This is a genomic window from Maribacter sp. UBA3344 (genome assembly GCF_002362375.1).
Classification (GTDB): domain Bacteria; phylum Bacteroidota; class Bacteroidia; order Flavobacteriales; family Flavobacteriaceae; genus Maribacter; species Maribacter dokdonensis.
This window is the reverse complement of sequence record NZ_DERI01000009.1, coordinates 115,343-169,241: the sequence shown is the minus strand read 5'-3', so window position 1 is coordinate 169,241 and position 53,899 is coordinate 115,343. Positions and strand designations below refer to the sequence as shown.

The following is a 53,899-nucleotide window of genomic DNA, read 5'->3' as shown; positions in this document are numbered from 1 at the left end:
TATCTGGTGAAGGTGTTCAACAAGGGTTATTAAAACTTTTAGAAGGCACAACGGTTAATGTTCCGCCTAAGGGAGGAAGAAAACATCCTGATCAAAAGTTCATTGAAGTCAATACCGAGAATATTCTATTCATTGCCGGTGGAGCTTTTGATGGTATAGAACGCGCCATTACCAAAAGGTTAAACATGCAAGCCGTTGGATACAGCGCATCAAAATCCGACAGTACTTTAGACGATGACAATTTATTACAATATATCATCCCAAAAGATTTAAAGGATTTTGGACTTATTCCTGAAATAATTGGTAGACTACCGGTTCTTACACATATGAATCCGTTAGACAAGAAAACGTTAAGAGCAATTCTAACCGAGCCAAAAAATGCAATCATTAAACAGTATGAAAAACTGTTTGCTATGGATGATATTACTTTTAGTATTACCGACCAAGCATTGGATTATATTGTAGAAAAAGCTATTGAATATAAGCTTGGAGCTAGAGGCTTGCGTTCTTTATGCGAGGCTATTTTCACCGATGCGATGTTTGAAATGCCTAGTTCAGGTGAAACCAACTTTAAGGTAACAAAACCATATGCCGAAGAAATGTTATCTCATGATACCATTAAAAAATTAAAGGCCGTTTCATAAGTACCAAAATATATAAAACAAAAAAGCGAAGATTTTCATCTTCGCTTTTTTCATGCATTATATTCTTTTATAAGATAATTATACCACCTTTTTTTTAACCTGTGGTGCAATCTGTGTTACCTCTTGCAATAAGTCCATACAGACTTTTTTAATGATTTTCTCATCGGTATAAAGTGTATGCCCATATCCTGGCAATACTTCCATTTCAACACCAAGTTTATCACCCCATTCTTCGCTAGGTCTAAACTCGTCATTGGCACCGTATACCAACTGAAAAGGAATATTTGGCCTATCGTTCATTTTTCTAATTCTAGTTGGAGAAACACCATATAAAGATTTAACAGGCAAACCTTTTTTTGCAGCTTCCCAAACTATGGTAGCACCTGTACTAAAAGCTAAATAGTAGCAAGGCTCCGTTTCTTTCTTTAACAAATGAGACACAGCAGTGTCCGTACCACCTTCAATAAAGGCATTATGTACATTTTCTTCTGTTTGGATCAAAATATCCAAATTTGCCAATTGTTGGCTATCATAAAAAGTAATATCAAAATACTGTTGTAGATACCCTAAATAAGACGTAATCCACAATCCTTTTTTAGCGCCCCACATATCTGAAACGATCACTAATTTTTCTGCCATAATAATAGTATTTATAGTATTGGTTAAGTTTTGCTTCAGCAAGTTGTATTAATTATCCTACCAATCCCTATTTAATTGTCTACAGGTTAATATTATCGATGTAGTTCCTAATTTTAAGATTTATAAAAAAATGAAACATCAATGTTTAACTGAAAACAAAGTTTACATTAACATCAGCTAATTTAGAGCAAGTGTTGCCAAAAAATAAAATTTTGTTGTGATTGGACTAATATTTAGTGTGTATAGAGCAAATTACTTGTTCATGAGCAAAAGCTCATCTAAATAATCCCTTTTATTAGACAATCTGGGTATCTTATGCTGCCCGCCAAGTTTGTCATTCTTCTTCAACCAATCATAAAAAAGATTTTTTCTGGCTTCATGAATTATGGGAGCATTCAAAGTAATATTATGAAGTCTCTTTGCTTCATAATCAGAATTAAGAGATTTTAATGCATTATCAAAAATCTCAACAAACGCTTTAAAATTTTCAGGTAGTTTTCTAAATTCCATGATCCACTCATGTGCACCTTTTTCTTTATTGACCATAAAAACCGGTCCGGCGGTGTAGTCCATTATTTCTGCGCCGGTTTTTGCACATGCTATTTTTAAAGCTTCTTCGGCATTTTCAATTATAAGCTCTTCGCCAAATACATTAATATGATGTTTTGTTCTACCGGTAACTTTAATACGATACGGGCTTTTTGAAGTAAAACGTACCGTATCCCCTATTTTATATCGCCACAGACCAGAATTGGTCGTTATAACAATGGCATAGTTTTTACCAAGTTCAATATCCCATAACGGTATAGCTTCTTCATTTAATTCCCCATATATGTTCATAGGTATAAACTCATAAAAAATACCGTAATCTAACATCAGCAGTAAATCGTCTGCACCATTTCTATCCTGAATGGCAAAAAAACCTTCAGAGGCATTATAAATTTCGTAATATCTAAAATTGCTTTTAGGAAGTATTTTTTTGTACTGCTCTTTGTATGGGTTAAAATTTACACCACCGTGAAAATAAACTTCAAGGTTTTCCCACACCTGAAATAAATTATCCTTACCTGTTTCCTCTAGCACTTTATTCATAAGCACTAACATCCATGATGGCACACCGGCCAAACTAGTTACGTTTTCATGAACACTTTCATGAATAATGGCCAAAAGCTTACTTTCCCAATCGCTCATTAACGACACCTTGTTACTAGGCGTACTGCTATACTCGGCCCATAAGGGCATGTTATCTATTAGTATGGCAGATAAATCCCCAAACAAAGAACCATTATCCTCGTATAACTCTTTACTACCACCTAAACGAAGGCTTTTACCAGTGAACAATTGTGAATTTTCATTGTTATTTAAATAAAGGCATAAAAGATCTTTACTAGATTTATAGTGACAATCTTCCAAAGCCTCTGCGCTCACCGGTATAAACTTACTTTTAGCATTGGTTGTTCCACTACTCTTGGCAAACAATTTAACTTTGGTTGGCCAAAACAAATTCTGTTCCCCTCTCCGGGTACGTTCAATTATAGGCTGAACTTCCTCGTAAGAAACAATAGGCAATCTTTCTTTAAACTGATTATAAGATTCAATAGATTCAAAATCATAGGTTCTACCCACCTCGGTATCTTCTGCAAATTCTAACAATTGCAACAAAACCTCTTCTTGGACTTCTTCGGGATATTTTAAAAAAAGTTCAATCTGGTGAAATCGCTTTTTAAGCAACCAAGAGGCAATAGAATTAAATAGGGTAATTGGCATTTATAGGTATCTTTGTCTTGCTAAAAGTAGCGTATCTAATTATCATTTTCAAATTGACAAATCAATAAGCTAAATTAACATGCAATACGAAGGAGTACTAAGAAAAATGCAGACCGAAATAGGAAGTCCAATTCAATATTATATGCTTTTTGAGTCCGATTTCCTAAACGTGAACCAAGTACTTGACAAATCCCTGAAAATAGAATTTATAAAACACCAATGCCTTAACTGCGGTAACGACAGACCTATATATAGACAAGGCTTTTGTAGAACATGTTTTTTTGAAATACCATCTGCAGGCGACTGGATCATGCGACCAGAGCTGAGCAAAGCCCATTTAGATCAAGAAGATAGAGATCTAGCTTATGAGAAAAAGGTACAACTACAGCCTCACATTGTTTATTTAGCCAATTCTAGTAATGTTAAGGTTGGTGTCACCAGAAAAGCACAAGTACCTACCAGATGGATCGACCAAGGTGCGCACGAAGCTATTGAAATCGTAGAGGTACCTAATCGTTATTTGGCAGGAATTACCGAAGTTGCCCTAAAAGACCATGTTGGAGACAAAACAAACTGGCGAACCATGCTTACCAATAATGTCGTGGACGAAAATCTACAAGAATGGCGAGAAAAACTAAAACAATACATACCAGAGGAAGCATTGCCGTATTACCTAGAAACCAACAAAGAGACTGAATTAGAATTTCCTGTGTTGCAATACCCAACAAAAGTTAAAAGCCTTAACCTTACTAAAACCCCTACCTTTGAAGGCAAATTAAAAGGTATAAAAGGTCAGTATTTAATTTTTGAAGATAATACTGTATTCAACGTTAGGGGTAGCGAGGGCTACTATGTTGGCTTAACCATTAGTTAGTACTATCTTTTTTCTTATTTCCGAATAGGCCTCCTAAAATATCCTTAGCTTTTTCCTTCACCGCTTCTTTCTCAATTTTAGCAGGGGTAGAATCTTTCTTAACGGTTGTTGCTGTATCTTTTTTTGTAGCTAAAATTCCGCCTAGAATATCTTTTGCGCTTGTTTTGGTCGAAGACGTTTCACCGCTTACAGAATCTTGTGCAGCCTTATTTCCGGAAATTAGACCACCAATAAGATCTTTAGCCTTATCAGTACCTTTATTTATTAACTTTTGCTTTTCAATCTCTATTAATTTACTCGTAAGCGCCTTTACACCTGATGTTAGATCGGTTGTAACAGTTGGGCTGTTATACGCCCCGCCAATACTAGCAACAACGGGAATAGTTAGATCGGTTAAAGTAGCATCATCAATTTTAGCTATAAGTTTGGTAACATCAGACCCAAGATACTTTGCCGGCACCTGTAAAGATGCTTTATAATTCAATTTTTGATCAAAAGAATGGTTACCATCTACATTAATAGTAATATCCTTATAATTCAATGTAAACGGCTTCACCGCAACTACACCATCTTTAAAAGACAATGATGTTTTAATATCTTTTAAATTCAACTGATTTACATCTATAAAATTCAATTTAGAAACAAGAGTGTTTAATACCGGCGCAGATTCAGTATTTACTTTTTCTGTCATGATATCGGCAAATAAATCGCCACTCAGGGACAGTAGGTTCGGCAAAAGATCATCTGTCAAATTACCTGATAAAGAAATATCCGAGGTTAATTTTCCATTCAACATTTGAGCTATGGGAGCTATTGCTTTAAAAAGATCTACAGAAGCAAAAGTTTCTTGAATACCCAATTGATTTAGATCTAGCTTCATGTTAAAAGTAGGAGTTTCCGTTTTAGTAGACACTTGTCCGTTAAATCCAATTTTCCCACCAAACATTCCGGCAGACATATTACTTAGTGTTGCCGTTTCATCTTTAATTTTTAAAACACCGGTTACATCGCTTAAGACGATATTATCATATATCACTTTTTTAGCATCTGCATTGATTGTAGCGTCCAAGAATGAAGGGATTTTAATTTTTTCTTCTTCAACCGTATTTCCTCCAGTTGATTCATTTTCACCTTTAGAAGATGTTGTCTCTGTCTCGGCAACCATAAAATCGCTTAAAGCAAAAGTATTAGACTTCAAGTTGAAATTACCTTCTACATTTTCATCATTGAACATGAAACCTAAAAGGTTGTTTATAGTTCCTGTTGCATCAAAATCCGTTGTACCTGTAGTACCATTCAGATTGTTTAAGGTAACTGTTTTAGGGTTAAAGGTTAAACGTGCCGCCTTAAACTTTACCGGATTTGCAAGTTCGTCTGAGTTATATTCAAAATCTGTTAAGCTCAAATCTCCTGTAGTACTCGTTTTCTCATATTGCTCGTTTTCTACCGAAGCCATATCAAAAGCAGTTGTAATATCAGCCTTCAACATTCCTTTTAGATTATATTCAGCTGGTACCGGATATGCTTTTGAGATATTGGCCAAGTTCATATTTCCATCCATATGTGCCTTAACCTTTGTATTACCCATAAGCTCGGTAATATTAGAAGTAAGGTTAAACTTATCTTCATCTATCATGAACGATGCTTTGTTGATATTAACGTAAGTGTCTTCAACAATTCCTGTTTTATTATCTATCTGAACATCAAAAAACACATTTTTAACCGCTTTAGGTAAATCTGGATATTTAAAAGATGCATTATCAGATTTAAGTTCTATGTGAAATTTAGGAATATGGGTTTCATCCACCACTCCGTTAAAATTACCATTTACAGCAAAATCACCTGTTGTGGTTACATTTTCAATATTCTTAGAATAAATTTCTGGTATTACACCTAAGAAATTTTTAAAATCGGATGACGGAGTTTTAAAAGTTAAATCAACTTCTTGGCTGGTATCGTTCAACTTAACAAAACCATCAAACACCAATGGTAATTGATTGATCAAGGCCTCATTCTTTAAAAATGAATACTTGTTCTCATTTAAATCTATACCAATAAGTGCATCTAACTTGATCTTATTCTTGTTTAAGTAATTAACACTATCCATTTCCAAAGAAATAAGAGCGTTGGTATGCGTATCCAATTCAGAAGTTGCCAATGACAGGTCTCCTGTACCATTATGTTGAAAATCATCCAATTTAAAAGCTATACCTGTAGAATTATCGGTATAATAAATTCTTGAATTGGTGATTTCATAAGACTGTAGATCAAAAGAAAAACCATCTGTAGAAGTAGGTTCTTCAGCGGTTGTTGTAGTTTCAGAAGCAATGGCAATATCATAGTTTGCATTCTCCTCTTTATCGACTACAATATTGACCAGAGCCCCCTCTAAATTGATATCATTAATAGCAATAGCATCGCCAGTACTTTTAAACAACTGCATTATCCCCATGGTCAAATCCAAATTGTTTGCCTTGAACAAGGTGTCACCTTCAAATGGTGCCTTATTAATTAACACCACATCTTTGAAATTCACTTCTGCATTTGGAAAGCTTTTGACCAAACTTAAGTTTGCCTCAGAAAAATCCAAAGTTGCATTTACATTATTATTCACATTATTTTTAATAATGTCTCCAATTTTAGCCTCTAAGAAAAAAGGTGCCGCTATCAATACAATTAAAATTAGCAATAGAAATACACCTAGAATCTTCAATATTTTCTTACCCATAGTATAATTTTATACTGTTTAGTTTACTGTTCTTATTCTAATACGTCTAAATCCAATTCTTCATTTGGCTTTAGATTAAAACGTTTTCTCATTATATATACGAAGAAATAGAGAAAAGGGGTGTCTATAAATGCTATAAAAATCTTAAAAATAAATCCGCTCACTACAAGTCCGAAAAAAAGATTCCAAGGCAATACTTTAAACACACATAATAATGCCACAACGGTAAACGTATCTAGAAATTGTGACAGGAAAGTTGAAAAATTATTACGCAGCCATAAATACTTTCCTTTTGTCAATTTTTTCCAAAAATGATAAATGGCAACATCTACATATTGCGCCAACAAATACGCGATCATAGAAGCCAAGACCGCTATTGGCGATAAAGCAAAAACCTGTGTAAATGTAGTATCATCTATAGGCGACGATGGTATAGCGGGGGCAACCTCAGCTACCAATATTATACCCATGGAAAAGAATGAAGCAAAGATACCTGCCGTAACAATTTGGTTAGCCATTTTTCTACCGTAAATTTCAGATATGAGGTCTGTAATCAAAAATGTAATCGGGTAAGGCAAAATACCAACGGATATTTCAAAAAGTGACACACCAAAAACAGTGAAATCCCCGAAGGGATTCCAATAAAAAAATTTTTGAAAAATCAGGTTGGAGACTACTAGGGAAGTAATAAACAAAGCCCCTAAATACAGATAAATACGGTGTGCTAATTTTCTATCCTTTAAGGTCATATACTTATTTAATATCTAAAGCAAACGGCATTCTTGCCTGAACCCCACTTTGCTTTTTAAAAGATTGCAATTCCTTAAGTACTTGATAAGCCTCTTCCCCTATTTCATCTTTTAAAAGGTTCTCTTTTATTTTTACGCTTGCACCTTCCAAATCTTCCATAAAACGTTCAAAGCCACTTTTATATTTAGGAAATTTTTTAACTCCGTAAGTATCTATTTCTGCCATTTCTGCCGCTGCAGATATAGCATCGTCCAAATTACCCAATTCATCTACTAATCCAATTTCCAGAGCCTCGGTACCGCTCCACACCCTGCCTTGTGCCACACTATCCACCTGTGCCATTGTCATACCTCTACCTTGCGACACTCTTTGCAAAAATGTTTCATAGGTTTCCTCAATACTTTCTTGAACTTGATTTTTAAAACTTTCTTGCATTGGTTCAAAAAGGGAATATTCTACAGCATTTTTGTTGGTGCCAACCTGTTCAGCGTTTATACCAACATTGTCTGCCAACTCAGTTAAATTGGGCACTGTACCAAATACACCAATAGACCCTGTTATTGTAGTAGGTTCGGCGAAAATTTTATTAGCTCCCGCAGCAATATAATATCCTCCAGATGCTGCAACATTACCCATGGAAACTATTACCGGTTTCACTTTTTTAGCCAATTCCACCTCTCGCCAAATAATATCGGAAGTCAAAGCGCTACCCCCAGGTGAATTCACCCGCAACACTATAGCCTTTACCTTGTCATCTTCACGCGCTTTAATCAAAGCCTCATTAATTATACCTTGGCCAATGATATTTGGGCCACCTTCACCATAAAATATTTCTCCCTGCGCAAAAACTACGGCTATTTTATCATCACCAGATTTCAAAGTCTTTTTATTGGAATACTTTACATAATCATCTAAAGAACTATAGTTAATCTTATCATCCTTCTTTAGTTCCAGCGCATTCGCCAATTTATTTTCATATTGATCATAAAATACTACATCATCTACCAACCCGGATAACTTTGCAAAGTTAGGCGTTCTACCACCTAAAGTATCTGCTATAACGTTCAGGTCAGATTCAGAAATAGAACGTGTTTCTGAAATATCGGTCACCATTGAATTCCAAAGTGACTGCAACAAAGCGGTCAATTGACTCCTATTTGCCTCACTCATATTATTCTCCAAATAGGGCTCAACGGCACTTTTGTATTTTCCATGGCGTATAACTTCCATCTTAACGCCAGATTTTTCTTGAAGTTCTTTGTAATAAAGCACCTCAGTGGAAAGTCCTTTGAAATCTAAAACTCCTACCGGGTTTATAAAAACAGAATCTGCGACACTGGCCAAATAATAATCTCTTTGCATAAAGAAATCTGCGTATGCGTATATAAACTTACCCTCCGCTTTGAAATCCTCTAAAGAACGTCTAATTGCCTGAGTCTGTGCCAAACCGGCGATAATAAAGTTATTATTGATACTGATTCCTTTTATGCGGTCGTCATTTTTAGCCACCTCAATAGCATGGATAATTTCATCTAAACCTTGTGATTCTTCAAAAATACCCGCAAACGGATCAAGCTCATTGCTACCGGTATAATCAGATATTGGTCTTTGTAACTGTAACTCAAGAATAGAATTGTCTTTTACCGCAACAGCATCTTCACTACTGCTTACAAGACTTACAAATATTAAAAACATTACGAACAAAATACCAAAAGCAAATAGAGAACCTAAAATAGATGCTAGAAAATTTCTTAAAAACTTCATTTAAATCTTTCTTTTAAATAGTTAACAAAGATAACTAATGTGAATATGTTTTAGTTATTTTGTTCTAACATTATGGGAGTATACAAAACAGCACTTTTATCAATAGGAAGTAATTTGGGTAACCGCCAATTATTATTACAAAAGGCCATTTTTGAAATTGGCAAGGTTGCGGGTGAGGTAAGACAAGTATCTGCCACCTATGAAACCCCTTCTTGGGGTTTTGAAGGCGAAGATTTTTTCAATGCTTGTTTAGAACTACAGACCTTACTTACACCAGAAGAACTACTTGTTAAGTTATTAGCCATTGAAACAGCTTTTGGAAGGGAAAGAAAAAACAGCGACGCGTACGAGAGTAGAACTTTGGATATTGATATTATATATTATGAAAAAGAGGTTATAAATACCGAAACGCTTACGATACCGCACCCAAAAATGCAAGAGAGAAAATTTATTTTAAAACCTCTTGCCGATATTTCACCCCAGTTTTACCATCCTATCTTTAATAAAGACACCCGCAATTTATTACAAGAATGTAAAGACAAAAGCACCATTACCAAACAAGTTCCCAGGCTTTTTAAAAATAGACATACGTTTTTTGCCAGTTTACAATATGTAGCTATAGAAGGTAATATTGGTGCTGGAAAAACAACCTTGGCCACAAAAATTGCTGAGGATTTCAATGCAAAATTAATTCTAGAACGATTTGCCGAAAACCCTTTTTTACCTAATTTTTATATTGACCAATCCAGATATGCCTTTCCATTAGAAATGTCATTTTTAGCAGACCGCTATCAGCAATTCACAGAAGATACCAATCAATTAGATCTTTTTAAAAGTTTTATGGTAAGTGATTATGACATTTATAAATCCCTAATATTTGCCAAGGTCACCCTACAACAAAACGAGTTTGACCTATATAGAAAAGTGTTCAACTTCATGTACAAAGAAGTTAAAAAACCTAAAATTTACGTTTATCTGTATCAAACTACAGAACGACTATTACAGCAAATTAAGCAAAGAGGAAGAGATTACGAACAGAATATTGAACTTACCTATTTAGAAAAAATCAACCGGGGCTATTTTGACTTTTTACGCACCTACCCTAAAGAAAACCAACTAATTATAGACGTTAGCGCCTTAGATTTCGTAAGTAGCAGCAATGATTATGAAACGGTTTTAACCAAGATTGAAGACTTCGCCCTGACCAATTTATATCAATAATAAATTACCGGATTTCTTGCGTAAATGAAAAGAAAATCTTTTATTGTGGAGGCATACGTGCAACTAACTAACTCAAACTATACTAAAAAACCTGGTCGTAGACCAGGTTTTTTTATGCGTTAATTTTACTCCAGCAATCCCAAACTACGATACCCACACTAACCGAAATATTTAAGGAATGCTTAGTCCCAAATTGAGGTATTTCCAATACTTCGTTACTTGCCGTAACCACATTTTGAGCAACACCTTTAACCTCGTTTCCAAAAACTAGGACCTGCTTCTTTTCTTTTGCAGGAGCATAATCATTCAATTGAGTTGCATTCTCCGCTTGTTCTACAGAAATTACATGACATCCTTCATTTTTAAGCCTTGCAACCAATTCTATTGTATCTGGAACGTATTCCCAATCTACACTATCGGTTGCGCCTAAGGCGGTTTTATGAATATCCTTATGGGGAGGAGTAGCCGTTATACCGCATAAATATATTTTTTCAACAAGAAAAGCATCGGCCGTTCTAAAAACCGAACCAATATTATTTAAACTTCTTATATTATCAAGTACAATTATAATAGGTGATTTTCCTGCGCTTTTATATGCTTCAACATCTATTCTACCCAGTTCATCATTTCGTAATTTCCTCATAGTCCCAATTCAATTTCATTAGCACAATATGATCGTAAACTTATCCTCAAATATCAACAATAATTAAAATTTCAGGGATAAAACCATATTTTCGTGAAGGTGCAAAATTAATGAGATAAAGATAAAGTGGCGGAAAAAAGCAAAACAAAAAAGGTAACCCCTTTAATGAAGCAATATAACACCATCAAGACCAAATATCCTGATGCCCTATTGCTTTTTAGAGTAGGTGATTTTTATGAAACTTTTGGTGAAGATGCAGTGAAGGCTTCACGTATTCTTGGTATTATACTGACCAATAGAAATAATGGTGGAGAACGAACAGAATTGGCCGGATTTCCCCACCATTCATTGAACACATATTTACCCAAATTGGTTAAAGCGGGGCAACGCGTTGCTATCTGCGACCAATTAGAAGACCCTAAACAGACCAAAACCATTGTAAAGAGAGGAGTTACGGAATTGGTTACACCTGGGGTAGCCATGAACGATGACATCTTAAACTCAAAGACCAATAATTTTCTTTGTGCTATTCATTTTGGAAGGAAAAAAATAGGGATTTCATTCGTTGATATTTCTACAGGTGAATTTTTAACTTCTGAAGGCAGCGAAGAACAAATTGATAAATTATTACAAAATTTTTCACCTAATGAGGTATTGATATCAAAAGCCCATAAGAAAGAGTTTTTAGATGTTTTCGGTAAAAACCACCATCTCTTTTATTTAGAAGATTGGGTTTTCCAAGAAGATTATGCCTTGGAAAATCTTACCTCACACTTTAACACCAACACCTTAAAAGGTTTTGGCGTTGACCATCTAACCTGTGGGATTATAGCATCTGGGGTCGTTTTACACTATTTAGGAGAAACACAGCACAGACAATTACAGCATATATCAAAATTACAACGTATTGCTGAAGATGATTATATATGGATGGATAGGTTTACCATTAAGAACCTTGAACTCTATCATTCCACCAATGTAAACGCGGTGACGCTTTTAGATGTTATTGATAAAACGATATCACCCATGGGTGGGCGAATGATAAAAAGATGGCTTGCACTACCTCTTAAGAACCTGCAAAAAATTACCCGGCGACAGGAAATTGTTTCTTACTTACACCAAAATGAGGTGACATTAGAAAAATTTCAGCACCATATTAAGCAGATGGGCGATATAGAGCGATTGATCTCTAAGGTAGCTACAGGAAAAGTAAACCCTAAAGAAGTGGTTCAATTAAAGAATTCGCTCGAAGCTTTAATACCTATCAAACAATTGGCTACTTCATCTGAAAACGAATCTTTGGCACTTACAGGGGATCAAATACAATCCTGCGACTTGTTAAGGGCTAAAATCAAACAAATGCTTAGCGAAGAGGCACCTGTAAACATTTTAAAAGGTAGCACTATAGCCCAAGGATTTTCAGAAGAGCTAGACGAACTAAGAGGTTTAGCCACATCTGGAAAGAACTATTTAAATAATATGTTGGAAAGGGAAACAGCTGCAACCGGCATTACATCCCTAAAAATAGCGTCCAACAATGTTTTTGGATATTACATAGAAGTAAGAAATACCCATAAGGACAAGGTTCCCGAAAATTGGACGCGTAAGCAAACTTTGGTCAATGCAGAACGCTACATTACCGAAGAACTAAAAGAATATGAAGCAAAAATTTTAGGTGCTGAAGACCGTATTCTAACCTTGGAACAGCAGCTTTTCTCTCAATTGGTTGTGTGGATGCAAGAATACATTACCCCCGTACAGAACAATGCACACCTGGTTGCACAGTTAGACTGTCTTTGCGGATTTGCCCAATTGGCAAAAGAGAATGCCTATAACTGCCCTACATTGAACGACTCTACTGATTTAATGATTACCGAAGGAAGACACCCTGTCATTGAAAAACAATTACCATTAGGAGAACAGTACATTGCAAACGATTTACAGTTAGACAGATCCAATCAACAGTTCATAATGATCACCGGTCCCAATATGAGTGGTAAATCTGCATTACTAAGGCAAACGGCATTAATAGTGCTATTGGCACAAATGGGAAGTTTTGTTCCTGCGGAAACGGCTAAAATTGGCGTCGTTGATAAAATATTTACCCGTGTAGGAGCCAGCGACAACATTTCAATGGGCGAATCTACTTTTATGGTCGAAATGAACGAAACCGCCTCTATTCTTAACAACCTCTCTGAGCGTAGCTTGGTACTGTTAGATGAAATAGGTCGTGGTACCAGTACCTATGATGGTATTTCTATTGCCTGGGCCATATCCGAATATTTACATGAGCACCCAGCAAGGGCAAAAACCATGTTCGCCACCCATTATCACGAGCTAAATGAAATGACCAATACCTTTGGCCGTATTAAAAATTTCAATGTAGCCATCAAAGAACTAAAAGACAACGTTCTCTTCTTAAGAAAATTAATCCCCGGAGGTAGTGAACATAGTTTCGGTATTCATGTGGCTAAAATGGCCGGTATGCCACAACAAGTAATTCAAAAAGCCAACAAGATTCTAAAAAAATTAGAAAACAAACATGTAAGTGGTGAGGTTACGGATAAGCTTATAAGCGATTCTGACGAAATGCAACTTAGTTTTTTCAATTTGGACGATCCGTTATTGGAAGAAATAAAGGATGAAATAACCCATTTGGACATAGATACGCTCACACCCGTAGAAGCATTAATGAAATTAAATGAGATTAAACGTCTGTTAACCAAGGACAAAAAGGCGACATCATAAAATATTTAATTCTTTTACACTTTTTTACTTTGGAATTTACAGAATTGTATTAAATTTGCACCCGCATCTTTTAAGAGATGCACGTTCATAAACTTGCGAAAATAGCTCAGCTGGTAGAGCGCCACCTTGCCAAGGTGGAGGTCGCGGGTTCGAATCCCGTTTTTCGCTCTGCGAAATGTTGTTCAGCAACATTTTTAAAAAAACCAAGTATGCTCGAGTGGTGGAATTGGTAGACACGCCGGACTTAAAATCCTGTGCTCTTTGGGGCGTGCGGGTTCAAGTCCCGCCTCGAGTACTAAAACCCTTATTATTTAATCTTAAATGATTGATAATGAGGGTTTTTTATTTTTATAGTTGTTTCTATTCCCGACATATTCCCGACTTCTAAGTTTTTAGAACTATATTCAAAGTAAAGAGATGATTAATCTTATATTGAAACATGTCTATTTTTAATGTAGTTACTCAGTTGTATAACTGTTAATTCTCAGCAGTAAACGTTAATTTTTTGCCATTATTTGCAATTTTTTGTAATTGAAAGAGTTCAGTTAAGACTAAATTATAGTAAATTGATAAAGATCACTTTATCGAATAAAGAATAGTAATACATTAATATCAACTAATAATTTGTATAATATCAAAATTGATACGTATTATTGTAAAAAATATGGGGAGATGGAAGAACTAACTAAATTAATGAAATCGCATTTCGAAACCCTTAATCAAAAGGAGTTTGATAACGATTGGAAAGAAATCAAAAGTAAGTCATGTTCTAGTGAATTTGATTTAGATGAATTAATAAAACATCAATATTCCTTTAAATATTCTGCTGAATTAATTATTCCAGAAAAAAAGAAATTAAATTTTCTAAATTCAATTAATAATCCGAGTTTTAACTCGGATTTTTTATTTTACAACTATGACAACAGACGCAGCTTTTTCATTTGAATCATATAAGTTCGATAAGGTTTTAATAGATTTTCAAAATATTGGTTTAAACAATTTGGATGTTAAGTTTGAGCCGACGGGTATTTTTCATAAGGAAGAGTCTAATTTTGAACTTCAAATTAAGTTTATTGCAACAACGCAAGAAAGTCTATTGTTTGTCGAAATTATAGCAATTGCAAATTTTGCATTTGAGAATGTTAATGTGTTGGAAGAGATACCATCTTTCTTCTATAGAAATGCTATTGCAATTTTCTTTCCTTATTTAAGAGCATATGTTAGTTTGGTTACAAATCAGGCGGGGCATTCTGCTTTTATTTTGCCAACTTTAAATCTATCAAAATTAGAAGAACCATTAAGAGCAAATACAATTATTAAATAATTTCAAGTTTGCTGAAAATTAAGATTTACCATACCGTACAAGATGCTAATGGTCCTGATTATATTGAGGACAATATTCCTTTTAAAAGCAAATCAGAAAACTGTTGGGCGGGTGAAGGATATTATTTTTGGGAGAAATATATTGAACACGCTCATACTTGGGGAAAAGTTCATTATAATAATAAATATGTTATTTGTGGCGGGACGTTAGAAGCAAAGTTAGAAACTTGCTTCGACTTATTAGGGAATACTGATCATCTGCAGTATCTAGAAAATATGAGAGAAGAGTTTCTGAAAGCATCTAAAAATGATAGTGTGACTTTAGAAAATGTTGTTGCATATGCGAGACTAAAAGGATTTTTTCCTTTTGGTATTATTAGAATGGCAGAACAAAATAAACATAAGCAACAATCCAACGATGTTAACTTAATGAAGTTAAAAGCTTCAAATACTAATCCTTCGCATTTAGCCTTAAAACCTAAAATAGTTATTTTTATAAAGGATATTTCAAAGTTTAATGTCTCCAATTTAAAAATAGAATATCCAGATCATTATGTTCAGGGTTATGTTGCTTAATACACTGATATTTTATTATTGATTTAAAAATGATTTTTAAAATCCTTTAAATCACAATATTTATTTAGTGTTTCACCACCCACAAAACTACCTATTTCTAAAATCTTATTTATGTTATTATCATAAATAACCTCAACCCAGAAATAAGAGATTGAATAGAGGGCATAGATAATTGTACCATCTTTAACCGAATCTACAAACTGACCTTTGGTGAAAACTGTATCATATTTCTCATGGTTTGATAATATGTTGAAGTCGTATATTCCCATTCCAATATATCTTATTTTTTTGATTGCTTTTGTATTGCTTTGAGTAACCTTTCTTTCAGTTTTTTAGGTTTCACTCCTGGTGCTTTCATTTGATTATCGTAACGTTTAAGTATAGAGATTTCATCATCGAATCTTTTCTGCTTTGAGTACATTATTGCCAGTTTTTCATAATACCCGGGAGCAACTCCACAACCATCGTGTTTGGATTCTTCTTCTGTTAATTGACAGCAATGCAATAGCATTTTTTCCGCTTCGTCCAATTCACCACTGTTAATCAATGATTTAATATCTTCTAAGTATTCGCTATAATGCATGGGTTGAATGATTAATTTAATCAAATATTTAAAGGCATTGCTTCATATGATTCAATTAACAGGTTGCATTTGTAAAGTTGATTCTTAAGACTATCAATTTCCTTTTTTAATTTCCGGTTCTCCATTTTCAAATCATCTGGTTCAGATTTACAACTCAGTGTCAATATTGCAATTCCGATTATAAAGCCATACATATTTTTTCTAAACATGGTCAAATTTGATTTGATTCTAAATTAATTGAATAATCGTTAAAGTCAATCGGTTTTGGTTTTAACTTCCTATTTTTGGATTATATCCATAACAACTTGGAAAATATCCATATTGAAAAGAGCAGAACCATATCCATTAACTAAGGAAGATATCGAAAAACTTGTAAAAGATTCTTGTATGACCTGTATAGGTTATATCAAGGTCATTAATTATGGCGGTTCTTATGCATTGGTAAACAAAGGAATCTATGTTGTTTATAAACAAGGGCATCCGGAAGTAGTAAAGAAAAATCGGAAAATACTGTGTTCTATAATTTTAAAGTTGATTAATAGATATTTAAATTTTGAACACAACGGTTATTCATACTCATTTAACAATGGAACTTGGAACAGGGTTAAAGAGAAAACGGTATAAAATAGTTTTAAAATAATTGCAGTATGATACTAGAAGACATTGAAGATTTTGGGGCGTATATTAAAACTACTCGCATGAAGTTTGGTATTAGTCAGACTTACATTAGTAAAGAATCAGGGATTACTAGGAGCATAATCAGTAATATCGAGAATTGTAAGGTAAAAGATACTCGGTTAAGTACCGCAATAAAGATTATCGGTGCACTCAATAGGGGATTAATGCCAATAGACCTCAACGAATTAAATAAAGACGTGTAGGCGTGTGTTTGGGTCAATCATTAACACATTATCACAATTACCGAAATGATACCCTTAAAACGGCTTATATCATTTAATGCATTAGTGGCTTAAAATATAACTTTCACCTTTGGCTAGCCTTTATATTTGTTAGAAACTGCATCCTAATCGAATCAGTCAATAAATCAAATGAATAATTTTAAATTGTTATGTTTGGTTTACGTTATCCTGTATTGCAGTAAGTACAATTGTTTATTAATGATATAACTAAAGATCAAATGAAAAAGTCTAATCTAACTCTAATATTAATCTTTGTTTGTACTTACTGCTTTAGTCAAAATTATTCAGGTGCTTTAGGTACCTCCGGTTACTTAACCTGTGATGAACTTGAAGAAACAATTGTCAAAAAAACAAAATTTAAAAAAGGTTGGGATGACTATGAGTTGAAATCAAGTTTTCTTGAAAAAGTTAAATTTTATGAAAGTAAATTCTTTTACACATTTGCTTTAGTCAAATTCAAGGATAACGAGAGTACATATGTTTTCTGCGGAATATCAGATGTTCACTCCGCTATGTTTGAAGTATTTCTAGGAAAAGATGGACATAGCACCGGAAAACTATTCCATGAATATATTAGCCCCTATAAATGTGATTGTAAATAGTTATTAGTAAAATTTGATATATAATTAGGTACCTGTTTTGATATACACATATAACAGGCTTATGGTAGAAAAGGAAAACGAAACCCAGCCCCCCAGTACCCTGTAACAGGTGTTTTGGTTTTTTAGATTTCTGACTTTTTTTATATAGAATCATTACTCTAATTTTTAACTACTATTCTTGTTCTCATTCAGTTTTGAACTATTAAATTCTTATAAAATGAATTACATTAACAAAAGTTGATTTGGGTTATCAGGTGGTCTACTGTTCTTACGGTTCCTAATCTGTTTTGACATCATTGAATAGATATCCTTCTCATACTTGTTTTCTTTACCTGTAAGTAATGTTCTCTTAAGTTTCTCAAATGCTTTAGGGTTGTAATTTTCTAGGTACTTTAAACCTGTATTTGAGAGCATCGTTGAGTCTGGTTTTTGCATGCTGATATCGTAGTTGGTAAAAGGGCATAACTTAGGTTTAGAATGTGTAATATTTGATACTATACTTGAATGCTTAAATATTACACATTTTCTAGTTTTGGAATACCGATTAAATTTTACACAGTTCTCATTGAATTGAGATAACAATTCAAGTAATAAATTATCTGAATTAGATTCTATAATTGACTTGAGATTTTTCTTTGGTCTGTCACGTCTGGTTGATTTTAGTTTTAACCAATATCTTGGATTATTATAATCTTTGCATTTGGCTATCTGCCTTGAATTTAAACATGTTTCATCTATCGTATTATCATAGTATAAAACCTTACTCATAAGTTCTTTCAGGTACTTTAGCGCTTTCCCAATACTATTTGGCGTTATATCTTTTAAAGAATGAATTTGTACTTTCTTTTTTAGAAAATCCATTGTAGTAATTTTCACTTCAAACCTTAGTGTTTCAATAGCCATATCGTATTGATGCCCCTTATTATATATTTTAATTATGTATTGTTGGTGTACCGATTGTGTATAGTAATCATTGTACCTATATTCAAATGGTTTTCCTTCAAATAATAGTAAGCCTGTTAAGAATATTTGCGGATTAAAATAAGTTGTTAGGTTAGTTCCTATTTCTATATTTTTAATAATCATATTTTCGGAAGGCACTCCAAATAAGTTTACTAAATTTTTACGGACAAAGTCTAATTCATGATAGTAAAATTGATTTCCGTTAAATCCTTTATACTCCTTTTCTTCACTAAAATTAGGCGCGACTATACCGGTTAAAGAATTGTATAGTTTGTGAATACTACCGGAAAACAAGACCGTACCACTATCATAAACGGTAATTTTACAATGGTGATAGTGTGCTGTTGTAAAAGTCGACAACTCGCCTGTTGATTCGGAAAACTCTCTTTTAAAATCCAATAATGGATGGGTTAGAATCCTCTGTATATCAGGCTCTATAATTAATAACTTTAGGTAGTCTATCACTTGGAAATTAGTATCTTTGATTTGTGGTTACGTTGCTGTAGCACAACATTTTGAACAATTAGAAAGAGGGTAGCGATTTATATTGCACCCTCTTCTTTTATGCTCTATTGTTTAATAAAATTTATGGTAAACCGTTTTGGATTCTTAGGATGAAAATCCTTGAAATAAAAGACTCTCAGTAATTCTTTGTCCTGTCTGTACTCGAATATCAAATAGTTCTTTTGGTTTTCTGTATCCCCGTAAAACCATCTGATTTGACCCACACTAAACATTGCAGTTGTAGGTTGTGCATAATTCCCGTTTTCATCAAGTTCCGAAACCCAATATTTAGTTTTAGTCCTTGCCCTTGCCAAGTCTTGTGCTACTTTGATGTCTTTACCTAGTGGCGTTTCTTGTTCTACTGCAGAATAGATTGTAGTCCCTCCATTATTGGCTAATAAATAGAAATCAAATACCTTGTATTTTATTGCTATATCCATAGTCCTAGTTTTTAAGTTCAACTAGAGTCTTATCTATGTCTGAGCGTAAAAAATACACTCTGGAACCGATACCTTTAGGCTTTAAATAGCCTTTTTTCGTCCAATTATAAATCGTAGAAATATCCACCTTGAACATCTCCGCAACCTCGTTACGGGTTAGGTAGGAACAGGGTTCCTTCGGCTGGAATTTTAATTTGATTTCAGACAAATCATCTTTTAAAGATTGGATGAGGTTTTTGTCTTCTTGTGGTAATTCTAATTTAATTGTTTGCATGAACCTTGTTTTATGATTACAAGGCAATGATATTGTAAGAGTGCTATGTGTGTAAAAGATGTGTAATTCTAATTCTACACAATTTTCATTTATTTAAACCTTTAATGTATTCGTCTAACATCTCTTTTCTAAGCAATGATGTTCTTTTACTGTACGTCCCATTTAATAACTCTCTTGCTGTTTGAAGATTACAACCAAGTAAAAGCGCAAGTAATTTATTTTTTTCAGATTGTAATACATTCAATGGGTTTATGAGTTCATCAACATTAAATATTTTCTTCGCGATATAATATCGTTCTTCAATATTAGGTGCTTTTCCATTTATTAAAATCGAGGACACTTTAGATTTATTACTTTTAGGTACTTTCTCTTTTTCTTCCATAATAACACTTTCGAGCAAGGCTTCTGCTACTCTCAAATTATAAGTTTCAGTTGTAAAGTGTTTTTGTCGTCTGTCCTCGGGACTAAGTTTGTTATCTTCTATTAATATATTTAAAAGTTCTGGGTGTAACTCAATTTCTGTTAATTCCTCTATCATTTTATCATTTTCCTCATCAGTCATTAAAGGCTTATATGATAGAATAACCCTATTTAATTTACTTTGAATAAAATCGCGTAGGTCGGTTATTAGTATTTCCAACCTAAAGAGATTGTTTCCATTTGATCGCTTCTCGAATTCATCAAGTAATTGAGAATTATTAAAGAAACCGGAATCTATATCGTTGAAAAATTTTCGTGTTACACTTATATCAGACATTTGAATTTATAATTACGTTGCTGTTTCAAAAATACAAAACCCCTCATATTAATAAGGGGTTCTATAATCAATTAGGGTTCTTATAGGCAACTACTGCCTTTAGGTGTTGCCATTCCCTATCCGCTTCTTCATCGGTCATATTTTTATGTTTGTCATGAAAGTATTTTACAACCATATCACGACACAGTTTTCTTTTTAACTCCTTCCTTATATCTTTCATTTTAACATCTGTTGCCATTTTCCAAAACTCTTCAATACCGATATTCCATTTTTTCATTACGTGCCTTCTGTACTCTGGGTTATTTCGTGCGGCATTTATAATATCATGGTACAACTGGTCTAGTTCGGATTTAGACCATTCAGAATAATCAAATTGGTTTTCCTTTTCCATTGTAAGAATTTAGATAGGGCTATTTTTTAAAAAGTATACCCAATTCCATTAGGTTTAATTTTAAAAAATTCTCTTGTAATGTAATTTGCCTATTTTCAATTCTTTCTTGTATTTCTGCAGCAAGTTCATTGTCTAATTCTTCCAAACTTTTTTGATTTCTTTTCATGTGATTGGTTTAATTATTGGTTCCTTCCTTAACGATTTCTAATTGAGGTTCTTGTTTGTTCTTTAAAGCCTGTAATTCATAATAATCCGCTATCTGCTGAGCATAATCAAGAGAGTCCTTACCCAAATATTGGGCAAATACCTTTTCTGTTTTATGTGAGGTTATTTTCATTATCAAGGGTGTTGGTAAATTCCCATAGGTAAGGGAGGCGAAAGTTCTTCTCATTATGTGGGATGAACAAACCTCCCATTTTTTATATACGCCCTCTACCCTTCTTTTCTTATCTGAATCATACCTGCGCCCTTTGGTCAATTCATTTATTTCTGCTTTTTTACAAATCACCTTGATATATTCATTGAATTTCTGAATTGAAATAGGTCTCGGAAACCCATCTTTTAATAATTCCTCCGTTTTTGAAAGCAAAGGTATAGTAACATCTGAGCCAGTCTTTTTCTGTTTCAACTCAATAACCTTCAAACCATTTCTAATAATAATGTTATCGTTCGTTAATTTTAATAGGTCTCCTCCTCTTTGACCTATATTACAACCTATCAGCAACCATCTTCTAGCATTGTTTAACGCATCGCCAATTAAATCAGTCTTTTCAATTTGTTCCAGTTCCTTTTCCGTAAAGAAAATAACATAGTCATTTGTAGGCTTACCCCCTTTAATTTTACCTAGTTGCAAACTTACTTCAACACCATCATAGGAAGCATCCTTGCAGACTGTTTTTAAATCATCAATTTTTTTTCTTGAATAACTTTCGGCATATCCTTTTTTATTAATCATCCAATCTAAAAAAGATATACTGAATTTGTAATTAACATCCTTAACCCGAAGAATATTTGCCCCTTGGTAGGAACGTATCATTTTGAGAAGATTTTCATAAGAGTTAATTCTACTTTTTGAAAGTCCAAAATCCTTACGGCTATTTAGTCTAATATTGGCAGTATCAATGACGTACTGTACACATTCTGTTAAAATATCGCTCCTGGTCTGTTCCGGTTTAATATCCCCCTTTATAATTCCAATTTGATTTTCCAACCAACTTGAATTTATCTCGTCCTTTGGAGTATTGTTGAAATTTTGAATTAACTGATGAGATAGATTTAATAAATCAGAATTCAAGTTTTTTAACTCTGCATCCCTTTGGTAAGGTAGTTTCTTTTTTAAGTTCCAGTCTTTAGGATTGATTAAATAACCGGTGCCTTTTGTGTAGTCATGCTTTCTGCCGTGTATAAAACGTAGATAAATAGATGCTGGATTGCCATTACCCTTTACAAGATATTTAATAGTTGCCATAATATTTGAACATTTGAACAATCAAATATAATCAATATCCCGACACCTTCCCGACAATATTACAATATCATTAGATTAAATTAAATAACATTAAATACCTCAATAACTTTATGAACACTTATAAATATGGACATATATCAAATACACCCCTAATCTACTGCATTATAAAACTACAATATATTTAAAGGGTTCAAGTCCCGCCTCGAGTACCACAAACCCCTGAAATCAATTGATTTCAGGGGTTTTTTATTTAATCTACTTAACAGATTGAAGTCAAAAGTTATTTACTAACTTTAGTATTGAAATAGTTTACATGCTAAAAAAAATTCTCAAAATACTCGGATTACTTTTCATACTGTTTGTATTCGTCATTTTTACATGTAATATCATAATTTCAAACACCGCTGACGGAAAAACCTTTACCGACATCTCATCAACACCCAAGAACAGAGTAGGTTTAGTTTTAGGAACCTCAAACAAACTAACCAATGGCTCTCCCAATCCGTATTACACTTATCGTATAAATGCCACCAAAGCATTGTACAATGCCGGTAAAATAGAATTTATACTTGTTAGTGGTGATAATGGCAGTATTTACTATAATGAGCCAGATACCTTTAAAAAAGATTTAATAAAGGCTGGTATTCCTGAGCGGGCAATTTTCTTGGACTATGCAGGTTTTAGGACTTTAGACTCTATGTTTAGAGCAAAGTTTATTTTTGGGTTGAACAATGTTACCGTAATCTCGCAAAAATTCCATAACGAGAGAGCTATTTATATAGCCAAACAAAAAGGGCTCAACGCTATTGGATTTAACGCTCAAGACGTTTCTACCAGTCAAGGCATAAAAGTGCAGCTAAGGGAATATTTGGCACGGGTAAAGGTATTTATCGATATGCTTTTAAATACCCAACCAAAATTCTATGGCACCACTATAGAAATAAAATAGCTTACTTTTAATCTTACCAACCAATCTTATAAGTAATGCCAAGTTTTAAAACAGTACTGAAAAATTTAGGTCCAGGAATCTTATTTGCCAGTATGGCCATTGGCACCTCTCATTTGGTACTATCTACTAAAGCCGGTGCCCAATATGGTTGGCTTATGATAATACCTATTATACTGGCCAACGTATTAAAGTATCCATTTTTTGAATTTGGAGTAAGGTACACTAACGTCACCAATAAAACATTGATAGAAGGATACCTAAACCGTGGTAAAGGTTATTTATGGTTCTATGCCATCATAACATTTGTTACCACTTTTACCATCTTAGCGGCATTGTACACCGTTACTGCAGGGCTATTCATAAACTTGTTTAATATTGGACATAGTGCTATTACTATTGTAGCTTTATCGCTTTTCTTGATCATTAGTGCCCTTTTGATTTTTGGAAAATATAAATTCTTGGAGATTAGTTTAAAGTTTGTAATAAGCATATTGTTCATTGCGCTATTGGTTACAACCGTACTAGTGATTGTCAAAGGACCGGTTGACCATGCATTGGACTTTGAACCACTACCTATTTTCAATGAAGTAGGAATACTTTTTTTAATAGGGTTAATTGGGTGGATGCCCACGACCGTTGAAGCTTCTAGCTGGATTAGCTTGTGGAGCATAGAGAAATGGAAAAATCAAGAAAAGCCAAGTTTAAAAGAATCTTTACAAGAATTTAATATAGGCTATATAATAACGGCAATTCTTGCGGTATTTTTTATGGTCATAGGATGGTATACATTATATGGAACCAACACCCAGCTCAGTAATAATGCCATAAGCTTTGCGGATCAAGTTGTTCGCCTGTTTACTGAGCATATTGGCACCTGGGCCTATCTATTTATAGCAATTTCAGCATTTGCCACTATGTTTAGCACATGCATGACGGCACATGATGCGTTGGCAAGGGTAAGTTTGGATATAATTTCCTTATTAAAACCAAAAGAGAAATGGTATAGTACAAAAAACGCTTACACCACAGGAATACTCATCTTGACCTTCATCAACTTTGTTGTCATTGCCGCGTTTAGCGCAAACATGGGAAATTTAGTTGCTTTGGCCACTTTTGTATCTTTCGTTGTAGCGCCATTAGTAGGTTACATGAATTTAAAAAATGTTACCAGTTGTGATCTTGACCCAAAATTTTGGCCCAATAAGCAGCTAAAATTTTTAACCTATGTAGGAATCTTGTTTCTCTCCCTCTTTGCGCTTTACTATTTCTATATTATCATTTTATAGTAGGCAAGGTTGTTTTCCCTATTCTACTACAAAAAGTGTTCGTTCATTTTGTTTATGAAGAAAATCTAAACAATAAGCGCCATTGGTACAATTGTTTACAATATTCCCTTCTCCATACCCAGTAGCCTCAAGTATATTATGTGAACCCAAACCATTGTTCAACAAATACTGCTTAATGGTATTGGCCCTGTCTTGTGACAATCTTTTATTATACGAACTACTACCCCTACTGTCCGTGTACGAAAGAATTCTTAATCTTATTTGCGGAAAGCGATCTACCGCGTCTATAACTTTTTTCAATTGCCCTTCTACTTGAGCATTCAAAGTTGACTTTCCTTTATCAAAATAAAACTTATCCAATTTAATAACTGTTTTCTCTTCCCGTTCAGTTACCAAATCTTCCATTTTGGCAAGACCCATATTGTAAGAGGAATTTTGAATTTCCTCCATCCCTTCTTCAGAGTAGGTAGTGGAGAAAATAGAATAACCGTCACTCATTGCCTGTATGGTGACCTGAGACATCCATGGCACTTCAATCCTAAAACTTCCGTCCGAATTAGACACAACTTCCTTTAAAATATCTCCATTTTGATTCAACAGTCTTACCTGTGCTCCTTCTAAACCTGCTTTATTTCTTAGATTAACCACCTTGCCACCAAGTGCAAATGTTTTTAATCCTGGTGATTTATCGAGCATAAAGCCATAAAGATCATCACCACCTTTTCCTCCTTTTCTATTTGAAGCGAAAAAACCGGACAATCCATTACCCTCCTTAGCCTTCTGGATTATAAAGCCGAAATCATCGGATACCGAATTGATACCTTCACCTAAATTTACAGGAATGGTATATGTTTCATTAGCTAGGATATTAGATTTATAAACATCCATACCACCTAGACCATAAAAAACGTCGGAAGAAAAATATAAGCTTCCTTCATAGATATATGGAGCTATTTCATTTCCGGGCGAATTTATTCTAGGTCCCAAATTAATTGGAGCAGACATTATTTGACCATTATTGGTGTACACATAATATAGGTCTGTACCACCATAACTATCATCAAAATTTGCCGCAAAATATAATCGTTCAGTAGTATCATCAAAAAATGGATAATAAAAAGAAGTACTTAAATCCTTTAAGATAAATCTAAATCTACCATTTTCTGAAAGTGTACCAATGGCCAAAGCATTCTTCCCATTTTCATCATATCTTAATTCACCATCTTCGGTGTTGGAAAGAATGTAAAAGAACGTGGACAATTTTGTTGAGTAATAAGGTGTTGATTTATGAAACTCGGTAGCCGGTATTTCTTTAAAAGTTTCTACATCTACAAGCGTATTTGTTGAACTTATTCTAGCAAAATAAATATCCAAATACGATTCACCCGTAGGCCCATATACATTTTTTGAATTTCTAGATCTACTACTACTGAATAATATTCCATTTTTATAAAACGCTGGGGAGAAATCTCCCTGAGGACTATTAACCCCTAAATCGCGAATTGTTTTATCTTCATTGCCTGCCGGAATTTCCAATAAGCTATAATTGAACTCTGCGTTTTCTAAAAGTTCTGGAGATAATTTATCCGCTTTTGACCTAAGAAAAGTTTTCACTCTATCTCGTTCTGAATTTTTAGAAAGGCTTTGCAACATTTTATTGAACCTGTTCACAGACATAATAGTGTCATTCTTATTGACCTCTAAATATAGCTCTGAAGCATTATCATAATTACCCGTGCTAAAGTATGAGTCCGCTAAATTCAGTAATTGATGGTTAGTCAATGGTTTCTTTTCCATTTCCTTCTTATACTCTGCAATTGCCTGTTGGTAGCGATATCCATAAAAAAGATTATCTGCCTTGGACTTCTTGTCTTGGGCAAAACCCAAAAGCGGTATAATAATCAGAATTGTTATGAGAAATTTAAATTTCATTATAGTTCTATTTAAAAGAAACGTGGTGAATCTACTTGTTTAGGTTTTCCTTTCGCATTCTTGTCACCACTTCCCTTTGATTTCGCTGCTCCTTGTCTACCTAAATAGAATTTTAGTATTATTTCATGAGAACCATTATTGAACTCACCTAACAAGTTTGTATTGTAATCATAAGAATACCCTGCAAACAATTGGTTTGATATTTGAAAGCCTGCTAAACCACTGAATGCATTGTCTAGACGATAGGATGCACCAGCTGTAAATACATCTGAAATTAAAAAATTACCCGATAAGTTTACATTCACGGGTGAACCTGCAATAGTATTGACCAAAAATGCCGGTTTAAACTTTAAATTATCCGAAAGTTCAAATACATAACCACCAATAAAATTAAATTGAAGTTTGTCTTCAACTATAGATGATACTTCATCATTATACACACCTTCGGTCAAAAAATTAGGAACAGAGGCACCTAAGTACCAATCTTCAGCATACAAGAAAGCACCTGCACCAACGGTTGGATAAAATTTGCTTAACATTTCATCATTAAGGTTCTCACCCGGATTTTCAAAAGTTCCTTTAGAAAAATCAACATTTAAAAAGGAACCTCCTGCATCTATACCAAAAGAAAGTTTAGTCTCATCTGTAACCATAATTTGATATGAATAAGAAACATCTGCATAGGTTTGCGTAGTTGGTCCTAATTGATCACTAACAATGTTTAAACCCAATCCAACTTTTTCATTTTGAAAAGGAAGGTTAGCTCCAAAACGAAATGTACGGGGTGCCCCGGGAATATCTATCCATTGAGCTCTATACAAACCAGAAAACTCAGGGTTTTCTACCGTACCCACATAAGCAGGGTTAAAGCTACCAATATTGTACATGTATTGGGTATACTGCGGTTCTTTCTGTGAAAATACATTAAAGCCTATCAGAGAAAATAGCACTAAGGCAATAGTATAACTAGTTTTATTAAAGTTATAATCCATAATTTATTTTATCTAATAAGCTGTATCCAACCCTTATCCAATGTTTCGGGTCCGTTATTGATACTATAATTCATAATATAAAAATAAGTTCCTTTTGGCACTTCTTTTCCTTTATAGGTACCGTCCCATACATCACCGTCATTTACTTTTTCCGTTTCAAATACCAAGTTCCCGTATCGATCATAAATCTTGATCTTATAATGTAAGGCAACATCAACACCGGTTTCAGGATCTGTACGGTTTATACGCAGTACCTCATTCTGATTATTTCCATTGGGAGAAAATTGGTTGAACAAGAAGCCTGGGTCTGCCGGACTTTTTTCAATCACTTCAACCTCAACGGTAGCCTCATTGTTTAACGTATTACTATCTCTTGGGGTAGACCTTACGATATTTGCCGTATTTGTATACGTACCTTTAGCCGGAACCACAGCCCTGATCCTTAAAGTTGCTGTTTCTTCTCTTTCCAAAGCCGGAATATTCCAATTACCGGTATTCTCATCATAAACACCATTGAAATCAGATTCTGCCGAAACAAACATAAACCCGTTTTCAATTAATATTTGATCATTCACAATAATATCTGTAACTACATCAGATACAGAAATATTGATTACCCTGATTACAAATTCAACTTCATCTCCCACTAATACCTTATCCGGTCTAGCCTCTTTTGAAATTCTTAGGTCTACACCTTCTGGAGCCTCAGTACTTAAATCTACCGTAGCTTCATCATTATCAGGATTATTATCCGTTGGTATAGATTCTAATAATACAGCGGTATTTGTGTACGGACCTTGTTCTGCCACAAGAACCGTAATATTCAATTCAACAGAAATACCTGCTTCAAGTTCTGGAATGTTCCAATTACCCGATATTTCATCATAATCGGCAGAATCAGCGGACACAAATTCGAACCCAAGCTCCAATAAATCACCAATTACTATTGACCTCGCCGTTCTATCTGATAAGTTAGTGACCAAAATGGTAAATACGATAGTATCGCCGACCAATGCATCAATATTATCCACTGATTTTAACACTTCTAAATCTATAGGCGCATCGCAATTTGGTGTAGCTACCGGATCACAAGGATCATCTGGATCAGAACCATTTGTTTGTTCATCTAAATCTGAAATACCATCACCATCGCTATCACAACTACCATTAAATCTATTAGGTATACATGGATTATTATTTGCAGGATCTTGTTGATCATTAACCCCGTCATTATCGGCATCTTCCGTATTGGAATCCAATGCATCAATAATACCATCGCCATCCTCATCTAAAGGGTTATTGATATCATCACCTACTTCCTCACCATCTTCAAGACCATCGCCGTCAGTATCAGGATCATTGGAGTCAGTCCCTAAAACCACTTCCTGACCACCTAATAAACCATCATTATCGTCATCAGTTTCACAATCGCTTACATTGATCGTAACTTCTACGGTAGGGTTTTCACAAGGAGCCGTAGAATCTGTTGTAGTATAACTAAACACATAAGCACCAGAAGTAGCCCCTTCAAACTCAACAACATTAGTAGAGCTAATAGTCATATTATCAGGACCCGATACAAAAATCCACACACCAGGATCCGCACCATTTAACCTAGAATCTAGATCTATTGCCGTAAGTCCGTTTGCTACCACATTACATATAGAACCATTTGTTGCTGTCCCGACTGAAGCCTGAGACCCGATTCTTGCTACTACAGGTTGTCTTTCAGTAGTACATTCATTCTCGGTAGCCTCAACATAATACGTAGCAGTAGCATTCAATGAAGGTGTCGTAAACGTTTCACCGGTGGCGATCGGAGTAACAGCATCTAAAGAATCATACCAATTTACAGAGGCGCCATCACTAGGTTCTACACTCAATAATAATGTGCCCGGACCACAACGTTCATTATCGTTAATAACCGTCAATTGTGGCAATACATTACGAACAATTTGTACTTCTATAGTACCACTTGCACAATTATTATCTTCATCATAGAAAAAACCATAATAAGACGCTGGCAAATCAACATCTTGAGCCTCTGCAACGGTTAGATGCGAATTCGTATTTAACGGATTGGAAACCCTACTCCAGGTTAAAACCGTTCCCGCAGGTGCAGTACTAGAAGTATAATCAAATAGATTAGCCGAAAAGGGATCATCAGCATTTTCAACGCAATAAATATTTGAAACAGACTCGTCTAAAATTGGCGCTGCCACACAATTATCATCATCCTGTATAGTACCAGTAGCCGTACCGCCATTAGCACGCTGAACATTATTGGTAGGTATACCTAATTGAACCGTAAATGTCTCTGTATTTTCTAAAACTGCATCGTTAATTATGGGAACCGTAATTATCTGTATTTCACCAGCATCACCATCAAAAGTAAGTGACCCATTGTTACCAATATAATCTACACCTCCGCCTTCTGCTGTTTCGTCAAAAAAGGAATATGAAACCGTTGTACCACCAATAACCTCTAAATCCAATTCCACTTCAAAAACCATTTCACCGGCAGCATCGTCTTCATTTAATGATTCGTTAGAAATTGTTAATGTCGCTTGGTCATTATCCTCAATTTCAACTGTAGCCGATTGCGTAGCAACCGAACCTAAAGAATAACCAGTACCATTTTGTAATGTAATTATAACTGTTTCCGTACCTTCTTGAATTTGATCATCAATAGGCGTAATTAACACTTCGGCTTCTTGCTCCCCATTTGGAATACTTACAGCGTTTGTACTACTTGCAGAGAAATCAGTTCCGACATCTGATGTTCCGTCAATTAAGAATTCAACTATAATAGGACTACCAGTATTATTCTCCTCATTTAATCTTATGTTAAATTCACCTGTAGAAACAGAACTAGCATTTTCCGCAGCAGTTCCGTCTGAAGCTGTAATTTGAGCGAAATACTCAATATCATCACTAACTATTGTAACAGTATCACTATTTGGAGAACCAACCTCATAACCAGTGCCTGCAACAAGATTCAAAATAACCGTTTCATTGCTTTCAACATCAGTGTCATTAATTGGAACAATTAAGATTTCAACTTCATTTTCCCCATCCTCAATTATTGCCGAACCACTCAATGTTTCAAAATCAACCCCCGAAGTTGCAGAACCACTTAGAGTATAATCTATTTCAATATTTGAACCAGAATTATTTACACTATTAAGACTTATCGTAAATTTTCCATTAACCAATGGATTTTCTCTTGCTGTAGCGTCAGTAGAAGCGACGGACGCAATATACGCGTCATCATCAATATTTATTACAGCAACATTAGCAACATCACCCCCGGACAATACATTATAATTAGCATCGGCAGACGTAACATTACCCGTAATAATTGTATACGAAATATCACCATCAACAATAGCATCATCTACACCAGTTACGGTAACAAGGGTACCAGTATCCCAATCTGCAGCAGGAATAGTCACCGAACCAGGTACAGTTCCCTCATCTTCATTATTACTTGACAATACAATTGACACATCTGCGGTAGGTTGAGAATCTAAAGTAATATTAAAAGTTGCCGTTGAACCATCTTCTCCCGTATCACCACTAATTGCACTTACACTTACACCTGGAAAATCATCATTGACAATTGTACCTTTTGACGCCCCCCCCAAATTAACATTCTCATTATTAACACCTGTTATTTCTGCCTCGAATGTCTCATCATCTTCCACAACATTATCATTTCCGGTTGGTACTGAAAAAGTTTGCAATGTAGAACGTGCCGGAAAAGTAATTACCTGAGCGTTACTATTATAATCTTGTGGATGATCTATACCTGCCCCCCCTCCTATTGCATCTCCTCCAGAAAACTCGACTTCTACTTCATAGTCATACTGCACGGGCTCATCTGAAGTAATCGTAAAGACTAAACCATTGCCTTCATCGTCAATAGCATCACTTAAACTTAAGGTTGCAAAATCATTATCTACAATTTCCAAAGTTGCAGTATTTGCAAATGGATTGATTGTTGTAGTTCCAGAAGATGAAATCAAATCAAGTTTTATAATTTCATCACCTTCTACCAAATTATCATCAAAAACGGTAACATTAATAATAAAGCTTAACTCATTGGCAGGAATCACAATAGACCCATTTATTGAAGACCTGTCCCCATTTGCAGCGGAAGTGCCCGCAGTGGCAGTAGACACTGACTGATCTACCAAAACTTCAATTTCAGTATCAACATTTCGCGAAGATGAAAGACTAACTCTAAAAGAACCTGGATTCCCTCCCAACTCACCAGCATCAGAATCTAAAACATTTAAACTTACGAATTGCGCAGAAACACTTTGGGAGAAAACCCCAAAAACCAACATTGTAAAAACAAAGAAAAATTGCTTAAATCGTTTAGTATTCTGAAAATTCAAAAGACTATAGTATATACTTATTTTCATAGCATTCTTTATCAAACCCTAAATCTATGATTGGGAAAGTTCTACATTCACAACCAAAAATTAGGGTCTCAATATTACAAAAAAATCAAGGTAAACCTCTCAGAAACAGTTGAAAAAAAGATTTATGGGTTAAATGGTAATAATAAGGAAACAAAGGCTAGTCTGTTAGTTGCGGTGATTGCGTTGTAACCGATGGCTCAATTTTTCTTACCAACCCTTGTAATACTTTACCAGGACCTATTTCAGTAAAAATAGTAGCACCATCATTCACCATGTGCTGCACACTTTGTGTCCATTTTACCGGGGCCGTCAATTGCAACATTAAATTCTTTTTAATTTCATCTGCACTGTTCACCGCAGTTGTAGGAACATTTTGATAGATAGGACAACTTGGCATTGAAAAAGTTGTATCATTTATGGCCGCAGCCAATTCTTCTCTAGCAGGTTCCATTAATGGAGAGTGAAAAGCACCACCTACGGGTAACATTAATGCACGTCTTGCTCCAGCTTCTTTTAACTTTTCACAAGCTTGTTCTACAGCAAGCACCTCACCTGAAATAACCAATTGACCAGGGCAATTGTAATTTGCAGCCACAACAATTCCGTCTATTTCTGCACAAACTTTTTCTACAACAGCATCTTCTAACCCTAATACCGCAGCCATAGTCGATGGCTTAAGTTCACATGCCTTTTGCATTGCCAAAGCACGTTGCGATACCAATTTAAGTCCGTCTTCAAAACTAAGGGTATTGTTTGCCACAAGTGCAGAAAATTCCCCTAAAGAATGACCTGCAACCATATCTGGCTTAAACGCATCTCCCATTACCTTACTTAAAATCACGGAGTGCAAAAAAATAGCAGGCTGGGTTACTTTGGTCTCTTTTAAACCTTCAGCAGTACCATTGAACATAACCTCAGTAATTTCAAAGCCTAAAATATCATTGGCTTTAAGAAACAATTCTTTTGCAATAGGGTATTTCTCGTATAAATCTAACCCCATTCCAACAAATTGAGCACCTTGCCCAGGAAAAACATATGCGTTCATAACTTTTAGTTTTGGTGGATCAAAAGTACGTATTTTAGCTAGATTGCCATACCCTCAATTCTTTTTGAGTCAACGATTATTCTTTAAACCAGCCTGAATACATTGTATATGCCTCTGCAATTCTATTAATTTCACCTGAACTGAGCTCAGGGCTAATGTCCTTTATCTTCTTTGCGGGCATGCCGGCAAAAATACTTCCAGACGGCACATGGGTTCCTTTTGTAAGAACTGCTCCTGCTGCAATTATACTATTACTTTCTACAATGCAATCATCCATAATTATACTTCCCATACCCACCAATACGTTATCATGAATGGTACAACCATGAACAATTGCATTATGCCCAATAGAAACATTATTACCAATAGTTGTTGGAGACTTCAAATAAGTACAATGAACCACAGCACCATCTTGAACATTTACTTTATTGCCCATTTTTATAAAATGAACATCTCCCCTTAAAACTGCATTGAACCAAACACTACATTGCTTGCCCATACTTACCTCACCAACTATTGTTGCATTTTCAGCTATAAAACAATCTTCCCCTATAATTGGTTCTTTACCCCTAACCGCTTTTATCATTTGTACATTAATTAAAATATGATAGAAAATCTTTCTTTTTTGAAGCGGACACCATAACTTCTTTTCCGTTAGACATCACCACGCTGCCCCCTTTACCTTTTTTATACTTCACCACCTCGTTCACATTCACCAAAAAAGATTTATGAATACGCGCAAAAGGATAATTTTTTAATGCATCCTCAAAATACTTTAAGGTTTTACTCACTAATATTTTCTTGTTCAACAGGTAAATTTCAGTATAATTATCATCTGCCTTACAATACAAAATATCGGCAATATTCAGGACTTGAAAACCATCTTGTTGAGGCAAAGTCAATTTCCCCTCTACCCCATTAGATTTTGTACTTAGCACTTCTCCTTCCAAACTTGCCTCTTTTTCACGAACAGTTTCTACATAAGCTACTGCATTTACCAGTTCATCTATATTAATTGGCTTGGTTAGGTAGTATGCAGCATGATTGTTTAAAGCATCTTTTGCATAATGGTCATACGCGGTAACAAAAACGGTTTCAAAAGTTCTATCGGGCAGTTGATCCAGTAAGTCAAAAGCATTACCGAACGGCATTTCCACATCTAAAAAAACGAGATCCAAACTATTGCTCCCAATTAGAGTCAAAGCATCCTTAATTGATGAAGCCTCTCCCAACAATTGAACACTAGGACAATATTTAGAGATATAATTACGTAATATCTCCCTACTACTGGCCTCATCTTCCACTATAATTGCATTTAAGCTCATTTCTCCCTTTTTAAAATAAATAAAACTTTAGTTCCGGTTCCGTTCTCCTGTAAATCTGAAATTTTAATATCCACCTTATCGGTATACATATCATTCAATATTGCCACGCGTTTTTGAATAATACCCATTCCTTTAGATTTTTGTTTCTTTTGATTTTGGGTTTTTATTTCTGCAGATTTCTTTCTTCCAATACCATTATCTGTGATTGAAATAATTATAGAGTCTTCACTATTCTCCTTAACGGTAACTAAAAGTACTCCTTTTTCTTCCCTATATCTTAATCCGTGCCAAATGGCATTTTCAATGTAGGGTTGCAATAACATTGGAGGTATTTGAAACTTGGATACCTGTACAGTCTCATCTACGGTAATTTGATAGTCAAATTTGTCTTCAAATCTAGAATGCTCTAGCTTTATATATAATTCCAATTGCTGCAATTCTTTTTCTAAGGGAATAAAATCTTCTTCAGAGTTTTCTAGTACAGAGCGCATTAATTTGGAAAAGTCACTAAGATATCTATTAGCACTGCGCTCATCGCTTTTAGAAATAAAATTATTAACGGAATTTAATGCGTTGAAAATAAAATGCGGATTCATTTGAGATCGCAATGATTTCAAGGCTAATAAGTTATTTGCCAATTTCTGTTGTTGATTACTTCGATAAAAGAAGAAGGCTGCCAAAAGGGTCAATAATAACCCAAATATTAAAGAGTAGATAACCAGCTGTTGTCTCTTATTACTTTCCTTTACCAGCTCTTGCTCCGTTAAAGCTAAATCATATTTACTTTGAGAAAGTTCTCGCTCCTGTTCCAAGCCCGTAAGTCGGTTTTGAGCATTTGCTATCTCTCTATTAAAGCGACTAGCCCTAGAGATTTCTTGTTCTTTTCGTACATATAATGAATCTACCAATGCCACGTAGGTCTGGTAAGTTTCCAAGGCCTTTGTAAAATCCCCTTTCACTTTATACACTTCAGACAGTTTTCTTGTAGCATCTTTTTGCACCACCAAATCATCGTCTGAGTCAGCCTCAACAATACTCTTTTCTAAAAAGGGAATAGCCTCATTGTACTTATCTTGAGAGATGTAGGCATTTGCAATCTTATAATTTATTCGTTGTGATGTTATCGTATCTCCAAGTTCAAGCTTTTTAAGTCCAACATTAGGCGCGTTCAATCTTTTTAATTCCTGTAAACTGCTTTTACGCATATTGATTTCTTCATTGAACCTACTTTTAGTATTGTAAAAATCCGCTACCTTTTCTTTTTCTTGCAGTGCCCTTTTTGGTGCTGATTGTACCGCAAGTTCCAATGAATTTCCATAATAAGCCTCTGCCTCCATAGCTTGGTTATCCATAGAATATGAATCGGCTAATTTGGAATTCAAGTCGATCATTTTTGAGGTATTCTGATTTTTTTCGGCAATCAACAGACCTCTGTTATACAACTCTATTGCTTCTTTGGTTTTGCCCTCACCCTTTTTAGCATCACCTAATAGTTCATAAAGTACTGCACTTTGATAAGGCGGCATTGTTTTTACCTTCGACAACGGATCCAATAAACCTATAGTCTCATTAAATCTTGACATTAAATTGTACGCCCTACCCAACAATAAAGATGTGGCAATGGTCTTATTGTTCTCTAACGCATCTTCATAGTTATCAATAGCTAAATCCAATTGCTTGTGATATTGATAGACCTCCCCAAGCTTGGAAAGCGATCGTGCCAATTCTTTCCTTCTCCCTCTTTTACCCAATAAAGCTATAGATTGGGCCACAAAGTCAATACTCTTTTCAATATCCTTGGCTTTGTAGTGTTCTGCAGAATCTAACAGTTGTTGATGTCTTATAGAAATATCAGGCGGTGAATTTGACCTGTCACTAACCGAAGACTCAAAGCCTTCTACCAAGATCAGTACATCATCATTTTTTTCTACATTATACCATAATGTCTCAATATCCTGATGCTCAATTATGAGTTGATCACCAATTCTTGTTTTAATTTCAAATTCTCCCAAGGCATTAGTAACCACGAACACCCCCATATCATTTGAAATAGAAACACCGGAAATTGGTTGTCCTGTGCTCCTAACCTCAACCCTACCTTTTAAATTGAATTTTAGTGCATTGTTTTGAGATTGTGAATAGATAACGTTCCACCCCAAAAACAAACAAACCATTATGTAAATACAATAATCTTTCATACTCAATTACTATGGTAAACTTAGCTGATAATTATGGTACTAAAAAATGAAGTAATTGCAAAACATACACTTAATCTAGCATTATTCATAAGTTAACAAACCCATTAAACCACTTTACTAAGCCATAAGGCACCTTCGCTCATTTCAATTATTCTAAGAAAAACTTAGCGGTTAGTTTCGTCTTGAATTAAAAATGAAAACTATGAAAATCTTAAAACAACTTGGATCTATAGGTATTGGACTATTGACCATATCTAGCGTATATGCTTGTAATACTAACGAAAGAAGAAAACCAATTGAACTAATTGCACATGCTACTAACCCAGTAGAACCAAAAAAAGACAATACTGTTCAAATAGCGTTGTTATTGGATACAAGTAACAGCATGGACGGTTTAATTAACCAAGCCAAGTCTCAACTTTGGGATATTGTAAACGAGTTCAGTTTGGCTAAATGCGGAAATGACACTAGACCCAACCTACAAATTGCAATATATCAATATGGGAATGACAATCTTTCAGCAAGTGAAGGATACATTCAACAAGTTCTTGGATTTAGTAGTGATCTTGATGAAATTTCTGAAAAACTCTTCTCATTAACCACCAACGGTGGTGAAGAATATTGCGGTAAAGTTTTACAAACATCGCTACAACAATTACCATGGAACCAAAATCCAGATTTACTACGAATGATTTTCATTGCCGGTAACGAGCCTTTTGACCAAGGAAAGTATAATTATAGAAATGCGACCACCAATGCTAATGAAAAAGGGGTTACGGTCAACACTATTTTTTGTGGAAATTACGAATTGGGCATAAACACAGATTGGAAAAAAGGGGCATCATTAACAGGCGGAGAGTATATGGCTATTGATCACAATAAAAAAGTGGTTCAAATAAATACTCCTTATGATGACATCATAATCAAGCTCAATTCAAAATTAAACACCACATATATTTCGTACGGTACTTTAGGAAGAGAAAAGTACCAGGCACAGAAAGTTCAAGATGGAAATGCTTTAGAGATGGAAGAAGCCATTGCCGTTAAAAGAGCTGTTAGCAAAAGTTCAAGACTTTACAATAATAAAAAATGGGACTTAGTTGATGCTTATGCCGATGAGGAATTTGAAATTAGTACTGTTGAAAAAGATCAATTACCCAATGAGTTGAAGAACAAGAATGAAAAAGAAATCAAAGATTATATTGAATCTAAAAAAGCAGAAAGAATACAGATACAAAAAGAGATTCAAGAATATAACTCTAAACGTTTAGCATATATAGCCGAACATCAAAACGCTGATAAATCAGGTGAATTAGAAAATGCCATGATCAAGGCGATCAAAAAGCAAGCCGAATCAAAAAATTATAGCTGGGAGTAAATCAATTTTAATAAAAAGGTCCGTTACAAACTAGCTGACCTTTTTATTTTAATTAGCGGCGGGACAGTAGCAATCATACTTACGTTCTGTTTGTCCAAAATCATACCCAATTGTTATCTGATGAAAACCTCCATTATCAAAACGAATATCCCCCATTTGATACGAATAATTATAAGATACCATAAAATTATTAATATTAGCCCCAACAATTGGTGTAATCAATTGTAACCTTTGCTCTCCAAATGTGCCGTTATCTTGGAATTGAGCACCATCGAAGCTTCTTCTATAAGATAGTCCTCCCCAAATACGTCCAAAATCAACATCTTTATAAACTTTAGCATTAAAGTCTATACTTTTCTCTTCCGTAAATTCTGTTAGTTGAAAAAGTACGGAAGGCTCAAATTGCCACTCACTTCTGCCAAAAACATATCCCGCAGATAACAAAAATCTTCTAATATTATCGATTACCAATTCATCTGGATTATCCTGTCTATCTCTATAATACAAATTTCTTTTACTACCCGTCAAAGCATTCAACACTGCAAAATGAGTATAAAATTCTTGAAAATTATAAGATATACCAATATCAACATTTGAATAAGAAGAACTTAATTTGATTCCTGAAACGGCAGGATCGGGAATTACCGATCTAAATTCGGTTTCATCCAAGCTACTCTGTAATATAGTACCGCTAATACCAAAAGATAGTTGATTTAACTGTCTTACATCATTACCACCCATTCTTAAATGATGAGCGTATGTAATTTTAAGTCCGGTTTGAGAATGATATCCATTAGCATCGTTAAAAACTATTGCACCTATACCACTTGGAGAATCACCTAACCTAAAGTGGGCATTAATGGTTTGCAAACTAGGTGCATCATCGACATCAAACCATTGCTTCCTTGCAGTAGCCCTAATCTTTCCACCTTCACCAATACCGGCCATAGAAGGAAAAACCAAATAATAGTTATCTGACAAATAATCGAAATATACAGGAATACCTTCTTGTGCATTAGATTTGAGACCAATCATAAATACGGTAAACAATAAGAAAATGTGGTATTTCATTTTAAGAAATTAAAGCCAAGAATCGTTATGACATTATAAAGTGTATAACGGGTTAACCTGAACATTATTATGTGCCGCTAAACTAAGATTTCCTTTGTATTTTTGCATAAAATCTTTGATAAAATGAAAGAGTATTCGATAACCGTTGTTAAGACCAACAACCCACATATATTAAAATTCGAAACTAACCACTTGTTAGTACAGCGAAAAAATTACGAATTTAAAAATATTGACGAAGCCAAGAATAGCCCGTTGGCCCAACAACTATTCTATCTTCCGTTTATTAAAACAGTTTATATTTCTGGAGATTTTATTGGATTGGAACGTTACGATATTGTTCAATGGGAAGATGTAAAAGATGAAGTAGCACAACAACTAGTTGAGTACTTAAATGCTGGCGAGCCAATAGTCATAGAGGAAGATATGGACAAACCCATACCGGTTACCGTATATGCGGAAGTAACGCCCAACCCATCTACAATGAAATTTGTAGCAAGTAAAAAAATAGTAGGGTCAGCATTCGAATTTAAGAATATAGACGAAGCAAGAGATTCTAAACTAGCTACCGAACTATTTCAATTTCCGTTTGTGAAACAGGTATTTATAGATGAAAATTACGTTTCTGTTTCTAAATATGAAGTTGCGGAATGGGATGATATAACCGTAGAACTACGAGAAGTAATAAGAAATTTTATTACCGAAGGAAAACAAATTGTAGCGGATAATGCCAAAGCTATAGGAGCTGAAGCCCAAGTATCCGAAACTATTACTGCCGAAAGTACAGTTGAGCTTGATGAAACTTCACAAGAGATTGTTGATATTTTAGAAGAATATGTAAAACCGGCTGTAGCTAGTGATGGAGGAAATATTATGTTTCAATCTTATGACACGGACAGCAAAACTGTAAACGTAATTCTACAAGGCGCCTGTAGCGGTTGCCCGTCTTCTACATTTACCCTAAAAAACGGTATAGAAACAATGTTGAAAAATATGATGGGAGACAAGGTAAATGAGGTAGTTGCGCTAAACGGCTAATTATCGATTTAAATGAATTAAAGTGTGCCTTCAATTTTTGTAACTTGTAGGAAATCTAAAAATCATTAATTATGGCAGTTTTAAAAGTAATCGAAATTTTAGCAAATTCTGACAACGGATGGGAAGATGCAGCAAAAAAAGCAGTTGCGGAAGCATCTAAATCAGTAAAAAATATAAAATCGGTTTATATCAATGAGCAAAGCGCTACCGTTGAAGATGGAAAAATCAAAAATTACAGAGTAAATGTTAAAATCACTTTTGAAGTGAAGTAACCATTTTACTACAATATTAAAAGCGCCTTTTGGCGCTTTTTTTTGCCTTAAATCAAATATTTACACAATGCCCCATTCACAAAAGCATACTAACAACCTTATTAAAGAAAGTAGTCCTTATTTACTTCAACACGCCCACAATCCTGTTCATTGGGAAGCCTGGAACGAAGACACATTACAAAAGGCAAAAGACGAGAATAAATTAATATTGATAAGTATTGGTTACGCAGCATGTCATTGGTGCCATGTTATGGAGCATGAATGCTTTGAAGATGAAGAGGTTGCCGAAACCATGAATGCCCATTTTATCAATATCAAGGTAGACAGGGAAGAAAGACCAGATATTGACCACATTTACATGGATGCACTTCAAATGATGACCGGTAGCGGCGGCTGGCCTTTAAATATTTTGGCCCTACCAGATGGCAGGCCTTTTTGGGGAGCTACTTTTGTTAAAAAAACCGATTGGATTCAAGTACTGAACCAACTTCAAAAACTGTACATAGAAGACCCTAATAAAATTACAGGGTATGCTGAAAATATGGCTCAAGGTCTAAAAGAAATCAATTCAATTACAAAGACCAGTAATGATGAACTCATTAAATCAAACGAAATTGAAAAAATAATACAGGACTGGTCTAACTATTTTGATACGTTTTTAGGCGGATACAAACGCGCCCCAAAGTTTATGATGCCTACAAACATGAATTGTTTACTACATTATGCACACTCCCATAATGATGACACTATTTATGAGTACGTAAACACCACCTTGACCAGAATGGCTTGGGGTGGCATATTTGACCATGTTGGCGGTGGCTTTTCAAGATACGCGGTAGACACCAAGTGGCACGTACCACATTTTGAAAAGATGCTATATGACAATGGTCTATTAATTAGTCTTTATTCTAATGCATATGCCGCTACCAACAAGCAACTTTATAAAAGTACCGTTGAGAAAACCATTTCATTTTTAGAAGAAGAGCTACTAGACAAAAGCAATGGATTTTACTCTTCTTTAGATGCCGATAGTTTAACCAAAAATGGCAAGTTGGTAGAAGGAGCCTATTATGTTTGGCAAAAAGAAGAATTAATAAGAATACTAAAGGATGATTTTGAAATTTTCGAGGAGTATTTCAATATAAACTCCTACGGCCTTTGGGAAGAAGACAACTATGTGCTAATTAGAGACGGTAAAGCTTTGAACATAGCAATGAAGCACTCTATTACCAAAAAGGAGTTAAAGCAAATTATAACCCAATGCCTTATTTTATTAAAAAAGGAAAGAAAAAAACGTAACAAACCCAGATTAGACGATAAGATTTTAACTGCTTGGAACGGACTTGTCTTAAAAGGTCTTACCCATGCTTACAGGTACTTGGAAAATCCTCACTATTTAGATCTCGCATTAAGAAATGCACAATTCATTATTGAAAAAATGTCTGCTGAGGACGGTGGACTGTATCGTAATTTTAAGAACGGAGAAAGCACCATTAAAGGATTTTTAGAAGATTATGCATCGGTCATTGAAGCTTTTATTGGTCTTTATGAAGTTTCGTATGATGACAAATGGCTTAACCACAGTTTAAGGCTTACAAAATACGTAATAGACCATTTTACCGACAGTGAAACCGGACTCTTTTACTTCACATCTTCCAAAGAAGATGGGCTTATTAGAAGAACTTTGGAAATTGCAGATAACGTAATACCATCTTCCAACTCTATTATGGCACATAATCTACATAAACTCTCCAAGTATTTTCCAGAGGATAATTTAGATATTCGCTTAAACAAGATAATGACTTCAATGAAGTCTACGATAACAGAAAACCCTCAAAATAATTCTAATTGGCTTCATTTGGCTCAACTAATGGGTCAGAAATTCTTTGAAATGGTCGCTATCGGTGAAAATTTTGAACCCATTTGCAAAACACTCATGAAGAACTATCTTCCAAACGTTATATTTGCGGCTTCAAACGCAAAAAATAGCAACTTACCTTTATTGATGAATAGGTATGTAATGAACAAAACGCTTATTTATGTTTGTAATCACGGAAGCTGTCAAATGCCTGTTGAAGAACCAAAAAAGGCTTTAGATTTATTGACTACAAACATCTCATAGTTTATTGACCACACCTTATTTCTAAAATCATCGATATCTGAAAGTTCATTACAAATAATTTAAAATTCAAAGATGGATAAAATCACAAACCTACAAGAACATGCAGATAAGGCCATAGAATGGATATGGGCCGCTTTACCAAGTTTACTTTGGGCAATTTTCCTTTTAATTGCGGGCACATACCTTATACGTTTCATTAATAAAATGATCCGAAAATTCTTCGCCAGAAAAGATTATGATCTTGCCCTAGAATCATTTTTACAAAGCTTTATCAGTATTGCTTTAAAAATTATTCTGTTCGTATTGGTCATTACCCAGTTGGGAGTACAGACAACATCTTTGGTAGCAATACTTGCATCGGCAGGTTTAGCTATTGGTTTAGCATTACAAGGTTCTTTAGCCAATTTTGCGGGCGGAGTGCTCATACTATTGTTCAAACCATTTAAGATAGGAGACTTTATTTCTGCCCAAGGAGTAGACGGAACAGTAAAGGAGATATCAATCTTCACCACCAAAGTAAGTACATTTGGAAATCAGATTGCCATTATACCCAATGGACAACTATCTAACAACACCATTACCAATTATAATGCTCTGGATACCAGAAGAGATAAAATTGATGTAGGTATTGGCTATAGTTCCAACATTAAAGAAGCAAAGGAAATTCTTTTAGCGATTTGTAATGATCGCGATACCATACACAAAACCCCAGCCCCTGAAGTATATGTTGGTGAGTTAGGTGATAGTTCGGTAAATCTTACCTTACGTTTTTGGGCGAATAATGCAGATTTTTGGGCCGCACATTTCTACGTTATGGAAGAAATAAAATATCGATTTGATGCTGCCGGAATTGAAATTCCGTTCCCTCAACGTGTTATTACACAAATGAAAGGTTAACAACATAATGAATACCATAAAAAAAGCCCTTGAAACATCAAGGGCTTTTTTTATGCCTTTGTCTTTTTGGTCTGAAGCACAAAATCTTTTAAATAATATGGTTCAAAATACGCTACGTCTTCAAAATTAGACGCATTGAATTTAGCAGAAGATAGGCTAGCCATTTCTTTAGCGGATGGCACAACATCACAATGATAAATTATCTTCTCGTCGGTAAAAAGTTCTTTAATCTTCTCGGCTCCACTTCCTAGGAAATGAACCGTACTAGTTTTTATGAACTCGTTAAATGAGTTTTCATCAACGATTTCCGCTTTCGTTTCCCTAATTTCATTACCAATTGAATCAAACACTGCAGAATACACTTCCATACGCCTTGCATCTAAAACAGGTATCAAGACCTCATCTTCTTTAATTTTAATTTGCGTGGCCATACTCTTTAAAGTAGAAACCGATATCAAGGGTACACCTAAAGCGTAGCACAAGCCTTTTGCGGCAGAAACCCCAATTCGCAGTCCTGTATAAGACCCTGGACCTTTACTAACAGCTACTGCTTCTAAATCTTCCATTTTTAGAGAAGCCTTTTGCAATACCTCTTCAATAAATAAATGTAGCTTTTCTGCATGCGAATAGTTTGCAGAATTCAATTCCTTTATTGCTAGTATTTCTCCGTTTTTAGCAACACAGACAGAGCAATTTGTAGATGATGTCTCTAGGTTTAATAGTATTCCCATAATGCAAAGGTATTACATAAAATGAAAAAGCCCGTAACACTAGAATGCTACAGGCTTAATAATCATAAATTACTTTTATCTATTCTAAAGAAATTGGAATACCAAAATAGAATTCTAATATTTTTAATCTGAAAATATAATCATATTTTGTTCTAATCACCTCTGCTTCAGCATTATCTACTCGTGCCTGAGCTTGACTAAAATCAAAGGAATTCATTAAACCTACATCAAATCGCTCTTTTGAATACTGATACGCAAGACTTCTGGCCTCCAAGGTTTTTTGGGCTGCTTCATAAGCTTTATAAAAACTGGTTACATCTACATATGCCTGATTTACATCGGTCTCTAATTGCAATTTGGTTCTTTCATACTCAATCTGCGCCAAGTCAACACTTATTTGAGATCGCTTGATATTATTTCTAACGCTCCATCCATTGAAAATAGGAATATTCATTTGCGCCCCATATGAAATACCATCATTTATATAGAGCTGGTCTTTAAATGGAATTGCCTCACCTGTAAAAGGATCATTGTTTTGATCCGAATATCTAGTGTTATAGTTAATGAACGCACCCACCGTAGGATATTTTTCTCCTTTTGCTATTTCTAAATCTTTTTGAGCCAGCTCTACACCGGACATTGCCAACTTTATATCATTTCTAAAAGTCAATGCGGTATTGAAAATAACCTTCGCTGAATTATTTAAAATATCAGATGGCGGAATATCGAACTCCTCTTCGGCAATTTCAAAACTCTCATAGTCGGTTATACTAAGTAACTGTGCTAAATTTAACTTGGAAATCAATATCAAATTCTGGGCATTGATTATCTGTTGTTCTTGACCTGCAGCAGTTGCTTCAATTTCCAACAAATCGCCACGAGCCACTACACCGGATTCCACCAATTCCTTGGTACGCTTTAAATCTTGCTCAGTAACCGCCAACTGTGCTTTAAAAACCTTTAAGGATTCTTTATTGGATAGCACCTGTAAATAAGCGTTGGCAACATTAAGTTTGATATCATCTTTTATATCGTCTAAACGATATTGATTGGCAATACTGTTCAGCTTTGCTCTTTCTATTCTATTAAAATTTCTAAGTCCATCAAACAAAGTAACGGACGAGGTCATATTACCTGAAGCAGAAAAAATTGTTGCCGAAACTAAGTTGTTTGTAGTAGGATCTAAAGCAAGACCTGTATTTGCCGAAGCACTTATAGAGCCATTTAAATTTGGCAGAAGTGCTCCAATTGCATCAGACTTATCAATTTTAGCATTCTCAAGATCTAATTGATATTGCTCTACCGTTAGGTTATTTTCTATAGCATAGGCAACACATTCTTGCAATGTCCATTTCTTTTGTTGTGCCGTACCTATTACAACAGAAAATAATAGTAGTAATCCCGTGATTTTTACTTTCATGTTCTTCTTTTTTAAACCAACCAATAATAGGTTGTTCGATTCGTCTTTTGATTTGATTGATTATTCTTAGTCCTCATTTGGCGCATCGCCATTACTCTTGGCTTCAAGCTTGTTCCAAATTTTTATTTTAGAATTTTCATCTATGCCAGAGATTATTTCCACGTCAATACCATCACTAACCCCAAGCTCAAGTTCTCTTTTTTCAAACTCATTCTCCCCTATTTCAATCTCTACATAAGGTTTGTTGGTTTCTTTATCAAATTGCAACAAAGCTTCTTTAATAGAAAGCACGTCTTTTTTCTCTTCTAAAACTATTGCAGCATTTGCACTATAGCCAGCCCTAATATTTGTACTATCCGATACAGCTAAATCTCCCTCTATCCTAAATTGAACAGCACCTTCTTCCTCAACTCCCTTGGGAGCTATGAATTTTAATTTGGCATTGAATTTTTCATCTTGTAAAGCTCCCATGCTAATCTCTAAAGGCATACCAACTTTAAGCTTACCTACTTCAGCCTCATCTACCTCACCTTCAAATATCATTTTAGACATATCGGCAATAAAGGCAATGGTAGTACCATCGTTAAAATTGTTACTTTCAATAACCTGATCGCCTTCTTCAACAGGAATTTCCAATAATGTACCGGTTACAGTTGCCCTAATATTCGTATTGGCACTAGAGGATCCACCGGCTGAACCAACTCTAATAATTTGGTAATCTGCCTGCGCATTTTGCAACTCTTGCGTAGCTTGATCGTATTGTAGTTGCAATGCATTGAAATCCTGACTGGAAATCACACCTTTATCAAATAAGGATTTGTTACGGTCATACTCTATCTTGGTATTGTTCAACGCTATTTTTGCATTATTGACCCTACCGCGAGCCTGGTTCAAAGATTGCTCATTTGGAACAACCTTAATAGTCGCAATCAAATCTCCCGCTTTTACTTGAACACCTTCTTCCAAGTACACCTTTTGAATAATTCCAGAAATTTGAGGCTTGATCTCAATTTCATCTTGCGGAATTACCTTACCGGTAACAACAACCTTATTGGTAATATCTCTTTTTTCAACGGTTTCCGTTTCATATGTTTTTAAAGGAGTGCTATTCTTCTTTAGAAAATAGACTACCGCAGCCAGTATACCTATAACTGCTATTCCTATTAATGCGTACTTTACATACTTGTTCATGCTCAACTATTTGATTGTTATTTACTTTTATTATTTGGTCTGTTACTCTTCTCTTAGTGCGTCTATTGGTTTAATTCTAATGGCTCTGTTCGCAGGTATTAAACCTATTAAAACACTTAACCCTACCATTAAAATAAAAGAACCTATAAACTGGGGAATATTGATCATTAGGTTATAAAATGGCATATCGCTATTCTCGCCTATCATATTATTTGCCAATGCTAAAAAGCCTATTGCAATGGCAAAACCAACAAACCCTGCGAATACCGTAATTACTATTGACTCTAAAACAATTTGTCTCTTTACCACACTTGGTGTTGCACCTAATGCACGTCTAATTCCTATTTCCTTGGTACGTTCCTTAACCGTAATCAAAAGAATATTACTAATGGCAATAACCCCGGCAAGCAATGTCAAGATCCCTACAAAAAATGACACCCCTTGTAATACACCCGTAAAGGCAGATACATTGTTAAACACTTCAGACATGTCAAAACTGCCAATAGCACGTTCATCTGTAGGATTGATATCATATTTGTTCTTCAACAATCTCTTTATCTGACTTTCAACTACAGGCACCTTAGTGTCCGCCTGAACAGAAATTGCCATCCACCCCATTCTGTCACCGGAACCAAAAGCTTTTTGAAATGTAGAGAACGGAATATAAACTGAATTCTCGCCGTCAATATTGATATTCTGATTTGGTTTATAAATACCAACGATATTAAAGAACACCCCGTTAATACGTACATCTTCACCAATTGCATTTTCTCCTTTTTCAAATAGCAATTTATAGGTCTCTTCACCAATAACACAGACCTTTTTTGACTCGGTCATATCATTTTCGTTCAAGAACCTGCCTTCTACCAGTTTCTTTTTCATGATATCGTCAATGTTAGGGTAATCACCATAAACTGATGAACCACTTGTAAGTCCGTTTCTATATACGGTAACAACACCCCTATGACTACCCAATTCAATTCTTGGCGCTAGCACTTCTATCTCTGGAATTTGTTCTTTTAAGATTGTGGCATCTTCTAACTTGAACTGAATTCTTCGTCCTCTCTCAAAACCTTTATACGGTTCAGAAGTACTTTGGCTCCACACGAACAAACTGTTAGATGCGGTGCCTGCAAAAATCTTTTGAAAACCGTTACTCATTCCGTTTGCTCCACCCAACAACAATACCAAAATAATCATGGCTATAATTACACCAAGCATTGTCAAAAAAGTACGAAACAAGTTCTTACCCAATGTGGCAAAAATCTCTGACCATAAATCTCTATCAAATATCCACATACTACTTATCCGTTAATGCTACAATTGGTTTCACTTTCGCCGCTTTCATTGCTGGAATCAATCCTGCAAGTACGCCCGCTACAACCAATATTACTGTGGCGGTAACTACCATAGACATACTAACCGACGGATTTGCAAAAGCCCCGGTCTTAATACTTGGACCAATTGCCGCCAATAATCCTGTTGCAATTCCTAAACCTATGAATCCGGATAAAGCGGTAATAAATACAGATTCGAACAACACCAATTTTATAATGGACCAAGGTTCTGCTCCCAAAGCTTTACGTACTCCGATCTCTTTGGTACGTTCCTTAATAATAAACACCATGATATTACCGATACCTACAATACCTGACAATAGGATCAAAAGCCCCACGATGATTACCGCAATGTCCAAACCTCCCGTAAAGTTGCTGATGTCTTCAAAAACCTCTGCGTAATTAAATATTCTAATGCCCGCTTGGTCTTGTGGTGCAATTTTAAACCTTCTTCTAAAAACATTTTCCAATCTATCTGAAAACGCCAAAGCCTCGGTCAAATCATAATTTGGGTTATAGGTCAATGCAATTTGATCAATATGGTCTGTTTGACCGTACATTTTCTGGTAGGTACTGGTTGGCGCATAGATATTGCGTTCTGCATTGTCATCACCATCATCTGTAAATGTACCGATGACCCTAAAAGGCAAACCGTTGAACTCAACAAATTTTCCTATAGCATCTTCGTTCTTAAACAAATCTTCTTCTACCTTTCTTCCTATTACAGCTACTTTAGACGCATTGATCAAGTCATTGGTATTGATGAACCTACCTTTATTGACTATGGTCTTTTCTATAGCTTGATGATCCGGGTAAACCGCTTGAATATTATAACTACCCGTTTCACTTTTATAGCGTGCCGATGTATTTTGATAAACCCTAGGACTTATATATTCAATGTCATTTGGAAAGCTTCTTTTGATATATTCAATATCATCATTGGTCATTTGAATTCTTCTACCCGCCTCAAATCCGCCATAAGCCAAAGATGTAGTACCGGTTCTCACAAAAATGGAATTTGTAGCATCATCACTGAACTGTAATGTAAAACCATTCTGCATACCTTTTACCGAAGCCAATAGCAATACAAGAATAAATATTCCCCAACCAACCGAAAATCCCGTCAAGAAAGTTCTAAGCTTGTTGTTGCTAATACTATGATATATTTCTTGCCAAATGTCTCTATCAAACATATTGCTCGGCTCTAACTTGTTCTATTTTCTTATCCTCAATGATCACCCCATCCTTTAAGTGAACAATACGCTTGCACATATCTGCTATATCGGGTTCATGCGTTACTATCAAAATAGTATTGCCGGCATCGTTAATTTTCTGGATCAGATCCATAACCTCATAAGAAGTTTTACTATCCAACGCACCGGTTGGCTCATCTGCCAACAACACTTTGGGTTCTGCCGCCAATGCCCTAGCAATGGCAACACGTTGCTTTTGACCACCTGACAGCTCACTTGGTAAATGACCTGCCCACTCTTTTAAGCCAACCTGCTCCAAATATTTAAGTGACTTTTCTTGACGCTCTTTTCTTGGAACTTTTTGATAATATAATGGCAATGCAACATTCTCTGCAGCACTTTTATAATTGATCAGATTGAAAGATTGAAAAACAAAGCCCAAAAATTTGTTTCTATATCTAGCCGCCTTGGTTTCATTTAGATTTTTGATTGGAACATTATCCAGTATATACTCTCCGGAATCAGAACTATCTAACATACCCAGTATGTTTAGCAAGGTTGATTTACCAGAACCGGAAGAACCCATGATAGCTACCAACTCCCCTTCTTCAACATTAAAATTAATGCCTTTTAGAACGTGAAGTGAATTCTTGCCCATTTTATAGGACTTGTGAAGATCTTTTATTTGAATCATGTTGGTTGTTGTTTTGAACAATTTTTACATTGTCTAATCATTAGACTATGCAGTCATAAATTTGTTACATCAATTAAAATATATTTTCAATTTTATTCATTATCGGCAAGCTCATCGGGCTTTATCTCGTTCCACACCTTAATTTTTTCACCTTCATTTATACCGGAGTTTATTTGAACATGAATACCATCACTTATACCAAGTTCTATATCTCGTCTTTCAAATTGTTGATCACCGGTAGCTATTTCAACAAAGGGTTTCTTAGTCTCGTCATCAAACTGCACCAAAGCCTCCTTTACGGCTAAAACACTATCTGCACGTGCCAAAATAATGGATGCGTTAGCACTTAGCCCAGCTCTAATAAATACAGAATCTTGTTTCTTCAATGTTCCTTTTATTTCAAATTGTATGGCACCATTTTCTTCGTTTCCCTTTGGGGCTATGTAATCCAAAACAGCATCAAAAGTTTTATCCTCAATGGCTCCTACAGTTATTTCAAGAGGCAGATTCTCCTTTATCTTACCTACTTCGGACTCATCTACTTTGCCCTCAAAAATCATTTTATCAACATCAGCGATAGCGGCTATGGTAGTCCCTTCATTAAAATTATTACTTTCTATAACTTGATTACCTACCTCTACTGGCACTTCCAAAACCATACCACTGACCGTTGCCCTTATTTGTGTATTTGCAGCATTACCATAACCAGAGGTTGTACCGGTCTTTACTATATCATAGCGTTTGTTTGCGGCGGCATATGATTGTTTAGATTGATCGTAACTAACCTGGGCGCGTTCCAGATCTACTTTTGAAATCACTCCTTTAGAAAACAATCCTTTTTGGCGTTCTAGATTTCGCAATTGATCATCTAAATTAATTTTGGCTTCATCTATATTATTCCTGGCATCATTTAGCGCACTAAGGTTAGGCACTACCTTTATTGTACATAATAGATCTCCAGATTTCACATAATCTCCACCTTCCACAAAAATCTTTTCTATAACACCAGAAATGTTTGGCTTGATCAACACTTCTTCCAATGGTAAAATACTGCCCGTAGCCATGGTCTTTTTGATAATGGTCTGTTTAGAGGGTTCCTCCGTTAAATAAACAACAGGGTCTTCTGCATTTTTGGAATAGAGATAGAACATTGATCCGCCAAAGGCGAAAACAATTAATAGGAGTACAATAATAGTTGTTGACTTTTTCATTTTATGATCGATTAAATTTTGTTGATGATTCACTCTGTTCTTAATGCTTCTATAGGTCTAATCTTTATGGCACTTTGGGCAGGAATAAAACCTGCCAACAAGCCTGAAAACACCAAGATGATCAGTGCGCTTACCACAACCGCTAAACTTACACTTGGGTTGATGAACATATCTACTGGACCTACGGAATCTAACACTGCATTTACGCCATAAATAAATGCCGCCCCGAAAACAATACCTATCATACCCGATATTATTGTCAAGAAAATAGATTCCATTAAAATTTGTTTTTTTATGGACCAAGGTGCTTCGCCCAATGCTCTTCTAATTCCAATTTCTTTTGTGCGTTCTTTGATAACGATCAGCATGATATTACTTACCCCAATAATACCGGACAGCAAAACCAATACTCCAACAAAGTAGGCCACCCACCGCAATGCACCGAACAAACTTTCTACACGATTAAACTGCTCATAAAGGTCAAAATATCCTACGGCACGTTTGTCATCTGGGTGAATTTTTCTTTTTTCCTTAACAACGCCAACTATTTTCTCTTTCAAATCGGAAATAGAACTACCATCATTGGCGGTAATGGCCATCCACCCTACATCATTACTTGTATTAAATGCTTGTGAAAAAGCCGTAAACGGCACATATATTTCTTTTTGACCTTCTTCACCACCACCGTCATCTTTCTTTTGATAGGTACCCACCACCATAAAGTTGACACCTTGTATTTTTATATACGTCCCAATTACGGTTTCACCCTGATCGTATAATTCGTTTCTAACACCGTCGCCTATTACCGCAATCTTTCTTTTATCCTGTATGTCATTATGATTCACAAACCTACCCGAGGTTATCGTCATAGGTTCTTGTTTTATGATTTCAGGATAATCCCCATAAACATTAAATGCACCCGTTCTTAATCCGCGGACCACATTATTTGCCCCTCTAAAACCTCCTAATTGATTACGAGGAGAAATAAAGCGAAGATCAGGTACATTGTCCTTAATGGCCTGAACATCTTCTAACTTAAAACTAAAACGCCTACCCTTTGGCAATCCTTTATAGGGCATTGTTGTATTTCTAGACCACATGAACATGGTATTTGTAGCAATGTCCCCAAAATCTGCCCTAATACCGTTCTCCAAGCCTTTACCTGCCGCCAAAAGAATGATTAGTATGAATATACCCCAACCTACGCCAAAGGAAGTTGCCAATGTCCTAAAAACATTGCTAGACAAAACTTCCAAAATTTCTTTCCACCGGTCTCTATTGAACATGGGTCATAGCTTAATTATTATACTTACTCCTTTACAACTATTCATCTCTAAGAGCTTCTATCACATGAATTTTAGCAGCTCTCCATGCCGGGAAAAATCCAGCTATGGCTCCGGCAATGATTAATACAAATACGGTTGTTAAGGCCACATTGAAATTTACCGACGGATTCAAAACATAATCTACCTCTACATGCGGACCTACGATCTCCAACAATCCCATACTTAAAATAAGACCGGTAAAACCCGCTATTGCCGTAATAAAAATGGCTTCGTGCAATATCATACCTACAATAGACCACGGCTTTGCACCTAATGCCTTTCGAATACCTATTTCTCGAGTACGTTCTTTAACTACTATTAGCATAATATTACTTACCCCCACTATACCCGCAATAATGGTACATACCCCAACAAACCAAAAGAAAAATTTTATTCCCCCCATTAAAGCATAAAAGCGCTTGGCTTCTTCCATAGGGTTATACACCTGTATGGCGCTAGTATCTTCTGGCGCTACCGTATGTGCTTTTTGCAAATATGATTTAAGCTCATTTTTAAATTTAATGGATTGTTGTACAGCTGCTTCAAAATCTTCTTTTGGAGGAAGTGTATACGCAAGGTTATTCAAATAATCCGCACCATTGAAAACCTGTTGCGCCGTACTAATAGGTATATAAATACGATCCTCTTCCCTTTCTCCCCCTATATCACCGTAAACCCCAACGATTTTAAATGGAATTCCGGACAAATCTAAATACTCACCAATAGGGCTTTCCAATTCATGAAATACTTCCCTATTGATCTTATTACTGATAATGGCAACCTTGGCCTTAGAGTCACCGTCTTGTTGATTCAGAAATCTCCCAAGAGTCATAAACTCATTCTCAATAAATTGAAATTGATGCGAAACCCCTTGAACATTATATGCCAATGATTCACTACCAAAATTGACAAATACATCTCTAACAAATAACCTTGGAGATTCATTCTCTATTTGTTCCTGAAACAAAACACCGGCCATTTCATAATTTTCGTTTCTGAATTGAATAGGCCTACCTGGGTTCATACCTTTATAGCCAATTGTAGTTACACCAGGCCACACCCAAACACTTGTAGCAGCATCTTGTTCAAATTCTTTGGCAATTCCATTTTGCATGCCTTGACCAAAACCCAATAAAATGACCAGTATAAAAATGCCTGAAGCAACGGAAAGTCCGGTAAGAAATGTTCGTAATTTATTTTTACGAATAGTATCGAAAATTTCTTGCCAACGTTCTAGATCGAACATAAGATTGATTGATTAGTATGATTGATTGATGAATGCAACA

At 35.1% G+C, this 53,899-nt stretch carries 49 protein-coding genes and 2 tRNA genes; 19 read left to right on the top strand and 32 right to left on the bottom strand.

Annotated elements, in window-relative coordinates:
• Positions 1–644: AAA family ATPase (locus tag B2Z27_RS05810; RefSeq protein ID WP_286812908.1), on the top strand; the 644-nt coding region annotated here is incomplete at its 5' end.
• 78 nt (positions 645–722) lie between these two features.
• Here the strand turns inward: B2Z27_RS05810 and B2Z27_RS05805 are convergent.
• Both B2Z27_RS05805 and B2Z27_RS05800 read right to left on the bottom strand, forming a co-directional pair.
• On the bottom strand, positions 723–1,283 hold the full coding sequence (locus B2Z27_RS05805; RefSeq protein WP_099189719.1) for a hypothetical protein: 561 nt from the start codon (positions 1,281–1,283) through the stop codon (positions 723–725).
• Between the two features lie 252 nt (positions 1,284–1,535).
• Positions 1,536–3,050 carry a GH3 auxin-responsive promoter family protein gene (locus tag B2Z27_RS05800; protein ID WP_058103899.1) on the bottom strand — a complete coding sequence of 505 codons (1,515 nt, stop codon included), beginning with the start codon at positions 3,048–3,050 and terminating at the stop codon, positions 1,536–1,538.
• Between the two features lie 79 nt (positions 3,051–3,129).
• Here B2Z27_RS05800 and B2Z27_RS05795 point away from each other — a divergent pair, with 79 nt between their 5' ends.
• The gene (locus tag B2Z27_RS05795; RefSeq protein ID WP_286812907.1) at positions 3,130–3,924 is read left to right on the top strand and encodes a DUF2797 domain-containing protein; all 795 of its coding nucleotides are present in this window, start codon (positions 3,130–3,132) and stop codon (positions 3,922–3,924) included.
• Here the strand turns inward: B2Z27_RS05795 and B2Z27_RS05790 are convergent.
• The 3 genes from B2Z27_RS05790 to sppA are packed head-to-tail and all read right to left on the bottom strand — an operon-like array spanning position 3,917 to position 9,166.
• The gene (locus B2Z27_RS05790) at positions 3,917–6,652 is read right to left on the bottom strand and encodes an AsmA-like C-terminal region-containing protein (RefSeq protein ID WP_286812906.1); all 2,736 of its coding nucleotides are present in this window, start codon (positions 6,650–6,652) and stop codon (positions 3,917–3,919) included. The genes B2Z27_RS05795 and B2Z27_RS05790 overlap by 8 nt on opposite strands.
• A 32-nt stretch (positions 6,653–6,684) precedes the next feature.
• Positions 6,685–7,401, bottom strand: coding sequence for a queuosine precursor transporter (locus tag B2Z27_RS05785; protein ID WP_074672073.1), 717 nt, complete (start codon positions 7,399–7,401; stop codon positions 6,685–6,687).
• A gap of 4 nt (positions 7,402–7,405) precedes the next feature.
• Entirely contained in the window at positions 7,406–9,166 is a 1,761-nt protein-coding gene (gene sppA / locus B2Z27_RS05780; protein ID WP_058103903.1) for a signal peptide peptidase SppA, read from the bottom strand.
• Between the two features lie 72 nt (positions 9,167–9,238).
• Between sppA and folK the strand changes: the two genes are divergently transcribed.
• Complete coding sequence (folK, locus tag B2Z27_RS05775) at positions 9,239–10,387, top strand: 2-amino-4-hydroxy-6-hydroxymethyldihydropteridine diphosphokinase (protein WP_210708733.1); 1,149 nt, start codon at positions 9,239–9,241, stop codon at positions 10,385–10,387.
• Between the two features lie 112 nt (positions 10,388–10,499).
• Here folK and B2Z27_RS05770 read toward each other — a convergent pair whose 3' ends face one another.
• On the bottom strand, positions 10,500–11,030 hold the full coding sequence (locus B2Z27_RS05770) for an RNA methyltransferase (RefSeq protein ID WP_286812905.1): 531 nt from the start codon (positions 11,028–11,030) through the stop codon (positions 10,500–10,502).
• A gap of 165 nt (positions 11,031–11,195) precedes the next feature.
• Between B2Z27_RS05770 and mutS the strand changes: the two genes are divergently transcribed.
• From mutS to B2Z27_RS05740, 6 genes are all read left to right on the top strand, one after another.
• A complete protein-coding gene (mutS, locus tag B2Z27_RS05765; protein WP_286812904.1) occupies positions 11,196–13,778 on the top strand; it encodes a DNA mismatch repair protein MutS in 2,583 nt (860 codons plus the stop codon).
• 95 nt (positions 13,779–13,873) lie between these two features.
• Positions 13,874–13,946: transfer RNA gene (locus B2Z27_RS05760), tRNA-Gly, on the top strand.
• A gap of 43 nt (positions 13,947–13,989) precedes the next feature.
• Positions 13,990–14,073 (top strand) — tRNA-Leu (locus B2Z27_RS05755).
• A gap of 377 nt (positions 14,074–14,450) precedes the next feature.
• Positions 14,451–14,723 carry a hypothetical protein gene (locus B2Z27_RS05750; RefSeq protein WP_286812903.1) on the top strand — a complete coding sequence of 91 codons (273 nt, stop codon included), beginning with the start codon at positions 14,451–14,453 and terminating at the stop codon, positions 14,721–14,723.
• Positions 14,695–15,102, top strand: coding sequence for a protein-export chaperone SecB (locus B2Z27_RS05745; RefSeq protein ID WP_286812902.1), 408 nt, complete (start codon positions 14,695–14,697; stop codon positions 15,100–15,102). The genes B2Z27_RS05750 and B2Z27_RS05745 overlap by 29 nt, the downstream gene beginning before the upstream one ends.
• A gap of 8 nt (positions 15,103–15,110) precedes the next feature.
• Entirely contained in the window at positions 15,111–15,677 is a 567-nt protein-coding gene (locus B2Z27_RS05740; RefSeq protein WP_286812901.1) for a hypothetical protein, read from the top strand.
• A 23-nt stretch (positions 15,678–15,700) separates the two neighbouring features.
• Here B2Z27_RS05740 and B2Z27_RS05735 read toward each other — a convergent pair whose 3' ends face one another.
• Complete coding sequence (locus B2Z27_RS05735) at positions 15,701–15,946, bottom strand: hypothetical protein (protein ID WP_286812900.1); 246 nt, start codon at positions 15,944–15,946, stop codon at positions 15,701–15,703.
• An 11-nt stretch (positions 15,947–15,957) separates the two neighbouring features.
• Positions 15,958–16,260, bottom strand: a complete 303-nt coding sequence (locus B2Z27_RS05730; protein ID WP_286812899.1) for a hypothetical protein — start codon at positions 16,258–16,260, stop codon at positions 15,958–15,960.
• Between the two features lie 321 nt (positions 16,261–16,581).
• Between B2Z27_RS05730 and B2Z27_RS05725 the strand changes: the two genes are divergently transcribed.
• The 3 genes from B2Z27_RS05725 to B2Z27_RS05720 all read left to right on the top strand — a co-directional run bounded on the left by B2Z27_RS05725 (position 16,582) and on the right by B2Z27_RS05720 (position 17,782).
• Positions 16,582–16,884 carry a hypothetical protein gene (locus tag B2Z27_RS05725; RefSeq protein ID WP_286812898.1) on the top strand — a complete coding sequence of 101 codons (303 nt, stop codon included), beginning with the start codon at positions 16,582–16,584 and terminating at the stop codon, positions 16,882–16,884.
• A gap of 23 nt (positions 16,885–16,907) precedes the next feature.
• Entirely contained in the window at positions 16,908–17,141 is a 234-nt protein-coding gene (locus B2Z27_RS19860) for a helix-turn-helix domain-containing protein (RefSeq protein WP_286827656.1), read from the top strand.
• A gap of 257 nt (positions 17,142–17,398) precedes the next feature.
• Positions 17,399–17,782 (top strand): hypothetical protein, encoded by a 384-nt coding sequence (locus B2Z27_RS05720; protein ID WP_286812897.1) that lies wholly within the window; start codon positions 17,399–17,401, stop codon positions 17,780–17,782.
• A gap of 222 nt (positions 17,783–18,004) precedes the next feature.
• Here the strand turns inward: B2Z27_RS05720 and B2Z27_RS05715 are convergent, their stop codons facing one another.
• The 7 genes from B2Z27_RS05715 to B2Z27_RS05685 form a co-directional block, all read right to left on the bottom strand.
• Complete coding sequence (locus B2Z27_RS05715) at positions 18,005–19,144, bottom strand: hypothetical protein (RefSeq protein ID WP_286812896.1); 1,140 nt, start codon at positions 19,142–19,144, stop codon at positions 18,005–18,007.
• Positions 19,145–19,314: 170 nt separating this feature from the next.
• Entirely contained in the window at positions 19,315–19,689 is a 375-nt protein-coding gene (locus tag B2Z27_RS05710; protein WP_286812895.1) for a hypothetical protein, read from the bottom strand.
• A gap of 4 nt (positions 19,690–19,693) precedes the next feature.
• Positions 19,694–19,963, bottom strand: coding sequence for a helix-turn-helix domain-containing protein (locus B2Z27_RS05705; RefSeq protein ID WP_286812894.1), 270 nt, complete (start codon positions 19,961–19,963; stop codon positions 19,694–19,696).
• 85 nt (positions 19,964–20,048) lie between these two features.
• Positions 20,049–20,720 (bottom strand): hypothetical protein, encoded by a 672-nt coding sequence (locus tag B2Z27_RS05700; RefSeq protein ID WP_286812893.1) that lies wholly within the window; start codon positions 20,718–20,720, stop codon positions 20,049–20,051.
• A gap of 67 nt (positions 20,721–20,787) precedes the next feature.
• On the bottom strand, positions 20,788–21,111 hold the full coding sequence (locus B2Z27_RS05695) for a hypothetical protein (protein ID WP_286812892.1): 324 nt from the start codon (positions 21,109–21,111) through the stop codon (positions 20,788–20,790).
• A gap of 19 nt (positions 21,112–21,130) precedes the next feature.
• The gene (locus tag B2Z27_RS05690) at positions 21,131–21,277 is read right to left on the bottom strand and encodes a hypothetical protein (protein WP_286812891.1); all 147 of its coding nucleotides are present in this window, start codon (positions 21,275–21,277) and stop codon (positions 21,131–21,133) included.
• A gap of 9 nt (positions 21,278–21,286) precedes the next feature.
• Positions 21,287–22,579, bottom strand: coding sequence for a phage integrase SAM-like domain-containing protein (locus B2Z27_RS05685; protein WP_286812890.1), 1,293 nt, complete (start codon positions 22,577–22,579; stop codon positions 21,287–21,289).
• A 313-nt stretch (positions 22,580–22,892) separates the two neighbouring features.
• On the opposite strand from B2Z27_RS05685, the gene B2Z27_RS05680 reads away from it, so the two are divergent.
• Both B2Z27_RS05680 and B2Z27_RS05675 read left to right on the top strand, forming a co-directional pair.
• Positions 22,893–23,528, top strand: coding sequence for a SanA/YdcF family protein (locus B2Z27_RS05680; RefSeq protein WP_286812889.1), 636 nt, complete (start codon positions 22,893–22,895; stop codon positions 23,526–23,528).
• Positions 23,529–23,563: 35 nt separating this feature from the next.
• Positions 23,564–24,814, top strand: coding sequence for an NRAMP family divalent metal transporter (locus B2Z27_RS05675; protein ID WP_286812888.1), 1,251 nt, complete (start codon positions 23,564–23,566; stop codon positions 24,812–24,814).
• An 18-nt stretch (positions 24,815–24,832) separates the two neighbouring features.
• Here B2Z27_RS05675 and B2Z27_RS05670 read toward each other — a convergent pair whose 3' ends face one another.
• The 7 genes from B2Z27_RS05670 to B2Z27_RS05640 form a co-directional block, all read right to left on the bottom strand.
• Positions 24,833–26,746, bottom strand: coding sequence for an OmpA family protein (locus tag B2Z27_RS05670; RefSeq protein WP_286812887.1), 1,914 nt, complete (start codon positions 26,744–26,746; stop codon positions 24,833–24,835).
• An 11-nt stretch (positions 26,747–26,757) separates the two neighbouring features.
• Positions 26,758–27,738 carry a PorP/SprF family type IX secretion system membrane protein gene (locus tag B2Z27_RS05665; RefSeq protein ID WP_286812886.1) on the bottom strand — a complete coding sequence of 327 codons (981 nt, stop codon included), beginning with the start codon at positions 27,736–27,738 and terminating at the stop codon, positions 26,758–26,760.
• Between the two features lie 8 nt (positions 27,739–27,746).
• Positions 27,747–32,168 carry a Calx-beta domain-containing protein gene (locus tag B2Z27_RS05660; RefSeq protein ID WP_286812884.1) on the bottom strand — a complete coding sequence of 1,474 codons (4,422 nt, stop codon included), beginning with the start codon at positions 32,166–32,168 and terminating at the stop codon, positions 27,747–27,749.
• Positions 32,169–32,325: 157 nt separating this feature from the next.
• Complete coding sequence (fabD, locus tag B2Z27_RS05655) at positions 32,326–33,213, bottom strand: ACP S-malonyltransferase (RefSeq protein ID WP_286812882.1); 888 nt, start codon at positions 33,211–33,213, stop codon at positions 32,326–32,328.
• 76 nt (positions 33,214–33,289) lie between these two features.
• Entirely contained in the window at positions 33,290–33,799 is a 510-nt protein-coding gene (locus B2Z27_RS05650) for a gamma carbonic anhydrase family protein (protein WP_058103912.1), read from the bottom strand.
• Positions 33,800–33,806: 7 nt separating this feature from the next.
• A complete protein-coding gene (locus B2Z27_RS05645) occupies positions 33,807–34,538 on the bottom strand; it encodes a LytR/AlgR family response regulator transcription factor (protein WP_286812881.1) in 732 nt (243 codons plus the stop codon).
• The gene (locus tag B2Z27_RS05640) at positions 34,535–36,736 is read right to left on the bottom strand and encodes a histidine kinase (protein ID WP_286812880.1); all 2,202 of its coding nucleotides are present in this window, start codon (positions 36,734–36,736) and stop codon (positions 34,535–34,537) included. The genes B2Z27_RS05645 and B2Z27_RS05640 overlap by 4 nt, the downstream gene beginning before the upstream one ends.
• A gap of 202 nt (positions 36,737–36,938) precedes the next feature.
• On the opposite strand from B2Z27_RS05640, the gene B2Z27_RS05635 reads away from it, so the two are divergent.
• On the top strand, positions 36,939–38,114 hold the full coding sequence (locus B2Z27_RS05635) for a vWA domain-containing protein (protein WP_286812878.1): 1,176 nt from the start codon (positions 36,939–36,941) through the stop codon (positions 38,112–38,114).
• A gap of 48 nt (positions 38,115–38,162) precedes the next feature.
• Here B2Z27_RS05635 and B2Z27_RS05630 read toward each other — a convergent pair whose 3' ends face one another.
• Positions 38,163–39,185 (bottom strand): PorP/SprF family type IX secretion system membrane protein, encoded by a 1,023-nt coding sequence (locus B2Z27_RS05630; RefSeq protein ID WP_286812877.1) that lies wholly within the window; start codon positions 39,183–39,185, stop codon positions 38,163–38,165.
• 123 nt (positions 39,186–39,308) lie between these two features.
• Here B2Z27_RS05630 and B2Z27_RS05625 point away from each other — a divergent pair, with 123 nt between their 5' ends.
• From B2Z27_RS05625 to B2Z27_RS05610, 4 genes are all read left to right on the top strand, one after another.
• Positions 39,309–40,220 carry a NifU family protein gene (locus tag B2Z27_RS05625; protein WP_071341283.1) on the top strand — a complete coding sequence of 304 codons (912 nt, stop codon included), beginning with the start codon at positions 39,309–39,311 and terminating at the stop codon, positions 40,218–40,220.
• Positions 40,221–40,291: 71 nt separating this feature from the next.
• On the top strand, positions 40,292–40,492 hold the full coding sequence (locus tag B2Z27_RS05620; protein ID WP_036151958.1) for a dodecin family protein: 201 nt from the start codon (positions 40,292–40,294) through the stop codon (positions 40,490–40,492).
• Positions 40,493–40,559: 67 nt separating this feature from the next.
• Positions 40,560–42,614 carry a thioredoxin domain-containing protein gene (locus tag B2Z27_RS05615; RefSeq protein WP_286812875.1) on the top strand — a complete coding sequence of 685 codons (2,055 nt, stop codon included), beginning with the start codon at positions 40,560–40,562 and terminating at the stop codon, positions 42,612–42,614.
• Between the two features lie 72 nt (positions 42,615–42,686).
• A complete protein-coding gene (locus tag B2Z27_RS05610; RefSeq protein ID WP_058104322.1) occupies positions 42,687–43,511 on the top strand; it encodes a mechanosensitive ion channel family protein in 825 nt (274 codons plus the stop codon).
• A gap of 50 nt (positions 43,512–43,561) precedes the next feature.
• Here the strand turns inward: B2Z27_RS05610 and tsaB are convergent, their stop codons facing one another.
• From tsaB to B2Z27_RS05565, 9 genes are all read right to left on the bottom strand, one after another.
• Positions 43,562–44,242, bottom strand: a complete 681-nt coding sequence (gene tsaB / locus B2Z27_RS05605; RefSeq protein WP_286812874.1) for a tRNA (adenosine(37)-N6)-threonylcarbamoyltransferase complex dimerization subunit type 1 TsaB — start codon at positions 44,240–44,242, stop codon at positions 43,562–43,564.
• A 79-nt stretch (positions 44,243–44,321) separates the two neighbouring features.
• Positions 44,322–45,662, bottom strand: coding sequence for a TolC family protein (locus B2Z27_RS05600; protein WP_071341279.1), 1,341 nt, complete (start codon positions 45,660–45,662; stop codon positions 44,322–44,324).
• A 66-nt stretch (positions 45,663–45,728) separates the two neighbouring features.
• Complete coding sequence (locus B2Z27_RS05595; RefSeq protein WP_071341278.1) at positions 45,729–46,853, bottom strand: efflux RND transporter periplasmic adaptor subunit; 1,125 nt, start codon at positions 46,851–46,853, stop codon at positions 45,729–45,731.
• Positions 46,854–46,895: 42 nt separating this feature from the next.
• Entirely contained in the window at positions 46,896–48,152 is a 1,257-nt protein-coding gene (locus tag B2Z27_RS05590) for an ABC transporter permease (RefSeq protein WP_058103922.1), read from the bottom strand.
• A 1-nt stretch (position 48,153) separates the two neighbouring features.
• Positions 48,154–49,383, bottom strand: coding sequence for an ABC transporter permease (locus B2Z27_RS05585; protein WP_058103923.1), 1,230 nt, complete (start codon positions 49,381–49,383; stop codon positions 48,154–48,156).
• The gene (locus tag B2Z27_RS05580) at positions 49,376–50,077 is read right to left on the bottom strand and encodes an ABC transporter ATP-binding protein (protein WP_058104323.1); all 702 of its coding nucleotides are present in this window, start codon (positions 50,075–50,077) and stop codon (positions 49,376–49,378) included. The genes B2Z27_RS05585 and B2Z27_RS05580 overlap by 8 nt, the downstream gene beginning before the upstream one ends.
• Before the next feature lie 92 nt (positions 50,078–50,169).
• On the bottom strand, positions 50,170–51,288 hold the full coding sequence (locus B2Z27_RS05575) for an efflux RND transporter periplasmic adaptor subunit (protein WP_071341276.1): 1,119 nt from the start codon (positions 51,286–51,288) through the stop codon (positions 50,170–50,172).
• Positions 51,289–51,317: 29 nt separating this feature from the next.
• A complete protein-coding gene (locus B2Z27_RS05570) occupies positions 51,318–52,574 on the bottom strand; it encodes an ABC transporter permease (protein WP_058103925.1) in 1,257 nt (418 codons plus the stop codon).
• 37 nt (positions 52,575–52,611) lie between these two features.
• Positions 52,612–53,859 carry an ABC transporter permease gene (locus B2Z27_RS05565; protein ID WP_286812871.1) on the bottom strand — a complete coding sequence of 416 codons (1,248 nt, stop codon included), beginning with the start codon at positions 53,857–53,859 and terminating at the stop codon, positions 52,612–52,614.
• Positions 53,860–53,899: the final 40 nt, after the last annotated feature.

Coding starts and splice junctions, on each gene's coding strand:
- B2Z27_RS05640 (WP_286812880.1), bottom strand. CDS start 36,736: ATGAAAGATTATTGTATTTACATAATGGTTTGTTTGTTTTTGGGGTGG.
- folK (WP_210708733.1), top strand. CDS start 9,239: ATGGGAGTATACAAAACAGCACTTTTATCAATAGGAAGTAATTTGGGT.
- B2Z27_RS05695 (WP_286812892.1), bottom strand. CDS start 21,111: ATGGAAAAGGAAAACCAATTTGATTATTCTGAATGGTCTAAATCCGAA.
- B2Z27_RS05705 (WP_286812894.1), bottom strand. CDS start 19,963: ATGCAAACAATTAAATTAGAATTACCACAAGAAGACAAAAACCTCATC.
- B2Z27_RS05565 (WP_286812871.1), bottom strand. CDS start 53,859: ATGTTCGATCTAGAACGTTGGCAAGAAATTTTCGATACTATTCGTAAA.
- B2Z27_RS05650 (WP_058103912.1), bottom strand. CDS start 33,799: ATGATAAAAGCGGTTAGGGGTAAAGAACCAATTATAGGGGAAGATTGT.
- B2Z27_RS05575 (WP_071341276.1), bottom strand. CDS start 51,288: ATGAAAAAGTCAACAACTATTATTGTACTCCTATTAATTGTTTTCGCC.
- sppA (WP_058103903.1), bottom strand. CDS start 9,166: ATGAAGTTTTTAAGAAATTTTCTAGCATCTATTTTAGGTTCTCTATTT.
- B2Z27_RS05645 (WP_286812881.1), bottom strand. CDS start 34,538: ATGAGCTTAAATGCAATTATAGTGGAAGATGAGGCCAGTAGTAGGGAG.
- B2Z27_RS19860 (WP_286827656.1), top strand. CDS start 16,908: ATGATACTAGAAGACATTGAAGATTTTGGGGCGTATATTAAAACTACT.
- B2Z27_RS05750 (WP_286812903.1), top strand. CDS start 14,451: ATGGAAGAACTAACTAAATTAATGAAATCGCATTTCGAAACCCTTAAT.
- tsaB (WP_286812874.1), bottom strand. CDS start 44,242: ATGGGAATACTATTAAACCTAGAGACATCATCTACAAATTGCTCTGTC.
- B2Z27_RS05620 (WP_036151958.1), top strand. CDS start 40,292: ATGGCAGTTTTAAAAGTAATCGAAATTTTAGCAAATTCTGACAACGGA.
- B2Z27_RS05635 (WP_286812878.1), top strand. CDS start 36,939: ATGAAAATCTTAAAACAACTTGGATCTATAGGTATTGGACTATTGACC.
- B2Z27_RS05720 (WP_286812897.1), top strand. CDS start 17,399: ATGAAAAAGTCTAATCTAACTCTAATATTAATCTTTGTTTGTACTTAC.
- B2Z27_RS05610 (WP_058104322.1), top strand. CDS start 42,687: ATGGATAAAATCACAAACCTACAAGAACATGCAGATAAGGCCATAGAA.
- B2Z27_RS05770 (WP_286812905.1), bottom strand. CDS start 11,030: ATGAGGAAATTACGAAATGATGAACTGGGTAGAATAGATGTTGAAGCA.
- B2Z27_RS05615 (WP_286812875.1), top strand. CDS start 40,560: ATGCCCCATTCACAAAAGCATACTAACAACCTTATTAAAGAAAGTAGT.
- B2Z27_RS05660 (WP_286812884.1), bottom strand. CDS start 32,168: ATGAAAATAAGTATATACTATAGTCTTTTGAATTTTCAGAATACTAAA.
- B2Z27_RS05570 (WP_058103925.1), bottom strand. CDS start 52,574: ATGTTCAATAGAGACCGGTGGAAAGAAATTTTGGAAGTTTTGTCTAGC.
- B2Z27_RS05670 (WP_286812887.1), bottom strand. CDS start 26,746: ATGAAATTTAAATTTCTCATAACAATTCTGATTATTATACCGCTTTTG.
- fabD (WP_286812882.1), bottom strand. CDS start 33,213: ATGAACGCATATGTTTTTCCTGGGCAAGGTGCTCAATTTGTTGGAATG.
- B2Z27_RS05745 (WP_286812902.1), top strand. CDS start 14,695: ATGACAACAGACGCAGCTTTTTCATTTGAATCATATAAGTTCGATAAG.
- B2Z27_RS05625 (WP_071341283.1), top strand. CDS start 39,309: ATGAAAGAGTATTCGATAACCGTTGTTAAGACCAACAACCCACATATA.
- B2Z27_RS05665 (WP_286812886.1), bottom strand. CDS start 27,738: ATGGATTATAACTTTAATAAAACTAGTTATACTATTGCCTTAGTGCTA.
- B2Z27_RS05800 (WP_058103899.1), bottom strand. CDS start 3,050: ATGCCAATTACCCTATTTAATTCTATTGCCTCTTGGTTGCTTAAAAAG.
- B2Z27_RS05680 (WP_286812889.1), top strand. CDS start 22,893: ATGCTAAAAAAAATTCTCAAAATACTCGGATTACTTTTCATACTGTTT.
- B2Z27_RS05795 (WP_286812907.1), top strand. CDS start 3,130: ATGCAATACGAAGGAGTACTAAGAAAAATGCAGACCGAAATAGGAAGT.
- B2Z27_RS05805 (WP_099189719.1), bottom strand. CDS start 1,283: ATGGCAGAAAAATTAGTGATCGTTTCAGATATGTGGGGCGCTAAAAAA.
- B2Z27_RS05735 (WP_286812900.1), bottom strand. CDS start 15,946: ATGGGAATATACGACTTCAACATATTATCAAACCATGAGAAATATGAT.
- B2Z27_RS05675 (WP_286812888.1), top strand. CDS start 23,564: ATGCCAAGTTTTAAAACAGTACTGAAAAATTTAGGTCCAGGAATCTTA.
- B2Z27_RS05595 (WP_071341278.1), bottom strand. CDS start 46,853: ATGAACAAGTATGTAAAGTACGCATTAATAGGAATAGCAGTTATAGGT.
- B2Z27_RS05690 (WP_286812891.1), bottom strand. CDS start 21,277: ATGAAAAGAAATCAAAAAAGTTTGGAAGAATTAGACAATGAACTTGCT.
- B2Z27_RS05730 (WP_286812899.1), bottom strand. CDS start 16,260: ATGCATTATAGCGAATACTTAGAAGATATTAAATCATTGATTAACAGT.
- B2Z27_RS05600 (WP_071341279.1), bottom strand. CDS start 45,662: ATGAAAGTAAAAATCACGGGATTACTACTATTATTTTCTGTTGTAATA.
- B2Z27_RS05590 (WP_058103922.1), bottom strand. CDS start 48,152: ATGTGGATATTTGATAGAGATTTATGGTCAGAGATTTTTGCCACATTG.
- B2Z27_RS05685 (WP_286812890.1), bottom strand. CDS start 22,579: ATGGCAACTATTAAATATCTTGTAAAGGGTAATGGCAATCCAGCATCT.
- B2Z27_RS05790 (WP_286812906.1), bottom strand. CDS start 6,652: ATGGGTAAGAAAATATTGAAGATTCTAGGTGTATTTCTATTGCTAATT.
- B2Z27_RS05785 (WP_074672073.1), bottom strand. CDS start 7,401: ATGACCTTAAAGGATAGAAAATTAGCACACCGTATTTATCTGTATTTA.
- mutS (WP_286812904.1), top strand. CDS start 11,196: ATGAAGCAATATAACACCATCAAGACCAAATATCCTGATGCCCTATTG.
- B2Z27_RS05580 (WP_058104323.1), bottom strand. CDS start 50,077: ATGATTCAAATAAAAGATCTTCACAAGTCCTATAAAATGGGCAAGAAT.
- B2Z27_RS05630 (WP_286812877.1), bottom strand. CDS start 39,185: ATGAAATACCACATTTTCTTATTGTTTACCGTATTTATGATTGGTCTC.
- B2Z27_RS05710 (WP_286812895.1), bottom strand. CDS start 19,689: ATGGATATAGCAATAAAATACAAGGTATTTGATTTCTATTTATTAGCC.
- B2Z27_RS05700 (WP_286812893.1), bottom strand. CDS start 20,720: ATGTCTGATATAAGTGTAACACGAAAATTTTTCAACGATATAGATTCC.
- B2Z27_RS05585 (WP_058103923.1), bottom strand. CDS start 49,383: ATGTTTGATAGAGACATTTGGCAAGAAATATATCATAGTATTAGCAAC.